This is a genomic window from Novosphingobium sp. 17-62-19 (assembly GCF_002256775.1).
Classification (GTDB): domain Bacteria; phylum Pseudomonadota; class Alphaproteobacteria; order Sphingomonadales; family Sphingomonadaceae; genus Novosphingobium.
Window position 1 is genome coordinate 1 of record NZ_NCII01000013.1, and the last position, 57,671, is coordinate 57,671.

The following is a 57,671-nucleotide window of genomic DNA, read 5'->3' on the forward strand; positions in this document are numbered from 1 at the left end:
CCCGCGAAACTGACCGGACACTACAGCGCTTTATCGATTAGCGCGTGTCCGGTCAGCTTCGCTACCGGCAGAACCTACACCACGTACCGGGACACGACCTGCAATTCCTGAGGCTCATGTACGTGCGAGTGCGCATGTTAGGCGCTATACCTTGACTTTTTCTCGCAACATGCCCGACGCTGCAGACATTGTTTTGAAATCTGCAATTACTGAAGTTGGGGTCAATAATATCACTCCTAGGCAGGTTGAAATAGTAAGTCTGCTTTTGCAGAATTCTCCAAAACCAGTTTCAGTTGAAAATCTTTGCTCGTGCTTTATTGGAAAAAGTGCTATTAATAGATCCACACTACGTGTCTTAATTTCCAATCTGAGATCAATTATTAGAAAAGATCTGGAGATAATTTACTGTTATCCATCTTCTTATGCTTTAAAAGGATTTGAATTCGAGGAATCAAAGTGTTATGTTTAATTCAAATGATATTTATTATATTCGTGATTTCGCAAATACATGCGAAGAAATTCAGGCATTTGAAGTGTCCGACGTTGCTCCAAAAATCATTGACGTACTTCCCTACGTTTTGGAATGCTCGTTTGGACTGAGTTGCAAATCTCAGAAAGATAAGGCCCTGAGCTTTCTGGATGATGGAGCCTTTGAGAGCGCCCTGATCGCGGTCATCCCACCAGGCATGATCGTTGCATCATCAATGGATTATCCTTGGACATTCACATTTTCCAATTTGGACCGGTTTCAATTTCAGCGAACCTATACGACGACCGCAAAAATATATTCTCTTGGAATGCTGTGCTCTTTTCTCCGATTTATCTGTGACAATAAAGAGAATTTGGCAGAGGCAAAAATTTCGAAACAAAAATCCCGTTTAATGAGAATCGTATCAAGTACGGCAGGGTTTCGGAATCGGGGAAAGTAGTGATGAGAAAGTCAGGTATGGTTGATTTTGCCGCAAAATTTTTTCCTAGATCAGTGTTCGTCAGGTTGCGTCGCAGATTTGCACTGTGCGAATACAATTATCATTCCGCAGTTAAGGTGCGATTAGGCAAGGTCGGGCGCGGAGGTGGTGAATTGCTGGCTACATGCAAGCATTGTGGTGCGCTGGTTGAAATGGACTACACGCGGCAATGGCGCAGCGTTCAGGTCGGACTTTTTGCTCAAACAGATTTAAGGCGATAGCGACGGGTTTGCCGGTTGCGAACATCCGAATGCTATTCCGCTGACTGCACACGAAACTGCTACACAGATTATCGATCATTCCAAATTTCGGCCCGAGGAGTTGCGGAGACAATTTGTTTGATCACTTTCCGACTGCCGTCATTCCCAGTGGAGACTATGCTGCCAATTTGGCAAATCTCCAAACTTGAAGGTCTTTTCAAGCGTTTGTTAACCGCTCACGATCATTGATCGTCCTGCCTTGCGTCCCACTCAGGTGTTCCCCATATCCCTCCTTGATGGGGGGCGCTGACACGATCATTTCCGGGACTGTTCCCGCAGGCGGACAGCGGCTTGATAAGGCTTTGGCCGATGTGAGCGGGCTTTCGCGTGAGCGGGTCAAGGCGCTGTTGGGTGAGGGGCGTATTGCCATCGGTGGCGTGCGGGCTGCCAATGCATCGGCCAAGCCGCCTGAAGGCACGCCGTTTACGATTTCCATTCCTGAAGCTGCGCCGTCCTATGCCGTGGCGCAGGATATTCCGCTGGTGGTCGTATATGAAGACGAGGCGCTGATCGTAGTGGACAAGCCTGCGGGGCTGGTCGTCCATCCGGCGGTAGGGAACGCCGACGGGACTTTGGTCAACGCGCTGCTGCATCATTGCAGGGGGCAGCTTTCGGGCATTGGTGGGGTGGCGCGGCCGGGGATCGTGCACCGGATCGACAAGGATACGTCGGGCCTGCTGGTTGTGGCCAAGACCGATGTGGCGCATGAAGGACTGGCCAAGCAGTTTGCGGATCACTCGATCATCCGTGCCTATAAATGCGTGACGGCCGGGTTGCCGGTGCCGGTTGCGGGCACGGTGCGCGGGGCGATTGGACGGTCCAGCCATGATCGCAAGAAGATGGCGCTGGTGGAGGACGGACGCGGGAAGCACGCCGTGACGCATTATCGCACGCTGGCTGCGCTGGAGGGTGCTGCCTTGGTGGAGTGTCGGCTGGAGACGGGGAGAACCCACCAGGTGCGCGTTCACCTTGCGTCAATTGGCCATCCGCTATTGGGTGATCCTGTTTATGGACGCACACCTTCAAGGCTTCGGTCGCTGCTCAGTCGGCTCGGATTTCAGCGGCAGGCGCTGCACGCGGCGGAACTGGGCTTCATCCATCCCGTCAGTGGCAAGGCGGTTCACTTCATCAGCACGACGCCCGTCGATATGCGGGAACTCATCGTCGAACTGTGCGCTGAGGGGCAGGATGCAAAAGTTATGGCGATGTTGTAGTAGCAGGCTTTGGAGTCGGGCCGGATATGCCGAAGCGACTCTGCACAGTGTGGTCCCGCCGCCGGTCGCCCATCAGGGGGCCGATCACAGGGAACCGACGCAAGGAAAGGAAGTGTTCAGGTGAGTGAGGGAAGCAAAAAGGTTAGCGTTCCTGCCCTTGGCGGTGAAGCCAGCCTCAACCGCTATCTATCGGAAATCCGCAAGTTCCCCGTGCTGACGGCTGAGCAGGAATACATGCTCGCCAAGCGTTTTCAGGAACATCAGGACCCCGAAGCCGCCGCACAACTGGTGACGAGCCATCTGCGACTCGTGGCGAAGATCGCCATGGGCTATCGCGGATATGGTCTTCCCGTTAGCGAACTTATCTCCGAAGGCAACATCGGCCTGATGCAGGGCGTGAAGAAATTCGAGCCGGATCGCGGTTTCCGTCTGGCCACGTACGCCATGTGGTGGATCAAGGCTTCGATGCAGGAATTCATCCTGCGCAGCTGGTCGCTTGTGAAAATGGGCACCACCGCAGCGCAGAAGAAGCTGTTCTTCAACTTGCGCCGGATGAAGAAGAACCTTGAAGCGTTCGAGGATTCGGACCTTCATCCCGATGACGTGAAGAAGATCGCGACTGATCTGGGCGTGCCAGAGCAGGAAGTGATCAACATGAACCGGCGCATGATGATGGGCGGCGATGCGTCGCTGAACGTCTCCATGCGCGAGGATGGTGAGGGTTCGTGGCAGGATTGGCTGACCGATGATCGCCCGTTGCAGGACGAGACCGTGGCCGATGCCGAGGAGGCGAGCTATCGCCACCAGTTGCTGGTCGAGGCGATGGACAGCCTGAACGAGCGTGAGCGCCATATCCTGACCGATCGCCGTCTGGTGGATGACCCCAAGACGCTGGAAGAGCTTTCGCAGGTTTACAGCGTCAGCCGCGAGCGCGTGCGCCAGATTGAGGTGCGTGCGTTTGAAAAGCTGCAAAAAGCGATTCAGCGCATCGCGGTGGAACGCAAGTTGCTGCCGGCCTGACGGGCTTTGCGCTAAATCCAAATTGGATCAGATTGCAGCGGTCGGGCGAAAGTCCGGCCGCTGTTGCGTTTACCCTGTTCGGCGCCATTAGTCGGCTGAAAATAGCGTGTGTTGTGTCACATTCTCGCACGTTTGCGGGTGCTAGATGTTTGGTCGATGAGATGCGGTAAAGCGCACTCTTAGTCTTGGTGCCAAAAAGGTTAACGCACGTTGACTCCATACCGGTGCTAAGGCAGGTAACGGGCAGAACAAAAAAGCAGTTTCGGGTCGCACAAGGAAGTTTCGAAGGCGGCATGAATGTGCCGTCGGGAAAGCGTATTCCAGGGGGCACGGAATTGAAGAAGCCTTTGTTCGCCACGATTGCTGGCGTCGCTGCCATCGGTATCTCTGCAACGGCTGCGCAAGCGCAGCAGGCTGTGCAGACCAGAGATCAGCTTGATCTGCCGGTCAGCAAGCCTGAGACGCCCGAGGCTACGGCGACGGTGCGATCCGAAGGCGTTGAGCCGGGGCCGTGCCCGCTTGCCACCAGCGACATCCGCACGACGATCACCAGCATCGAGATTGCCCGCTTGCCACCAGCGACATCCGCACGACGATCACCAGCATCGAGATCACCGCGCCGGGCGGCGTGGCGCTTCCGGGCGAGATCATGCAGCTTCTGGGCGGGATCACTCCTGCCGCAGGTGAACAGCCGATCCGTCAGGTATGTGATCTGCGCGATGAAGTGCAGGCCCGCCTGCGTGCGGCGCGGTATGTTGCCAGCGTTCAGGTGCCACAGCAGCGGATCGATTCGGGCGTGCTCAAGCTTGAAGTCGTGTCCGGGCGAATCGTTGAAATGCGCGTGCGCGGCGATGTGGGCCCGTATGAGGCACTGTTGCAGCGCCGTATCGAGCGGCTGAAGGAACTCGATCCGCTGAACGAAGCGGAAGCCGAGCGCATCCTGCTGCTGGCTAACGATATTCCAGGGCTGTCGGTTGAACTGGCGCTCAGCCCGGCGAGTGGCCGCCCCGGCGATCTGATCGGCGAATTGTCTGTCTCTTTCCGCTCGTTCTCGCTGCTTGCCAACCTGCAGAACTACAACGCTGATTTCCTCGGGCGTGAGACCGGACTGATCCATGCCGAGTTTTATGGCCTGACGGGGCAGGGTGACATTACGACCCTGACCGGGCAGAGCACGTTCGATTTCAAGGAGCAGCGCATTGCCGCGCTGCGCCATGCAATGATGCTGAACAGCGCCGGGACCACGATGGAACTGCGCGCAACCATCGCCGAGGCGCGCCCGGACCTGCTTTCGCTTGATCAGCGAACCGTTTCGATTGTCGGTGGGCTTGCTTTCTCGCATCCGCTGGTGCGCACGGTGACCGATCGGGTGAAACTGACGGGCGGGTTTGAATACTCGCAGCAGCGTTCACGCTTTTTCCAGCCAGGCCTGCCTTCCAGCCCGCTTTCGCGCGATCGTATTTCGACGCTTTATCTGCGTCTGGATGGTTCAAAGGCCAAATTGAGCGTGGTGGGCGAGCAGATTGCCGGCGTTTCCGGTTCGCTGGAACTGCGCCGGGGCATCGATGTGTTCGGCGCATCGCGCAACAACATTCCCGTCGGCGGCTTTGGGATTTCCCGCACCGATGGCAGTGCGCTGGCCACCGTGGTGCGCGGCAGTGTTGAAGGGTTCTACAAGGCCGGGCCGGTGTTCGAACTTTCGGGCAAGGTCAACGGCCAGTGGGCCAACCGCGCGTTGCTGAACTATGACACCTACGCCATCGGCAACTTCACCATTGGTCGCGGATATGATCCAGGTGCCAACACCGGTGACCGCGCAGTGGGCTTCGTTGTCGAACCACGTCTGAACTTCAGGCTGGACGAGAAGGTGAAGGGGCAACTCTACGGTTTCTACGAAGGTGTGAAGCTGTGGAACATTGGCCCCAACGCCTCCGAAAAGGAGCGCTACATCGCTTCGGTGGGCGGCGGCGCGCGCATGTCGGTGGCGCAGGCCATCCGTCTTGATGTGACTTATACCCACGCGCTGGACAAGCCGCTGTTGACCGGCGCCTTCGCAAGACGACCCGATGACCGGGTCCTTGTGTCGATGACCTTCCAGTTCGTTCCGTTCAACCTGTGATAGACCGGGGAGTTAAATCGATGAACAACGCCATCAACGGCAAGCGTCGTGCCCTCCGCCTCGGCACTGGCATCGCAACCTGCATTTCCTCAGTTTTCCTGGCGCATACGGCATTTGGGCAGGCACTGCCCGAACTGGCCAACGCTGGCGGGGCCAACATCAGCACTGTTGGAAACACGCTGACGGTTGACGCGCTGGCCAACAACCGGGTCATCAACTGGAACACTTTTTCGGTCGATGCCGGGAACACGGTGAACTTCGTATCGACGGCCGCATCAGTGACTGATTCTACACCGGTCACCGTGGTGAACCGTGTGATCGGCATGGATGTAATGGGAACGCAAACATTCTTCCCGTCGTATATCAACGGCTCGGTCAATGCCTCGAACGGCGGCAGCAACAACATTTCGGTGTGGCTTATCAACCCGTCGGGAATCACATTCGGGCCGACCGGGGCGTTCAGCGGTGGCAGTCTGGTTGTGTCCTCGCTTGACTTCATTGGCAGTGAGACAGGGGCCGATGCATTCAGCGGCACCTCGGTGCGTTTGCAGCGCAAGACTTTGGGTTTGGGACAGGCGCTTGGCATCAAGAATGATGTTGACGGCAACCCGCTGACGGCAATGGAAATCAAGCTCGTACCAGGCGCGGGCAAGATCGCTACCGAAGGTGCGCTGGTCCTGCTGGGTGAGCAAATCAACATCGGCAAGGATGTGGATGCCAACGGTGAAGTGCTGATCGTTGCAGCAAGCGATGTCAGCTTCACGCCAACCACGGGTAGCCCGATCAGCTTCAACATTTTGGCTGGCACCGAAATGGGCGGCGTCCAGGTGCTCGGCACTGGCAAGGTAAGTGGGCGCAACATCGTTGTGGCGGCTTCCAACGCTACCAATACCATCAGCACGTTGCTGCAAGTCGATACCGGCGGTCGGCTGATCGCATCGGCCGACAACGGTGGTGTAACGCTTACCACGTCATCCGACCCGATTGTCAGCGGTGACCCGGTTGCCGGTGCAAACATCGACAGCCAGGGCCTGCTTTCAACCACCGGCCTGAATGGCGACGTGACCGTCCGGTCGAATGCCAGCGCCACCGTGGCGCGCATCGCCGCGACGGGCGATGTGTTGGTGCAATCGGGTGCAGGCGCATCGGATTCCGTGGCAGTGGGCACAGTTCAAACCGACGGTGCCATTGATGTGACATCAAATGGCGACCTGACGCTGGGCATCGCCGGAACCGAGACGATTCTTGCAGGTGGCGCGATCGATCTGGAATCGACCGGCGGGGCGATCAATTCTACCGCAGCCGACCTTACGATCCGGTCAAACCGCACTGATGCGGGGACAGGTGCGTTGAAGATTGATGCTGTTGGCGCAATCGATCTTGGAAACGCGACCTTGGCCGGTGGCGCTGCTCGCACAGCTGCAGTCACGGTGCAGTCTGATACGGGTTCGGTTGAAATTGGCGGGGCCAACGCTTCTAAATTCACTGGCACGGCTGCAACGACGTTTGCGGCGAACGGCACGGTCAATGGTGGGAACAGCACGGCTGCGGCGGGTAGTGCTGTTTCGATCACGGCGGGGAGCGGCATCACGCTGACGACCGCGCGCGCGCTGGGCACTGATCAGGATTTGCGCCTTACCACTGGTGGCGCAGTGCTTGCCGATCTGCTTGCGGCAGAGCGGACCGTGGTGATTGGAAGCACCGGTGCGCCGGTTTCCAGTCTGACTGTGAATACCGCTCTGACCGCAGCGGCAGGCAATATCAATGCAGTTGCCGGTTCGATGTCGCTGGCGGCGGCAACTGCTGGCGGGAACGTCACGCTTCGTTCGGATGGCGCGATTGCAGTGGTCGGAAAGGTTGAGGCAGGCGACACGCTTCTCGCCAGGGGCATTACCACCGACTACGCAGCTTCGTTCACTGCGAGCACGGCGCGGGCCGGTACCGGATCTGTCACAGCCACCGCCGACGCTATTGATGTTGGTGCTTTGCGGGCGGGCACGACAGGTTCTCTTCAGGGCAAGACCAGCGTAGCTCTCGGTTCGGGCCTTTTGGGCGGCAATCTCACGGTCGAAACCGATCTGGACAACGCGGCGGGTGACATTGCGCTCGGCGCTGCGGGTGCGAGCAGTATTTTTTCCGACGGGCGTATCACCGTGAAATCGACCTTTGGTGCGGTCAATCGAAGCGCCGGATCAACGGCGTTGACGCTGCGCTCAAATGCCGACGATGTCGGGACAGATGCTCTTTCCATTAAGGCGAACAATGCGGTTGCGCTGGGCGATACTCGGCTTGATGGTGGCACGCTGCCATCGGCCGCGGTGACTGTGACGTCGACGGCCAGCGATGTCACGATGGGCACGGCAAAGGCGACCAAGCTTACAGGGACAGCGCTGGCTGGAACCTTTACGTCCACAGGCATGATCACCGCTGACAATTCATCCAGCGGTGCAGGCAATGCCATCCAGATTGATGCCGCCAATATTGCTTTGGCAATTGCACGGACTAACGGCGCCGATCAGGACATCCGTCTGACGACCGCAGGCACGGTTGATGCTGCGACGATCAATGCTTCGCGCAATATCGTGATTTCGAGCTTGGGCAGCCCCGCCAGCCGGATCGGATCGGCCACACTCAAGCCGATACTGACGGCGGGCACAGGCTTGATCACTGCTTTTGCAGGCTCGATGACACTGGATAATGCAACTGCCGCGTCATCAATCGCGTTGCGGTCTGATGGTGCAATTAGTGCCGATGGCAAGATACAGGCAGGCACCAATCTGGCCGTTTCGGGCATTCCCGGAACTCATGCCGCCGCCTTCACCGCAGGTGCTGCCGAAGCGATGGCGGGGGCGGTAAATGTCAATGCTACTGCCATTGACGTCGATACGGTCAATTCGGGCACGTTGACGCTGCTCGACGCTACAGTTGCGACTGGCACCATTAGGGTCGGCACGGTTGATGCTGGTACCAGCTATTCCGCGCTCGCCGATGGCAACATTACGCTCGGGACGGTTGCGGCAAACAGCCAGACAGCCCGCGGTGCCATAACGATTGATAGTGCCACAGGTTCGATCATTGAAGGGTCAAGCGGCGTTACGCTAATCTCCAACGATGACAACGTTGGTGGTGAACGGCTGACCTTGGATGCTGGCAATGCCATTTTACTTGGCGCTGCCAGATTGAATGGCGGGGCTATGCAATCGTCGGACATCTCGCTGATCTCGGTAAATGGCACGACGATCAACAAGGCGTTTGCGTCGAACTTCGATTCGAACACAGGGGGTGCATTCACGGCAGACCGAATTGACGCTGTTGGTGATATTGCTGTTACAAGCCCGGGCGCACTGGCGGCCAACACGTTGATCGCCAGTGGCAATGTTACCATCAAGGGCGTTGGAACTGGCGATGCTACCTCGTTGACCGCTATTGGCGGAACCAGTGGTTCGGTGATCTCTGCCGGTGGCGAAATCAGCGTGAAGGCTGGGGCAATCGATGTCGCTTCTGCCACGTCGGTTGCAGATACGTCATTGGAAGCCAATACTGGCCCTGGCACGATCAATATTGGCACGGTCGCTGCGGGTGCGGATTATGCGGTAGCCGGAACGGGCACCATCACACTGGGCCGCGTTGGCAACAAGACCCAGATGGCAGCAGGTACGGTAACTATCACCACCACCGGCGGCTCGATCAGTGAAGGAACGACAGGCCTTGTTCTGACATCGAATAGTACGGGCAGCGGCACGGCGGGGCTTGCGATTGATGCGACTGGTGCGATCAATCTTGGTAATGCGACACTGAACGGCGGATCGGACAAGCAGTCTGCGGTTACTACGACGTCAGATGCTGGGACGACGCTGGGTAAGGTCAACTCTGCAGCATTCTCAGGTGATGCCGGAACGAGTTTCACTGCAAATGGTGCGATTGTTGCTGTGGGCACGGCTTTGATCACCGCAGGCGGGGACGTCACGCTTGATACCGTTGCAGCGCAAGGGACAATGAGCGACATCCTGGTCACCACGCCAGGTGCGGTTGTGGCCAAAACGCTCATGGCCGCGCGCAATGTTACCGTGGGCGGGCCTGGTATGGGACATGCTGCTTCGGTTACTTTAACTGGACCAGGAAGCACTGGGCAGGTCACTTCCACTACCGGTGCAGTCAATATCAAGGCTGCGGCCATCGATCTGGACAATGTCAATTCGAACATGGGCGTCACGCTGGATGCGTCAGTCAGCGGGGGAACGATACGGACCGGTACCGTCACGGCGGTCACGGACTACATCGCAACGGCTGGCGGCGACATCATCCTTGGAAACGGTGGCGAAAGGATACAGTCCGCCGGTGGCAAGGTGGAGATAACGGCTGGCGGCACGATCTCGAACGGAACTTCGTCTTTTGAATTGACATCGAATGCCGACGACACGGGTTCAGAGACGCTTGTGCTCGACGCCGGTGGTGCCATTGATCTTAGCGACACGATCCTGCGCGGCGGCACAATGCAGACGTCGGACATCTCGCTGACTTCGGGCAACGGTACGACGATTGACGAGGCTTTCTCAGCCAACTTCTCTACCACGGCAGGCGGCGCGTTCACAGCGGACTTGGTGGATGCCGATGGCGATGCTTCGATCTCGGCAGGGACTGTTGCAGCCAAGGTGGTCGATGCAACTGGCCAGATCACGGTGACTAGTACCGGTGCGGTGAACGCAAACACGCTGATTGCAGGCGGCAATGTGACTGTCGGTGGCATGAGCAGTGGCCATGCGGCGTCGCTGGCATCGTTCAACGGCGCGACTGGCGCAGCGATTGCGGCTGGAAGTGCAATCAGTGTGAAGGCTGGCGCGATCAACGTGGGCTCGGCGGCATCGGGGGCAAGCACCACGCTTGATGCGGCGGTCGCGGGTGGCACGATTGCGGTCGGTTCGGTCGATGCGGGTACGAACTATGTGGCCAACGCCACAGGCGACATCATGCTGGGCCGCGCGGGCGATACGACGCAGACAGCAGGTGGGGCTATCACGATAGACAGCGCCACAGGTTCGATCAGTGAGGGCGTGGTCGGTGTCACATTGACATCGAACGATGACAATGCCGGTGGTGAAGCGCTTACGCTTGATGCAGGCAATGCCATTGCGCTTGGCAGGGCGACGTTGCGCGGCGGCATGGCGCAGTCATCCGACGTTTCGCTTGCTTCGGCCAATGGCATGACGATTGATACAGTCTTGGCTGCGAACGCTGGTGTGAATGCCGGCGGATTGTTCACTGCAAACCTCGTTGACGCAAACGGCAATGCCATGGTCACGGCAGGGTCGGTTGCGGCCAAGGTGGTTGATGCCACGGTCGATATAACAGTCACGAGCGCAGGGGCGGTTCAGGCGAACACGCTGATGGCGGGCGGCAATGTGGCCGTGCAGGGCACTGGCGCTGGCCATGCCGCATCGTTGGGAGCGATTGGCGGGACCACCGGTTCGACGATCACCGCCGGAAGCGCGATCAGCGTTAAAGCCGGCGCGGTCAATGTGGCCTCGGCCACATCAGGAGCAGGCACTACCCTTGACGCGGCGTTCGCCGGTGGCACGATTGCGGTCGGTTCGGTCGATGCGGGCACGGACTATGTGGCCAATGCAACTGGCGACATCACGCTGGGCCGTGCGGGCAACAAGACGCAGACGGCAACTGGTGCGGTTGCGATCACCAGCACGGGCGGCTCGATCAGCGAAGGCACAACCGGCCTTGTGCTGACGTCGAACGATGCGGGAGGTGGCACGTCCGCAATCACCCTCAGCGCAGGAAGCGCGATCGGGCTGGGCACTGCGACGCTCAATGGCGGGCCGGGCAAGCAGTCGGTCGTGTCGGTCACGTCAGGTGCGGGCACCACTCTGGGCACGATCAACTCGGCGGCGTTCACCGCCAATGCCGGAACGACCTTTACCGCAAACGATGCAATCACCGCAGCAGGTGCTGCGGCGATCACCGCTGGCGGCGCTGTCACGCTTGATACAGTAACCACGCAGGGTGCCGGCACCGACATCGTGGTCACATCGCCCGGTGCGGTTGCTGCGGGAACGCTGCTGGCAGCGCGCAATGTCACCGTGGGCGGACCGAGCGGAGGGAGCGCAGCGTCCTTCACCGGCAACAGCGTCACAGCCACGGCAGGCTCGATCTTGGTCAAGGCCGGGGCGACCGACGTCGGGGCGGCAACATCGGGTATCGACACCACTGTTTCGGGCACGACTGCTACACTCGGCACGGTCTCTGCCGGTGGGAACTATGCCGTTACCACGACCGGGGCGATCACCCTCGGCAAAGCGGGCGGCCAGACGCAGGCTGCAAAGGGCACTGTCACACTGACCAGCAGTGCAGGAACAATCCAGCAAGGCGCAAATGGCCTGACGCTTACATCAAACAGCGACGGTGCGGGCACCGAGGCGCTGACGCTGAATGCCAAGACCGACATCAACCTGCCCGGCGCAACACTCAAGGGCGGTTCGGCCAAGCAATCGGCTTTATCGCTGACCTCCGGTGGCAATACCGTCGTCGGGTCGGTGTTGGGTGCAACCCTCGCCGCAAATGCGGGCGGCGCGTTTGAAACGCATGGCAGCATTGATGCTGTGACCGATGTTGCAATCACCTCGGTTGGCGCCATCACGCTGAATGGACCGGTGACAGCGGGCAACGCGGTAAACCTCCAGGCGAGCAACGCCACGATCGGGGCCGATGTCACTGCAAAGACGATCAACGTGTTCAATTCGGGCGCGGCAAGCGGCAAGCTTGCTATCGGCGATGAGGTAACTACGGCGGCGGCTGACTTTGCACTTTCTGCCGCAGAGGTTTCGCGGCTCAAGGCAAGTGATACCCTGACACTTGGTTCCGATGCTGCGCACAATGTCGAGATCGGCCGCGTGCAATTCACGGTTCCCAAAACGGTGAACGTGCCGGCTTCGGCCAAGCGCATCGACGTCACCGGACGCATCACGTTCGATGCCGATACGACGCTGAAGCTTGGCAGCAGCGACACCACGATCATCCAGTTGTCGACGACCAAGGGAGGCTCGATCGCCAGCGATGGTGGTGTGCTTGAGCTTTCGGCGGCCAATATCGTATCGGGCGCAGATGATTTTGCGGCCGATCTCTCGGCTGTAAGTGGAAGTGCATCTGCAACAGGCTCGCGCGACGCAGCCTTTGCCATGAACCTCAATCCGGGCAGCAAGCTGTACAACCCAACGACGATCAACAACGACGTGATGGTTGATGTTGGGTCGATGAAGGTCAACTTCACCGGTTTCGCGCTGTTCCAGAACACCGGCAACAGTCTGGTGGGGGCTGGGGTGAAACTGGGCAACGGTAGTCCATCGTCGCTCGCGCTCGACATTGGTAGTGGTTCGACCCAACCGGTGTTTGCTGCTTTTGGTTCGATCAACGGCATCATCAACGCGGCCACTGCGCTGCTCGGCAATCCGCCGCTGGCGCACTATGACAATATCAGCGCGTCGCGTCTGAACGGGTGTGTGATCGGTGGCGGTAATTGCCAGTCGGTGCAGAACCTCACGCCTTCGCTGACCGCACTCGACAATATTCGGACTTCGATCTTTACCGTGAAGCCGGACTTCCAGGTGCCGTTCGATCCGCTGGTCGGTACCAACAATGACGCCCTGTTTGATGACGTCGGCTCGTTCGGCCTTGGCGAACTTCCGATGACTCCGATTGAATGCAGCGATCCGAATGGAACCTGCGATGCACAGAAGAAGGATGGCAATTGATGAAGCGCGCGTTCCTCGCCTCGCTCTCGATGGTGGCGCTTGCGGTTTCCGCAGCACCGGTTGCCGCAAAGCCCGCGGATTTGCCCGACCAGCTGGAGCTTGGCCGCACCAGCCCGGGTGATCCGTGCGTGGCCACGCCATTCTGGAAAGAAGATGCGTTCGGCGGCAGCTATACGTTCACCTGCCGCGGCGCGAGCGCCAACCGTTTCCTGGGCATCGTGCGGTCAGTGCGCGCTTCGGAAATCGCGCCGATTGACGGGCTGCTCGATTGTGGGCCGGGCATGGATGTGACTCTTCCGGGCATCGGCGCCGCTACGGCTCGGCGCTGCTTCGACAAACTGCTGGGGCAGGAAACGATCGAGACGCGTTTCTCGCGCGATGGCCGGATCTATACGTCGAGTGCGGTACCGCTCGCGCAGGGTCCTGCCGAAGAGGCGTTGCGCTTCATCTCTGGCGCTGCTGCTCCCAATCAGGATCGCACCCGCACGACCACAGCGGCTGTCGAAGTAGGCGTTCTCGCCCCGTCGCCTGCGGTGAAGAACACCTCTGCGGGCGCGGTTGCCAATGCAGAAGACGCACTGCAACAGGGGTTGCGCCTGGTGCGCCAGGGTCTGCACCTTGATGCCGCACGTATCGTCAGCGACGCGCTGGCGCGCCTGCCTGCGGACGCTGCACCAGCCACCCGGATCGATCTGCTGCTGCTGGCCGGTCTTGCCGACTCCAACTTGCGCTTCTTTGATTCGGCGGATGATTACTTTGGCCGGGCTAGCGGGTTGTTGGCACAGAATGCGGGCATCCCCGGCGCTGACGTGTTGCAGATGAAGAGCCGCAACTATGCAGCGCTGCATCTGATCAACAAGCGTGAGTTCACGGTTGCCGCATCCGCACTGGATATGGCGATGCTGGGCGAAGCGCCAGAAGGCCAGCCGTTGCTTGATACGCGCAAGGTTCAGGCCCTGAACGAAGCCCCGAATACCGGCGGCCCCGGTTCGGCGCTGGCTTCGGCCTGGGACAATCGCACGCGCACCCAGTTGGTGATCGATGCGCAGGCCGGATGGGCGCGCAGCGTGGCGCTGCTTGGCCAGAACCGGCCAGCAGAAGCGGCGACGGCACTTGGCATGGCGGATGCCAGCTTTGACGCGCTGCGGCGCCAGCCGATCCCGCAGCAGCAGCTTCTCTGGCTGGCCGCGCGGATCGAACGGCAGCGCGCGCGAATGCAGTTGCGCGGTGGTGACAGACCAGCAGCGCTGGGCTCGCTCGACAAGGCGATTGGCTACCTTCGGCTGGCTGAAGATGCGGGCGACAACGGTCCCGCGCTGGCGCAAGTTCAGCTTGAGCGTGCAGCCGTCCTGTCGGGCGGCGGCGCTTCGACCGAGGAAGTGCTGGCGCAGTTCGACGAGGCTGTGACCAGCCTGATTTCGGCCGATGCCGGCACCGGTGGCCTGCCAACCCAGACGCGCAGCTATCTGGATGCGCTGGTCAACGATGCGGCGCAACGCCCCGATGGCACCTCGCCCGAACGGTTCTTCCGCGCCATGCAGGCAGCGTCGACCCCGGCTATCGCGCGGCAATTTGTGCAGCTGCAGTCGCTGATCGCTTCTGATCCGGCGCTTGCCGCAAAAGTGCAGGATCGTCAGGAAGTTGAGCGCGAGATCAACAAGTTGCGCTTCGAGATCGCCGCTGGTGGCGATGCCGCCAAAATTCAGGCTCTCGAAGCACGGCGCACCGAACTGGAAAACCGGTCTTTCGCGTTGCAGAACGAACTCGCTTCCAACGGATCGTTCCGTCAGGTTGTCGATACACCGGCCTCGGTTGGCGAAATTCGCGCGGTGTTGAAGCCGGGCGAGGGCTATCTCAAGCTGAGCAAGGTTGGCGGTTACGTGTTCGGTGCGCTGATCGATGCAGAAGGCACGCGCATTTACCGCGTGGCGCGTCCCGCCGTGGAAATCGAGCCGCTGATCAAGTCTGTCCGTGAGACCATTACCGGCGGCGGAGACAAGGTTCCGATCTTCTCGGTGGCGGGCGCAAATGCGTTGTACAAGCTGCTGATCGGCCCGGCGGCAAGCCGCGTGGGGGCCTACTCTTCGCTCGTCATCGACGGGTCAGGCGTGCTCGATACCTTGCCGGTAGGCGTGCTTGTGGCTGATGATGCCTCAACAACCGCCTTTGCCAAATCGCGCCGCAAAGATCCCTACAACTATACCGGCGTCGGCTTCCTGGCGCGCAAGATGTCTTTGTCGACTGCGCTTTCGCCGCGTTCGCTGATTGTCTCGCGCAATCTGGCGCCGTCGCAGGCACCTTATCCATTCATCGGTTTTGCGCAGCATCAGCCGATGCCGCTGGAGGCTAACGTCGATGGTGTGATGGTCAGCATCGGCACCAACTGCGAAGTCGAACTGTCGCGGGTGGCTGAACTCAGCCGCATGGTGCAGCCGATTGATGCGATTGAACTGCGGCAGGCCAGCGCTGCGCTTGGCGTGCCAAACGCGCCCGAAGTGATCGGAGCCGAGTTTACCGATACCAACGTGCGCAGCCGCACCGACCTTGATCAGTTTCAGGTACTGCACTTTGCTACCCATGGGCTGACAGAAGGGCAGTGGGCCTGCTCCAAGGCTCCGCCTGCACTGGTGACCAGCGTGGGTGAAGCCAATTCGGATGGCATCCTGTCGTTCGAAGAAGTGGCGCAGTTGCGGCTTGATGCGAATCTTGTGGTGCTTTCAGCCTGCGATACATCAGCCGGCGTAACCAGTTCTGCATCGCGTGCGGCCGGGCAGGAACAAGTCGGCGCTTCGCTCGACGGGCTGGTTCGTGCCTTCCTTGCGGCACGCGCGCAGGCAGTGCTTTCCACCTATTGGCCGATTTCGGACGCGGGGGAGAGCGTTGAACTGATCACCGATTTCTATGCCAATGCCCGCGACAATACCATCGGTGGTGCTTTGCAGAAGGCGCAAGTTTCGTTGATGACCAACCGTGACAGCTCGCACCCGCTCTATTGGGGCGCATTCGTCCTGATCGGCGATGCGCAGAAGTCGCTGTTGAACGGCGCTGCGAAATTGGCGGTCGAACGGGGAGCAGCCCCGGCTGTGGCGTTGGTGGAAGGGGGCGTCGCCGGTTCGCGTTGACGCTGACGTGCAGGCGGGCTGGCCCTAAGGTGTGCTGAGGAGTAGGCTCAAGGCGTGCTCTGCAAAAATTGGCATTCATCTGTGATCTTGCGCACGGCAAGGGCCAAGGCGGCGGTCAAGGATAGGAACCATGGGTAAACCCGCTGCGCGTATCACCGACATGCACACTTGCCCGATGGTGACGGGCACGGTGCCGCACGTCGGCGGTCCAATCCTGCCACCTGCAGCGTTCAAGGTGCTCACCGGATGCCTTCCACAGGCCCGGATCGGGGACAAGGCCGTGTGCGTCGGCCCACCCGATGTCATCGTGCTCGGCTCGTTTACCGTGCTGGTGCAGGGAAGCCCGGCGGCGCGCATGGGTGACATGACCGCACATGGCGGCGTGATCGTGGTGGGGATGCCGACCGTCCTGATCGGTGATGCCGGTAGCGCCAGCCTTGGCGGGTTGGCGCAAGCATTGGTCAACCTGCCGATTGGCGTGGAAGGGCAGGGCACTGCCTTTGCGGATATGGCCAAAGTGATGATCGCCGCTGCCAAGGAAGGGCTGCCGTTCTGCGAACAATGCAGCAAGGCGCAAATCGGATAGGCATGGCGACATGAGCGCTGCCTGGTACGCCGTGATCGACTGCGCGCAGGACCCAAGGCTGGTCGATCTTGTCCGATCGTGCCGGGGTCACGTGTGCCTGTTCAAGGGGCGCGATCTGGACGCGCAACTGGTTGCAGCGTCGCCCTGGCTGGTGAAGATCGATTCCGGCGAACAACTGCTCGGCGTATGGCAACAGCATGGTCATGGGGCGAGCTGGGGCCTGATGTTGTTGACCGACATGCCAATCGACCGCCTGCAACGCCACTTGCGGCGTTTCCTTCAGGCCAAGTTGCCTGACGGTATGATTGTGCTTTTCCGCTTTTACGATCCACGCGTATTCAACACGTATATCCGCGCGGCGACGCCAGAGGAGCGTGCGCCGTGGTTCGAGGGCGTGCAGCAGTTCTCGGTCGAAAGCGCAGGTGGGACGGCGATGCATCACTACCGGCTGACCGAGGGAGGGTTGTTCGATGGCGCAAACCGGATCGGCTGAAGTGGGCGCACCGGCATGGCGGCAATGGCTGGCCATTGGCGCGGGGCTGCTCGTTTCCTGGAGCTGGGTGCTGACCGTTGTCTTCCTCGCGCCGGATATTCTGGGCGGGGAGACAACTCCGGGCATCTACGCTGCGTTCACTTTGACGCTCTATGTGCCATTGTTGCTGTTCGCTCTGCTGGCTGGCTGGCTGGGCGGCACAAAAGTGTTGCGACTGGGCAGGGCTCCGGTCGGCTGGACCACGGCTGGGCTGGCAGTCGGCGCGGGCGGGTTGAGCGGCGCGCTGGTGATGAGCTGGTTGAGCGGCACGGTTGTGGCGGGCAGCGGCGCGACGGGGCTGACCGCGCTGGTGCTGATGGGCCTTGGGCTGACCTTGGTGCAGTCTGCCATGGAAGAAGTGCTGTTCAGAGGGTGGTTGCTGCCCGTTTTGTCGCAACGGCTGGGACAGGTGGCTAGCGTTTGCGGCAGCGCCTTGCTGTTTGCCGGGTTCCACCTGATCGGTGGTGCGCGCCAGCCTTTGACGCTGGTGTTCATCACGCTGGCGGGGCTGCTGTTTGGCCTGCTGGCCCTGCGGAGTGGGGGAATTCTGGCTCCGATAGCAGCCCATGCGGCGTGGAATGGCAGCGAAGATGGGCTGTTCGGGCTGGTGCCCAATCCGGGCAACGAATTGCTGGGATCGATCATGGATTTCGATCTTGTCGGCAATCCGCTGTGGGGCGGCAATGAGGAAGGCCTGAATGCCAGCTTTGGTGCCGTAGTGGTCATGATCGCCGCGATCCTGCCTTTGCTGGTCGGTCGCCGCGCTGCACATCGTACCGCGCCATCTACGGCTCCGGCCTAAGACGTGCGCTGGCTGCGGGCCATGTCGATGCGGTCGCGCTCCTTCAGGAATGCTTGCAGTGCGGCACCGTCCATGCGTTTCCGGCTCGCTTCATCAGCCGGAATGCTGAGGGGATCGACGCGTTCCCCGTCGATGTGGACTTCGTAGTGCAAATGCGGACCGGTAGAGCGGCCAGTGGTGCCGATATCGCCAATGTGCTGGCCTTGCGTCACGCGCACACCTTGCGCGATGCCGGGGGAAAAGACGTTCTGGTGCAGATAGAGCGTGCGCCATCCGTTGTCGTGGCGCAGCACCGTAAGGTTGCCGTTCGCGCCCTTCATCGCGGCAAATTCAATCGTGCCATCGGCAGCGGCATAGATCGGCGTACCGATCGGGGCGGCAAAATCGGTGCCGCCGTGCAGCTTGTTGTAGTGCAGTACCGGGTGGAACCGCATTCCAAATTTCGAGGAAATGCGTGCACCATCCACCGGCGTGCGCATCAGGCCGCGCTTGGTGGTGGCGCCATTACCGTCGAACCAGCCCGCATCTTCGCCGGGCGCCTGAAAGCGGTAGAGCGCGAGACTTTTCTTCGGCGTAGTCAACTGGGCGTAAAGCAGCTTGGGCTGGCCGACCGGTTCGCCATTGGCGTTGACTTCCTGATCGTAGGCAACCTCGAACACGTCACCAGGGCTGACTTCGGACGCAAGGTTGAAGTCATAGGAAAAGGCGTTGATGAATTCAGGGATCAGCGTGTCGATCAGACCTGCCGAAACGGCCGAGGTGTAGAAGCTTTCACTGTCGATTTCGCCGCGCAAAACTTCGATCTTGCGGCTGACATCGGCGACGAGCGGCGTAATCGAGAAGGTGCCATCGGCCGCACGGGCGAGCATGACGCCGGAGCCGTCGATATGAACAGCGCGCAACTGTTGCAGCAGCGCGCCACCCTCGCGCGGTTCCAGCACGATGATCGCATGGATTTCGCTGCTGGTAAGGTGCGGCGCGGCGGCCGCGGCGGCCGCGGTGGCATCGTCGGCACGCACGCCGGCCTCGATCAGCGCACCGGCCAATTGGCCTGGTCCAGCCAGGTTGAGCGCGCGCTCCTGCATGGTGTTGCCGAGGGCACTGACAGCGGCAGGCACAGCCATGGGGGCCACCGCGGGATCGCTGCGGGTGAGCCATGCGCCAATCGCCCCCGCGCCAAGCACCGCGACCGATCCGGCGATGGCGAAGGTAAGGCGCAAATCTTTTGGTCGGCGCGACGAAGTCGGTTCATATTGCGCAACAGGGGGCGCAACATTGGTGGGGGATGGCGCAGAACCAATGGCTTCACGCCAGAAATTGCCAACGCCTTCACCAGAGTCCGTTTTGGGGCCGGATGGTGCAGATTGCGCTACGTTACCGGTGACCCATTGTTTTGGATCGAAAGAATCGTCGTCCATCGCAAATTGTGCCTTGAAGCGGGAACAGTTGCCGCGAAATATTCGCGCCAAGCTATAACCGTGCTTTTGCGAAGGGTGAAGCTGTGCTTAACAGTATCTTGCTGATTATCGGGGGAGCAGATGTCGTTCGGAAGTCGTGTCGCCTGGCGGTTTGACCGAGGTTGAAGTGGACGAGGATCTTGCCGCCATCGGCAAGTTCACGCTGGTGCGCGCCAAGGGGGTAATGCCCGATGGCACGCCGTTCTCAATCCCTGATGATATGGCGCCCCCGCCCCCGCTGGATGTGCCGCTTGATACACGCGATGCCGTGGTCTTCCTCACGCTGCCTGCCGCGCAGATCGGCGCGCAAGAGTTTGACGAAGTGGACAGTGCCGGGCCGGACATCCGCTTTCTGGTGGAAGAGAGCGAGATTGCCGATTGCTTCTCGCAGGACCGCAGTCAGGAGCCGATCGAAGTGGCGCGGCCCAACCTGCGGTTGGGCGTGACGCGCGACCAGACTTATGGCCGCATTCTGTGCGGGCTGGGTCAGATCCGCGAAATGCAGGGCAAGAAGGTCATGTTCGATGACCGCTATATCCCGCCGCTGCTCGATATTCGCGCATCGCGGCCGTTGCGGCACGGGTTGGTGGACATATTGGGGCGGTGCGAACAGCGCTCTGACGAGCTGGCTCTCCGCGCGGTTGAGGCAACCGATGGTGGCGCGGAAACCTTCGCCAGCTTCCTGCTGCTCCAAGCGCTGAACCGCTGGATTCCGGTGCTGCGCCATCTGGAATCACTGCCGATGGTGCATCCTGAGCGAATGTATCAGGAACTGGCCAGTCTGGCCGGAGAGATTGCGACGCTGGTCAAACCGGAACGCAAGGCTCCGCCACTGCCCGCCTACGATCACGAGAACTTGCGGGGCACGTTCGAGCCGCTGTTTGATCTGCTGCAATCGATGCTGTCGGCGGTGTTTGATCGGTCTGCCGTACAACTCTCGCTCGAACCGATGGGGCCAGGTGCGTGGACTTCCACCATTACCGACCGCAATCTGTACCAGCATGGCTATTTCTACCTTGCCGTGCGTGCGGCAGCATCGGCGGACGAAGTGCGGCAGATGTTCCCAGCCGTGGCCAAGATCGGCGCGGTCGAAAAGATGCGCCAGATCGTCGATTCCGCGCTACCGGGCGTACCGTTGCGGCACACGCCGACACCACCATCGCAGCTTCGCGTTCTGCCGGGCTTCGTCTATTTTGAGCTCGACCGGGGTGTGGGCGATTGGCGCGATTTTGCCACTGCCACCGCGCTCGGCCTGCACGTGGCGGGTGATTGGCCCCAGTTGCGGATGGAACTGTGGTGCGTGAAAAGGGCGGCGCGATGAGCGCGGCGCCGACTAGGTTGAAGGCTTGGCTGAGGGGACGTTCGGCATGAGCGGAGACGGTTCTTCCGACAACGGCAATCGCACGGTTTTCCGGCCATCCCCGCTGGCCGGGATGCGCGGAGGTGCGCCAGCGCAGCCTTCGCCGACCACGCAGCCTCCTTCGGGTGGTGGCGCATGGGGCGCTCCGCCGCCGATGGCGCAGCCGCCTATGCCGCCGCAAGCGCCACCGTCCGGCTTTGGCGCACCGCCCGCCGGGTTCGGTGAGCCACCGCCGTCGTTCGCTGCGCCGCAGCCGATGATGGGGGGCGGACGCCGCCTCAACGACGATGACATTCCCGTGCCCTCACGCCCACGGGATACGCGCAGCCCGCTGGTGATCGAGGCCGGCACAGTGCTGGCCTTGGCCGCATCTGTGCGATCAGGCCGTGCACGCATTTCGATGCCCGATTTCCATCGCGAGGCAATGGAAGCCGTTGCTGCATACGACCGGGCGATTGCGCCGCTATACCCCGAAGAAACGCGGATGCGGGCGCGCTATGGCATCTGCGCCACGATTGACGATATTGCCCAGAACCTTCCCGGTTCGGGAAATGATGGTGCTGAATGGGCGCGGCGCAGCCTTGTGGTCAGCTTTTTCCGCGAAAACATCGGCGGTGACCGGTTCTGGCAGTTGGTTGACGATATGCTCGCACGTCCTGGCCAGAACGCCGAGGTGATCGAGCTTTACGCCGATTGCCTTGCTGCGGGGTTCGAAGGCCGTTTCCGCGTGATGCCCGATGGCCGTGCGCGCTTGCAGCAGATCCTGACCAGCCTTTATGGCGCACTCGAACATCCGCGCTCGCTTTCGCAGGTCGAGGTTTCGCCGATGTGGCGCGGCGCAGATGCACCGCTGCGCAAGATCAGTCCGTGGAGCAAGATTGCGCTTGCCGCTGCTGCCGCGCTGGCGCTGCTGCTGGCGATCTACATTGTGTTGCGCTTGCTGTTGATGACGGCAGGTTCGGATTCGCTTCAAGGCACCAAGGCGCTGATGCCGCAGGAAAATCTTCGTCTTTCACGGGTTGGCGCTGCCCCGCCCCCTGCGGCGGAGAGCGACCAATTGGTGAGGATGCGCACATTCCTCGAACCCGAAGTGCGGCAGAACCTCGTCGTGGTGGAAGAAGACGGCAGCACCGTGCGTGTGCGCACAACCGTCGGCCAGTTGTTCCAGTCCGGTTCTGACCGGCTTGAGCCCGGCCGCGCCGATTTGTTCGAACGCATCGGTCGCGCGGTTGAGGCGGAGCCGGGGCAAGTTACGATCGAGGGGCACTCAGACTCCGACCAGATCAACAGTCTCGCTTTCCCCGATAATACTGCGCTTTCACAAGCGCGGGCACAGGCGGTGGCGGGGATACTCGGGTCGGTCCTGTCAAATCCGGGGCGCATATCGGTAGAGGGCTATGGTGACGGCCGCCCGATTGCCGACAATGGTTCCGCCGAAGGCAAGGCGCTCAACCGCCGTGTCGAAGTTATCATTCCGCGTCAGCGCTAAGCAAACGAGGCGAGACCCGTGAAGAAGTTTTTCGGCAACTGGTGGGTCCTGAGCGGCCTTGTCGTCCTGTTCCTCGTGTTGGTCCTGTGTGTCGGCCTGCCGATCTTCGTGCGCATGTTGTCGCCATGGTGGGTGCGATTGCTGCTGTTTGCGGTGATCGTGGTGCCTTGGGGCTTGCTGGGTTGGCTGCGCGTGCGCAAAGGCCAGAAGGCAGCCGCTGCGATTGCTGCGGAGCTGGCAGGGCCTGCTCCGGGCGATGCCGAAGGACAGGCCGTTTCGGCCCGCATGGCAGAGGCGCTGGCTTCGCTGAAGTCCGGTTCCGGCAAGCGCCGTGACTACCTGTACAACCGCCCGTGGTACGTGATCATCGGCCCGCCGGGCGCGGGCAAGACCACCGCGCTGCTCAACTCAGGGCTGCGCTTCCCACTGTCCGACCAGTCGTTCAAGGGTGTTGGCGGCACCCGCAACCTTGATTTCTGGTTCGCGGATGAAGCCGTGATGGTCGATACGGCGGGCCGCTATACCACGCAGGATTCCGATAGCACTGCCGATGCAAAAGGCTGGACAAGCTTTCTCGGCCTGATGAAGCGGCATCGCCCGCTGTCGCCGGTCAACGGCGTGATCGTGGCGATTGGCGTGGACGAACTGTTGCAGGCGGATCGCGCCGGGCTGGATCGCCACGCCGCGCTGGTGCGCCGCCGCTTGACCGAAGTGCGCGCCACGCTCGAAGTTTCGGTCCCGGTCTACCTGCTGCTGACCAAGGCTGATTTGATCGCGGGCTTCAGCGAATTCTACGACGATCTCGATGTAGAAGGTCGTCGCGCCGTGCTCGGCGCGACGCTGCCGGTCGAACTGAAAAAGCCGACCAGCGACGACGTGGTGGGCGCGTTCGATGCGGTGGTGGCGGCGCAGCAGGCACGGCAGGCCAAACGCTTGTATGAGGAAGTCGATCAGACCCGGCGTAGCCTGATCCTCGGTTTCCCTTCTCAATTGGGGGCGCTGCGCAATCGCATGGCGCGCTTTGTCGATGGCGCGTTCCTGTCGGGCGATCAGCCTTCGGGCACGCTGCGTGGGTTTTATTTCACCAGCGGTGTCCAGCAGGGCGCGCCGCTGGACCGCATTCTTGCGGGCGTGGCCGAAAGCTATCAGAGCGTCAGTTCATCCGCAGGCGGATCGGGGCGAACCTACTTCCTCAACCGCGTGTTGACCGAAGTTGTGTTTGGCGAGGCAGGGCTGGTCGAGGCCGATCCCGCTGCGCGCCGCCGCCAGCAAGCGCGCACGACGGCAGGCGTGATTGGCGTTGCGGCAGCAGCGGCGGTGGTCGTGGCACTGTGGGGCGTCAGTTTCTGGCAGAACCGGTCGTTCCAGTCGGCGCTGGGGCAGTCTTCTGCGCAGGCGGCTACGCTGGTGCAGCAGACCGGCGTTGATCTGGTGGAAGTGCGCGACACCGACCCTGATCTGGAGCAGGCGCTCAGCAGCCTGCGCGCATTGCGTATGCTGCCGCAGGGCTATGCCGAACAGGCAGCGGGCGAACCGGGTCTGTTCAAGCGCTTCGGTCTCTATCAGTCGAGCCATGCGGATGCGGCGGTTGAGTCGTACCGCTCGGGCCTTCGCCGTATCCTGCTGCCGCGCATTTTGCTGCGGATCGAACAGTACATGGCGGCAAATTCAGCCGATCCGATGGCGGTCTATCAGCCGCTCAAGGTCTATCTGATGTTGGGAGGGCAGGGTCCACTTGATCCCGGCACTATCAAATCGTGGGTCGAGGGTGACTGGCTGAACGAACAGTTCCCCGGTGCCGATCGCGCGCCGGTGCGCAAGGAACTGGGTGAGCATCTGGCTGCGCTGCTGGAAGATCAGGGAATGTCGTCCGAATGGGCCGGGCGCAAGGCCCCGCTCGACGGTACGGCCATTGCCTCGGCACGCGCCGCGTTGCAGACGTTGAGCCTTGCTGACCGGGCCTACGCAGTGCTGCGTCAAAAGGCGTTGGCAGGATCTGAGCAACCGTGGCGTGCCAGTGCGGCTATTTCGGCTGGTGATGCACAGGCCTTTGCCAATGGGGCAGAGGTCATGCTGCTCGAAGTGCCCTACTTCTACACGCGAGAGGGTTACGAGAAGTCCTATCTGCCAGGGCTGGTAACCGTGGCGGGCGATCTTCAGAAAGACCTGTGGGTTTTGGGCGAGGGTGCGGAAACCGCAGGCGTGCAGGCGCAGGTCGAACAGATCCGTCCCGGCGTTGCGGCGCTTTATGCGCGCGAATACATCGATTCGTGGGAGCGGGTGGCGACTTTGCCGACGCCGGGCAATTTGTTCGGTGATCCGGCAGCACTTGGTGCATTCGCCAAATCGCCTTCGCCGCTCAAGGTGCTGCTGATCGAACTGCGCAAGAATACGACCTTTGCCGGTGGTGCCAAGGCGCTGGGCGATATGGCCAAAGACAAAGTCCAATCGTCGCGCTTTGGCAGGCTGGCACAGGCAGCGGCTGGATCGGCAGGAGGGGCGCAAGTCGATGCGGCAACCGCGATCAGCTCTCACTTCCAGCCGGTTCACGACTATGTCGGCGATGGTAAAACACCCGCCCCGATTGATGATTTTGTCGCTGCGATCAAGAAAGCGGGCGAGGCGATCAATTCGGCAAAACTGGCAGGCGGCGGCATGGGGGCCGACGCGGTGCAAAGCCAGATGGCGATGGCGCTGGGCGCAGTGGCCACCAACGCTGGTGGCGCGCCGCCACAGTTGCAGAACTTCGTGGCCGCAGCCACCAGCGGCGGGTCTTCGGCCACCACGGCTGCTGCGCAAGGCGCGCTCAGCGATGCCTATGCGCAGTCAGTCCTGCCCGATTGCCAGTTAGCGACGCAGGACCGCTACCCTTTTGTCGGAACCGCCGTGGCCGACGCTTCGCTGGCTGATGTCCAGCGGATCTTTGGCCTCGGCGGTACGATGGACAGCTTCATTCAGGCCCGCGTGGTACCTCTGCTCGACATGAGCGGGCCTGTGTGGCGCTGGAATGCCCAGAATCCGCAAACCGCGACGCTGAACCCATCGACGCCTGAAGAGTTCGTCAAGGCGCGGCAATTGCGGGATATTCTGGCAGGCGGCCTGAACGTGAAGATTGAGGCCAAGGCCTTTGGCGCAGGCGTTGATGCGGTGGAACTGGTAGTTGGCAACACCCGCTACAACTTTGAGCGCGCTTCGCTGGGTGCGCAAAAGCCGTTGGCATGGTCGCCGCAAGGAAACCTGCCGATAGCGTCGGTCGCGATGATGTCGGCCGGAGCGAAGGTTGGCGGGGTTGAAACGGAGGGCCCGTGGGCGTTGTTTCGCCTGATGGATGTGGCGCGCAAGGAAAACGCCGGGCCGTTGGCGGTGCTGGCAACGTTTGGATCGGGCGCCCAAACCGCCGTTTTCAAGATCAGCCTGCCCAATGATCGCAATCCGTTCGGGCGTGGCGGGTTGTGGAGTTTTCGATGCCCGACGGTGCTTTAACCCACTGGCTTTTCGGGAAAATGCCCGCGCATGGCGATTTCGTCTCACGCGGGATCGATCCGGGCGTGCGGGACGAGCTTGATCGCTGGTTGACGGCTGAAATGGGGCGCGGGCAGGCCGTGTGGGGTGGAGAGTTTGATCAGCGATACGAAGCAGCGCCTGTCTGGCATTTCGTCGATAGACGTGGCGCGGACGAGTGGAGCGGCGGCATACTCTGCGCTTCGACTGACCGCGTCGGACGGCGGTTTCCGCTGATGTTTGCGTCTGCTGCCGCCGATTGTTCCGGGGCTGTTATGGCTTCTGCGGGCTGCCTCGACCTTGTCGGTCAGGCTTTTGCCGAAGGATGGGATGCGGACCGGTTGGCCGAAGCAGTGCTTGTGCCAGACAGTCTGCCGTGGCACCCCGAAGGGCCATCGTGGGCGCTGGTGGGCGAGGATGGGCCAGTGATTGAATATGCGGGTAGAACCCCGGCAGGAGTGATCGAGCGGATGTTGGAGATGGCCGCATGACCAGTACGTTCCGCATCGAAGACATTGCGCTCACGCATGTCGGGAATGTGCGCAAGCAGAATGAGGATGGCCATTTCGCCGATCTGGGCAATGGCGTGTGGATGGTGGCTGACGGTATGGGCGGCCACACCAACGGCAAGCTTGCGTCAGAGGCGCTTGTGGCCGCTGTAGGTGCAGTTCGGGTGCCCGAAACACTCGATGCTGCGTGCGATGTTGTGGCCAACGCGATCCATTCGGCAAACACCGCGATCTTTGGCCATGCGCAGGAGGCCGGGGTCCAGATGGGATCGACGGTGGTGGCACTGGTTTTGCGTGGCGAAGAATTTGCGGTGCTGTGGGCGGGAGACAGCCGCGCCTATTTGCTGCGCGAAGGCCAGTTGATCCAATTGACGCGGGATCACACGCAAGTGCAGGAAATGGTCGATCGCGGATTGCTTGATCAGGCCGATGTCGAAGATCACCCGATGAAGCATGTCCTGTCGCGCGCAGTGGGCGTGCAGGATGCGCTGGAGATCGATGCGATCCGTGACTATGCGCAGACGCGTGACCTGTTCCTGCTGTGCAGTGACGGCCTCTATGGGGTTGTGGAGGAAGCTGAGATCGCCAGAATGCTGGGCGAGCATGGCATTGCAGCGGGCGACGCACTGATCGCGGCGAGCCTTGCCGGAGGAGCGCCGGACAATGTCACCGTCGCGCTGGTCAGCGTGAACGAACCCACTCTGCTGGTAGTGAACGGAGCGTCATCGTGAGCGACAAGAACGGTCAAGGCAGCGACGACGAACCGCGCACCGTCTTCAACCCTCAGCCGATTGAGCCGAGTTCCCCTCCGGCCGCCGCCCCGGACGGAAGTGGTTGGGGTAGCCCACCACCGGAACCGGCGAACGTCGCGCCTCAACCGGTTGAGCCTGTTCCGCCAGTGCCAGAAAATGCACCGCCAGAACCCGTGACGCCGGAACCTGCTGCGCCGACGCCTGCGCCATTGGCTGAAACCGAGTTTCCGGGGATGACGTCTTTCCCTGCCGCAACGGCCGGGGAGCCGCGCGAGGTGCGCGAAGGGGACGTGCTGAACCACCTTTACCAGGTCCGCCGCTTCATTGCGCGTGGCGGCATGGGGCAAGTGTTCGAAGGCGTGAACATCAACAACGAGGACGAGCGTGTTGCGATCAAGGTGATCCTGCCGCATCTGGCTCGTGATCCCAACGTCTTGGCAATGTTCCGCAAGGAAGCACGCACACTGACTCGGCTTAGCCATTCTGCGCTGGTGCAATACCGCACACTGGCGATGGAGCCACAGCTTGGCGTGTTCTACATCGTCACCGAATATATCGACGGGCGCAATCTGTCGGACGTACTTTCGACGATTGAGGCAACCCCGGCGCAGTTGATCTCGCTGATCCGCACACTGGCCGAAGGTCTGGCGGTCGCGCATTCGCTGGGGGCAATCCACCGCGATATTTCGCCCGACAACATCATGCTGGAAAGCGGACGGCTGGACCGTGCCAAGGTAATCGACTTTGGAATTGCCAAGGATCTCGATGGAGGTAGCCAGACGATCGTCGGCGATGGCTTTGCCGGAAAGCTCAACTATGTCGCGCCAGAACAATTGGGCGATTTCGGGCGACAGGTGGGGTCGTGGACCGATGTCTACAGCCTTGGCCTGACCATCCTTGCACTGATCAACAAGCGTGACGTCAACATGGGCGGATCGCTGGTCGATGCAGTGGACAAGCGCCGTGCAGGCCCAGATCTATCGCCAGTCCCGGCAGAAGTGCGCCCTGTTCTGGAAGGTATGCTCAAGCCCAATCCGGCTGACCGCTTGCGCACGATGGAAGACGTGATCGCCGCATTGGGTGACCGGACCACGATCACAAGCGCACCTCCCGCCCCACCACCGAAGGCGGCGAAAGCACCCAAGGCTGCGCCTAAGCCAAAGTCACCCGTCGTTGCCGGAAGTGACGAGGACAAGCAGCGCAAGATGCTGATTGGCGCTGGCGTGGCCGCTGCGGTCGTGCTGCTGGGTGGCTTGGGCTATGCGTTGTCTTCGGGCGACGATACCGCGCCGGCAGACGCTGCAACATCAGCGGCCCCGGCGCTTCCTGCTGGCGATCCGCTGAAGACTGCGCAGGCCGTACTCAATGGCGGGCTGGCTTCGGTGTCTTGCTCATGGCTTGATGTCAGCGATCTGCAAGTTCAGGGAACTGATGTGGCTCTTGCGGTAAAGGGGGTGGCGGGGCGTCCGGTCGATGCGCAGAACGAGATTGGCAAACTGCTGTCAGCCAAAGGACTTCGCGCAGCTTCGATCGATTTCAGCGATGTTTCGCAAATCAGCCCTAACGATTGCGGCCCGATAGAGGCTTTCCGCCAGATCAGGGGCCAAGGGGCCTCGCATATCTCGGTTCCGCAGGTGAAATGGGAACTTGCCCCGCTTCCAGCGGATGATGCGGATGCTGGCAAGCTTGGCGCACCTGTCGTCCTGAATATCGACCTCAACGGCGTGGATGGCGATATTGCTGTCGTTGGCCTTGAAGACAGTGGCGAGATGACATTTGAGCCGCGCCTTGATCGCGCCACTATCGAGCCTGCGAAAGTTTCGCCCGGAGTGTACCGTCTTCCCGTTACTACGACGCATCCAGGTTGGACCGGTGTGTTCCTTCTCTATGGTAAAGGACCGTTTGATCAGAGCTTGCTCAACGGCTCGACAAGTACCCGTGGCGGCAACTGGGCACAACGCTTCCTTGCCGAAGCGCGGGCGAAGGGGTGGCAGGCCGATACGGTCTGGTACAAGACGGTCAACGAAAGGCCGGACTGACCTTGCTTCTGCCTTTGCTGGGCCTCAGCGCTTGCTGGCAATTTCTTCGTAGGCGCGGCGGAATTCCTTGGCGAACATTTCCATGAACGCCTCGTCCGAGCCTTGGGCCACGCCGCTGAATTCGCGTTCATAGGCCGCCCATAACGCTGCATCCTTTGCGCCGGGGAGGATGCGCGTGAGGAAGCCGCCCTGTTCAGCCCGCGCTCGGATCGAGCGCGGGCTGAACCGGTCCAGCGTGGCGCGTAGAGCGCCCTGCATCGCCTTCAATGTGGCCATCTGGTGCGCCTGAAGGTCCTTGAAAGCGTCTTCGACTGCCCGTTCGCTGTCCATGAAGCCGCGTTGGGGTGCGTTCAAAAGTTGTTCGAGGGCCTGTTCGGGCGTGCGGGCGAACTTGAGCGGGTTGTTGCCGTCGAACTCGAGGCTGGTGCCTTGCGCGCCCAACTGGCTTTTGGCCCGAGCGCGTGCCTCCAGCATGACGACCATGCCGGCCACAAGGCGCCGCAGCAGGTTGCCCGCCATGCCCAGCGTTTGCGCTTCACCAGCCAGCATCCGCTCAGGATTGACGCCTGTCGATTGGGCGAGCGTGGCAAGCCCTCCACTTTGCGCAGCGGCGACGGGGGCCGGGACGGGCGCAGGGGGTGGGGCCGCAACGGGTTGTTGAGGTGTTGGTGTGGTTGGCGCAGGCGGCGGCGTTGGTGTGAACGCCGGCGGCGGTGGCGGCGAGGCTCCGCCAAACCCTCCCCGTGCCCAATCAACCACGTTGGATTGCGCGAACTTGCCCCAGATGTCGTCAGCGGCAGGCGGGGGCGGCGGCGTGGCCGCGCTCGACCATTCCGATGCCGGTTTGAGCAGCGCAGGTGCGGGAACGCCCCAGCCCGGTGCCGGAGCTGCATCGGCAGGGGGCGTTGGGGCGCCCCAACCTGAAGCGGGGGGAGGCGCTGCGGGGGTAGCTGCCGCGCCCCACCCTGCGGATGGCGGTTCGGCTACCGGCGGCGGAGGCGCTCCCCAGCCGCCCGACGATGCGGTCTCTGCCGCCCCGGTTGCAGCCGTGGGGGGCGCTGCCCAGCTTTGCGACATCGGACCGGTGCCGGAAATCGCAGATCCTGCGGGGCGGGCGTCCCAGCTGGATTGCTGCGCTGCCGGTGCTGAGGCATCGCTGCTGCCAGTCCACCCTTTCCAGTTGGCCGGGGCGGGATTGCTGTTGCGTTCTGCCGCTTGCGCCGCTGCCGCATCATCAAGCGCGGCAACGACTTCGAATGGGCCGATACGGAAGACATCGCCCGGAGAAATAGGATGAGGCCCCGCCAGCCGCGCCTGCTGACCATCGACGAAGGTGCCGTTGGTGCTGTGATCGATCAGTTCATAGCCATCGCCGGAGAAGCGCACTTCGCAATGGCGCGACGAGATGTGCAAAGACGGATCAGGCAGGCACCAGTCCGAGGTTGCGGCGCGACCGATCAGAGCACCGCGACGGTCAAGCACCAGCGAAAGCGGTGAACCGTTCTCAAGCCGATCGGCGTTGCGGATGGATAGAGTTAAAGGCACGCGGCTGAATTAGCTTCTCGGTGTTGAAATGTCATCATGCACCGTACTGCCAAAGAATTGGTGATGAATTGCCAAGGGCGCGGCTTTTGCCCGCCATCGTCACGCGCCTGCCAGCACACTTTCCCCCAAATGCAGGCTGGTGGCAATCGCATCGGAAGGCGCTTTGCTGGTAAATGCAGCGGTCAGCACCGCCGCTGCGGCCAGCTTGGCGCATACATCGGGCGGGGGCTGAATTGCCGGCAAGTCCTCTTCGGAAATCGATCCGCCGGACAGGAAGATCGCCTTGCACAACAACGCTTGCGGGGTGTCGTCATCGAGCGTGTCGCCCAGTTCGGCGGCATCGCGGCGCAATCTGTCAGACGGATTGTCAATCCAGCGCAGAGCAGCAACTAGTGTAGGGTCGGTTCGGTCAGCGCCCAACTCGATCAGTGTCCGCGCGGCCCAGACTACGCATTCATAGCGGGGCATGGCATGGGCCAGAAAATTCACCGCGTAGGTCGACTTGCCTGCATTGCGCAAATGGATGAACCATTCGACAGGCGCCAAGCCCCGCGCTTCATCGGGGACTTCGCGCGGGTTCACGCTGGCAGCAAGTTGCGCTGCGTCGGTCCATGTCGATAGTTTCCAGTCGCTCATCATCCGCCTCAGTTGATCTTGACCAGGCCGCCTTGCGCGGTCAGCACAGCGGAGGCTTCGACATTGGTCATGGCTGAGGTGAGCTTGGCGGTTGCCATGCCTTCCATTTGCAACTTGGTCGTAGAAATCTTGATGGAGGTCGGGTCGAGGGTGATCGTGCTGCCACCGCAAGACAGCGTGATCTTGCTGTTGGCGGAAATCTCGATTGAATCGCCTGCGGAAATCTTGATCTTCTTGGTCACGTCCAGCGTATCGTTGGACTTGATCTCAACCTTGCGATCCTTGTGGACGGTAACCGTTTCGGTGCCCTTGACCTCTTCCTTGCGGTCACCCTCGATCAGGATTTCCTCGTTCTTGCCGACCCGCTCCTTGCGGTTCTTGCCGACACTGATTTCCACATCGCGGCCAACCTTGTGCGTTTCGTTGTGGCGCACACGTGAATTCATGTCGCGCTCTGCATGGAGGAAGACTTCTTCCTTCCCGGTTGCATCCTCAAACCGCAATTCGTTGGCGCCCGGCGCTCCGGTGTCCAGTCCCTCTGCTTCGGATAGCGAATCGCCGGTGGTGCGCTTGTAGGTTTTTGTGCGCCACAAGGCCTTGGTCTTGTGTTCCGGCAGCGCATAAACGGGCATGTGGCTGGCATTGAACACGCGGCCCACCACGATCGGGCGATCGGGATTGCCGTTGATGAAATCGACCAACACTTCGTGCCCGATGCGCGGAATGATGATGTTGCCAAGGCCGCCGGTTTGCGAAACGCGGATCCAGCAGCTTGACTTGTCATCCAGCTTGCCTTCGCGGTCCCAATGGAACTGGACCTTGATCCGGCCGAATTCGTCGACGTGGATTTCCTCACCCTTTGGCCCCGTGACCACTGCCGTTTCCGGCCCGCGTGCAGAGGGGCGCGGCGTGGTCATCGGCGCGCGGAAGTTCACATCGTGGGGTATCGTGGTGAATTCCACGAAGGTCTGACCCGAACTGCCGCCAGAACGGTATTGTTCGGTGGCCAAAGTGGTACGGCAGCGAACGATCAGGTATTTGCGGTTGAAGCGGTCAATCGTATGCCCCTTCAACTGCAGGTGATAGCCGGTCTCGATGCCGGCATACGTGCTTGTCCCTTCGTAGCGCAGGCGCTGGGCGCGGCGGCTTTCGAGCACGACGGTGCTGAGAGTTTGCCCGGCCGCCTCCTGATAATAACGGCCCGGCCAGTTGTAGACCTCGATCTCGTCAAGCGGATGCGCACCCTTGTCGGTCGCCTCGGCCGAGCGGGGGCGCGATGGCTCCTTGAAATCGTAGTCGCGCATGGTGACGCGGGCTTCGCCACCGGTTGATGCGCGTTCGTGCCATGTCTGGACGAAAAGGCCCGCAGAACCACCGCGACTCGTCGAATCGGCCATCGCGGCTGAATCCGACAGCGGATTGTATGTCATCGCACCTGTCGGCATGGGCACATGGCAGCCGGGCTTGTCGCAAATCACCATCGTGTGTGCCGAGGCGCTGTGCTGATAGTAGTAGTAGAGGCCCTCTTCTTCCATCAGCCGCGAGACGAAATCGAAGTCACTCTCGCCGTACTGAACGCAGTAGGCCAATTGCCGCGTCCCACTCGAAGCTTTGACCTCGAAAGCCAAGCCGCAATCGGTAAGAACCGACTTGATAATCTCGATGACCGGCTTGTTCTGAAAAATGCGGTAGTTACTACCCTGATCGTGCAACTGCGCCGCAGGCGCCAGAACAAGGCGATAAACGAACCCTGCACCGTTGATTTCTTCAACGTATTCAGCGTCCACCACGATGCCATGGAAGTGGCGAAGCAATTGTCCGTCAAGCTTGCTTTCGATCGCGGCAGGTTTGCCAAGATTGGGCAGCAGCTCGATCTCGTCCAGCGACAAGACCTCGAGCGTTATCGCAAAGTTCTGGCTCAGCGCCTCGAAAGCATCGAGTCGCACAAGCTTGAGTTGTTCGGCGCCGTTACCAAGCCGGAGGGCAAGGGCGGTCTGCCGCATCGGGCTGTCAGCCAAATCAGTTCCCCTTGCAGGAGGTCCCGGCAATCATGCCGAACCGATGCAACCCGTGTGCTTGTTGTTTGTCGTTTCGTCTGTGATTGCCGTCACCGCTACCAGAATGGCTTCTTGTTATGAAGCTCATATTCCGCACGATGCGGTAGTAACATTGCGCTTGTGGCTGAATGCAATCTTTGACCGGCCAATTGTCCCGAAGCGGCACTGATGGATCGGAATTGGATGACAAGCCTTGGCAGATGGCAGGAATCGTTTGCGACGCCAGTTGATGACCTGTAAGAATACTGGAAAATATTAACCACAGGCGTCGCGAAAACAATGCCCGGACAATTCCGGGGTGGGCATTTGGCTCGCAGGAAAGAGGTGCGCTATGGTATTCAAGATGATTGCTTCGGGAATCCTTATCACGATCCCGACTATCGCTACTGCCCAGGCAGGCCCTGTTGCGGTGAAGTCTGAACAGCAGATTGTTTGCGAATTGACCGGTGATTGCGAAGGAAACGCGCAAGAACTGGCAACGCGTGATCGTGGTCCTGATCGTGCGCTTCGCTTCGACATTCCGCAGGGCGCGAAGAAAAAGGCGGTTCCGCCGGCTCCGGGTTATTCCGCACCGAAGGCGCGTGTTGCCGCTGTTTCAGCGCCCAAGTCGCGAATCACCACTTCGTCAGTTCAGGCGCAGCCGGGCCGATCAACGTTGTCGATCAACTTTGCGTCGGGTTCCGCTGCGATTGCTCCAGCCAGCCGTGGACAAGCCCAGATTCTGGCGAATGCGCTGAAAGCACCTTCGGCAGCAGGCAAGCGCTTCGTTGTTGGTGGCCACACCGATTCGGTTGGCGGTCGTGAATACAACCTCGAACTGTCGAAGCGTCGTGCAGAGGCGCTGGTCCAGTTTCTGGTCGAAAGCGGCGTGGAACGCTCGCGTCTTCAGCCTGAAGGCTACGGTTTTGAAAAGCCCGTTCCAGGTCTCAGCGCCAAGGCTGCTGCAAACCGCCGAGTTGAGATCGTAAAGATCGACTGATTCCAGCGGATTGCCGGGGGGCGAGGCCGAATGACACTTGATATCGCGGCCCTGATCGCACCTCTATCGGATGAGGCGCCTTCAGGCCCGGACCTTTCGTACGACAGTCTCCGCATGGAGATAGAAGGTGCGTTCGAAAGGCCTGTTAGCGAAGATGGTGGCGAATCTGACGTCGATTGGCGTAAAGTCATTGATCAGATTATTTCGCAGGGTGCGCTAACCCGCGATATCTGGCTTCCGGTCTATCTCATGCGCGCCGCCACTTTTGCGCGCCGCTTCGATCTTCTGGTCGAAGCGGCGGAGTGGCTGGCAGCAATGCTGGAAGAGCGCTGGGTGGATTTGCATCCCCAGCTTGATGAATATGGCTTCATCGGCCGGAAAGCGCCTTGCGAGTCGCTGACACGGATCAGCGATTTTCTGGGGCCACTCGGACGAGTCCCGCTGATTGAACATGCGCGTTTCGGCCGGTTCTCGTGCGAGGACATCGAAAGATTTGCCGAGCAGGGCGCATCGGCCGAAGGCTACGGTCCTTTCCGCGCGACCATTGAGGCGACCGATCTGGATGGGATCACCGCCCTTGTCGGTCGGTTTGATGCCCTGCGCACAGCTGTTCGGCGCATCGATGGCGTTTTGACGATGAACGCCGAGGGCGACACGGCGACCAATTTTAAACCAACTTACGAAAAGCTCGATCAATATCGCAATGCCTTGTCGGCTGTTCTGCCCGGACAAGCGGAAGCAGCGGTTGAAAACGCAGGCGAAAATTCAGTGGAAGCTGGTGATCCCGGCGTGGGCACAGCGGCATTTGCATCCGTCCCTGCCGGAGCAGCCTTTTCGGGCAGCATCCGCAATCGCGATGACGTGCTGCGCGCGCTTGATGCCATTTGCGCCTACTTCAATGCGATGGAGCCGGGCAGTCCGGTACCATTGCTGTTAAAGCGGGCGCGCGAATGGACGGGCCTTGATTTCATGACAGTACTGGAGGACCTTGCGCCTGGTGGCGTTGAAGAGGCGGCGCGGGTTTTGCAGTCGCGGCGGACGGGGACTGCCTCGGTAGAAGTGTCGGCGGCACCGGAATCGTGGGGCGAATCGCAGGCTTCTTCGGAATGGTGATTTGTGGCACCGACCTGATGCCGCAAGAGGGTGCAGATATACGTTAGACAACGTGCCGGGGGGCAACCGTACCGGCGATGGAGGCTTACATGGCGAAGAGTGGTCAGCGTTTTATCAAGGAAAACAGGGCGCCTCGTGTTCACATCGAATATGAGGTCGAGACTTTCGGTTCGAAGCAGAAGGTCGAACTGCCTTTCGTCATGGGCGTAATGTCAGACCTTTCGGGCAAAAGCCTGGTCGAAAAGAAGTCGCTCAATGATCGCGACTTCCTTGAGTTCGACATGGATAACTTTGACCAGCGCATGGCGGCGATTGCGCCGCGTGCTGCTTTCAATGTCGACAATACGCTCACCGGCGAAGGTAAGCTTGGCGTCGACTTGACCTTCAAGACGATGGAAGATTTCACGCCCGGTGCGGTAGCAAAAGCGGTGCCAGCGCTCGCCCAACTGCTCGAAGCGCGCGAGCAGTTGAACGACCTGATGCTCTACATGGATGGCAAGGATGGCGCGCAGGATCTGCTCGACCAGTTGCTCAAGGATCCGACGTTGATGAAGGCGATGTCGGCTGCGGGCAAAGGTCCGGCGGACGAGAGCGAGGCCTGATCGCCGGGCCGCAAGCGGCAGCGATCGGTTGATGGATTTTCCGACCACGGCAATGCCGTGGCAGGCACACAGGATGGCTTGAGATGGCGACGGAACAAGTACAGGGCGGCGCAGCAGCAACGGAAACCGAGTTTGCTCCCGACGATTTTGCGGCACTGCTGCGCAAGGAATTCAAGCCGAGCGACGATGCGCGTGCGAACCGTATCGAGCAGGCAGTTTCCACTCTGGCGCAGCAGGCGCTGGCAGATACGGCCATCATCGGCGACGATGTATTCAGCACGATGGACGCCTTGCGCGCCGCACTTGATCGCAAGCTGACCGAACAGGTTAACCTGATCATCCATCATCCTGAATATCAGGCTCTCGAAAGCGCGTGGCGTGGCCTGAGCTATCAGGTGATGAACACATCGACCGGCAAGGATCTCAAGATCCGCGTGCTCAACGTCGGCAAGGATGAATGCCGCAAGATGTTCCGCCAGTATCGCGATGCTGCGTGGGATCAGAGCCCGCTGTTCAAGAAGGTGTACGAGGCCGAATTCGGCCAGCTGGGCGGTCAGCCCTATGGCGCCTTCGTTTGTGATTATGCGTTCGATCATTCAGGGCCTGACCTCGAAGTGATGAAGGGCCTCGCCAAGATTGGCGCAGCCGCGCACGCGCCGTTCATCGCCGGTGCTGCTCCCGGCCTCATGGGTATGCAAAGCTGGACTGAGCTGTCCAACCCGCGCGATCTTGCCAAGCAGTTTGAAGCGACCGACTACGCCGCTTGGCGCACCTTCCGCGATAGCCCGGACAGCCGCTACCTTTGCCTTGCCATGCCCCGTTTCCTTGGACGTCCAGTCTACGGCGCCAAGTCCGATCCGGTCGAAGAGTTCGCCTTCGAGGAGGACACTGGCGGCGATCACGACAAGTATTCGTGGGTCAACGCCGCTTACGCGATGGGCACACGCATCACCGAAGCGTTCAGCACATGGGGCTGGTGCAGCCGGATTCGCGGCGTTGAAAGCGGCGGGACGATCGAAGGTCTGCCAGTGGCAACTTTCCCGACCGACGATGGCGGTGTCGACATGACCTGCCCAACTGAGATCGCCATTTCTGACCGCCGCGAGGCTGAGCTTTCCAAGGCGGGTCTGATGGCACTGGTCCATCGCAAGGGCACCGATCAGGCGACCTTCATCGGCGCGCAGACGCTCAACAACCCGGCCGTCTATGATGACCCGGCAGCGACCGCCTCGGCCAATCTTTCTGCCCGCCTTCCATACATCTTCTCCAGCTGCCGTTTTGCGCACTATCTCAAGTGCATGGTGCGTGACTGGATCGGTGGCACGCGTACTGACCGCCAGATCGAGCAGGACCTGCAGCGCTGGATTTCGAACTACATTGATGGCCAGCCTGACAGTTCGACCGAAGAGACCAAGGCGCGTTTGCCGCTCAAGGACGCTCGCATCGAAGTCGTGCCTGACGAATCAAATCCAGGATATTACAAGGGGAAGTTCCTGTTCATTCCGCACTACCAGCTCGAAGGCATGGATGTGTCGCTGAGCATGGTGTCGAAACTTCCGAATTCGGGCGGTTAGTGCATTTGATCACATGACGGACTGAGCTTCAGGTATATCTGACAAGGGGCGACAAGAAGAACAACGCCCAACCCAAGGCGGGGCACTTGCCAACTGGCCGAGAATTGATCGGATCAACGGTGGTTCCGCCCGGAAGTTTTTGAGTGCCAATCAGTCTTCAGGGCTGAACGTCGTTCGGGATCGCAACCAGTTGATCGAGTTTATAGGAGACGGAACGTGGCAGCAGACATCTTTCTCAAGCTGACGAACATCAAGGGCGATGCAGAACGGTGGCGACTGGGCAACCGGCGGTGGCGGCGGTGCCGGCAAGGTATCGTTCAACGACATGTCCATCCAAAAGCGTTGTGACCTTTCCACGCCTTCACTGATGCAAGCCTGCGCCAAGGGCGAGCACATCGGTGATGGCGTGCTGACCGTGCGCAAGGCCGGTGGCAATCAGGAAGAGTTCTACAAGATCACCTTGAAGAACATTCTCGTGTCGAGCATCATGAACACCGGCGCAGATGGTGGCAATCCGATGGAATCGGTTTCGCTGAACTTTGCTGAAATCAAGTTCGACTACAAGGAACAGACCGAAAAGGGCGGCCTTGGTGGCGTGGCCAAGTTCGGCTGGGACCTCAAGAAGAACATCGCAGTCTGATGCGACACCCGGCCTTGCGCCGGGCGCACTTTATAAGGACTGGGGGCGGTCATCATGGAAAATCCGGACGCGTTGCTGCGTGACGGCGATTTGGACGGGGCGCGTGCTGCCCTTGTTGACATCGTCCGCACGCGACCGGGTGATGACAAGGCCCGCATGTTCCTTTTCCAGTTACTGTGCGTTACCGGCGAATGGGACAAGGCCCGCAAGCAATTGCAGGCACTTGCTCAAGTAGCCGATAACGCACAGATGCTGGCTGCGACGTACAATCAGGCCATTGATGCCGAATTGCTGCGCGCTGATGTCTTTGCGGGCAAGGCCGATATGCCGGTCCTTGTCGGCATGGGCGGCTGGGTTGAAGGCGTGGCGCAAGCGATCTCGCTCGGTGCAAAGGGGCAGCTTGCCGAAGCTGCGGGCTTGCGCGATGAAGCCTTTGAGCAGGCACCCGATACTCTTGGAACTCTGGAAACAGCTAGCGCGGAGGCCCAGTCGTTTGACTGGATCGCCGATGCCGACACGCGTTTTGGCCCGTCTTTCGAAGCCATCGTCGCGGGGCGCTATGGCCTCGTCCCGTTCGATGCAGTCGTGTCGATCAAGTCGGAGGGGCCACAGGATTTGCGCGATACGGTCTGGTATCCGGTGCAACTCGCGCTCAAATCCGGCCAGTCCATCGCGGCTTTTCTGCCTGCGCGCTATCCCGGTAGTGAAGCTGCCACTTCAGCCGCGATCCGGTTGGGCCGTCAGACCGAATGGGCCGAATTGGGCAACGGCGACGCTGCGCTCGAAGTAGGTCTTGGGCAGCGGCTATGGAGCCTGTCTGATGGGGAAGACACCGGATTGCTCGACCTGCGCAAGCTAACCTTCGATTGATGGCGCGCAGTCCTGCCCAGCCTACGCTCAATCCCACCCTTTTTGACAAGCTGGTGGCGGGCAATGACATCGGAGGGATGCGTGGCGAGGAAATAGAGCAGGCGGAAGAACGCCGGGAATCGCTGCGGTTCCTCTCGGTTCCTGCTATCGAACGCTTCAACGAATCCGCACTTCGGGCCACGGTCAGACGTGAACTTGCTTGGTTGCTCAATACAACCAACCTCGAATCGAGTGTGGACCTTGAGAACTACCCACAAGTGCGCACCAGCGTGCTTAACTACGGCGTGTCCGACCTTGCCGGAAAATCGCTGAGCAGCCGCGCTGTCTTGCGCCGGGCACGCGAAATTCGCGATGCGGTGCAGGCCTTTGAGCCTCGCATAGATCCAGCCTCGCTCAATGTCGAACTCTCCGGCAAGGTAGAGCGTGAGAATTCGCTGACTTTCCTGATAGAAGCGGACGTGCGTTCGGCCCTGCGCGCCATTCCGATAAAGCTGCGCACCGATGTGGAGGCCGATTCCTCTGCGGTAACGGTGCGGGAGTAGCGCGATGGATCCCCGCCTGCTCCGCTTTTACAACGAAGAATTGACCTATTTGCGCGAATCTGCGCGCGAATTCGGCGAAGAGCACGAAACTGTCGCCTCCCGTCTTGGTCTGAAGACGCCCAATGATCCTGATCCTTATGTCGAACGCCTGCTCGAAGGCGTCGCATATCTTTCGGCGCGGGTTCAGCTGAAGATTTCTGACCAGTATCCTGAATTTACGCAGCACCTTCTGGCCGCCGTGCAGCCGCACTACCTAGCGCCAGTGCCTTCAATCTGCATCGCCGGGTTCGAGCCGAAGGACGGTGATCCCTTGCTGGCCGAAGGGTACGCAGTGCCGCGCCAGACAGAACTTGTGGCGATGACGGATGAGCAGGGCGCAAGCCCTGTAACCTTCCGCACCGGTCACGAGGTTACGCTCTATCCCCTGCGTATCAGTGAAGTTGAATATCTCGGCTCGCGTACTGCGGTCGCCAGCTTCGCCGCCGGCGCCGGAACCCATGCCGAAGCAGGCTTGCGGCTGCGCTTTGAAGGTGTAGGTGCGATCCCGCTCGAAAAGCTGAGCATCACCGACCTGCCGATCTACCTTGATGGTTCGGAAACGATCCCTGGCGAACTCTACCGCCAGATCATTGGCGAAAGCGTGGCTGTGCTGGCCAAGCCCGCCAAGTCCGCTTCGGCCACACCGGTAAAGTTGCCGCTGCCCGAACAAGCGGGATTTGAAAAGGATCAGGCGCTGCTGCCCGCGGAAGAGCGGTCGTTTCGAGGCTATCGTCTGCTTACCGAATACTTCGCCTGCCCTGAGCGCTTTCTGTTTGCGAAGCTCAAAGGTCTCAACAAGGCCTTTGCTGCGGCAGACGGCGGTGCGGTCGATGTGGTGCTTTTGTTCAACCGCAATTCCCCGGCATTGGCGGGGGCACTTTCGCCATCGAACTTCCGTCTGTTTGCTACGCCCGCGATCAACCTGTTCGAAAAGCAGCTGGGTCGCGTGCAGGTTGATCCGGCGGGGCATGAATTTCTGCTCATGCCAGATCGTACGCGCCCGCTCGATTTCGAAGTCTGGCGCATTCTCGATATTGCAGCCCACATGCGCGAGGCGACCGAACCGCGCCCGGTCGCCCCGCTCTATGCGCTTGGTGCCTTGCTGTATGATTGGCGCGATGCGCTGTTCTTCGTCCCTCGGCTCAAGCTGCGCCGGCTTTCCACCCGCGAACAGCGCCGTTTGCGCCGTGATGACTATACCGGCACGGAAACGTGGATTTCGCTGACCTCGGCGGGCAATCCCGAACGTTTGGCGGACATCAAGGAACTGGCAGTCCGCGCGCTGGTGACCAATCGTGAACTGCCTGCAAAGTTGACCTTCCGGGGCAGCGAACACTTCGTCCCGCCTGGTGGTCCGGTGCGCGCGGTAAGCGTTTTGCGCAGCCCAAGCCGTCCGCGCCCGCCACTGGGGCTGGACGATGCCGCCTGGCGGATCATCGCACACCTTACGCCCAATTATGCTACGCTTGTGCCCGAAGACGGCAATGACCCTTCGATGCTGCGCGATCATCTCGCGCTCTATGGCCCGCGCGACAATGCAGCGCTCAGGCGGCAGATTGATGGGATTGCCTCGGTCAATTCACGCCCTGTGGTGCGTCGCGTGCCGGGGCGTGGGGCCATGGCGGTGGCGCGCGGCAGTCGCATCACGCTTACGCTCGATGATGCTTCTTTCGAGAATTCACGACTCTTCCTTTTCTCCGCCGTGGTGGAACGGTTCCTTGCCGATTTCACCTCCGTCAACAGCTTCACCGAAACAATCGTCCGCACCCCGGGCGAAGGAACGATAATGTCATGGCCGCCCCGGATCGGACGCAAACACACGATCTGATCGACTGGTCGGCGGAGATCGCCGAACTGAACCGCAGCGGGCTGTTTGCCGTGCTGCGTCGGGCCGAGGCACGGGCGGCTGACAAGCCGCGCATTGGTGCGGCGAGGCGGCCTGCACAATCGATCGTCGATCTCGCGCAGGAGCCGTCGCTGGGTTTTGCGCCGCGCACGCTCGCCCAGCTTGAATTTCGCCATGGACGCCCGCGCCTCTATGGCGAATGGTTGGGGCTGCTCGGGCCGATGGGGCCTATGCCGATCCACCTGACCGAATTTGCGGTCTATGAACGTCGCTACGCCAAGCAGCAGCCGTTCCTTGATTGGTTGAACACCATTTCCGGGCGGATGCTGCAACTGTTCTACCGTGCCTGGGCGGAATCGCAGCCCGCCGCGCAGGCAGACCGACCGGCAGATGATCGCTTCGCCGAATGGCTTGGCGCTCTGTCTGGCGCGTGCGAAGGAGCGGATGCTGAGCCGGGAAGGGGCAGCTCGTTTCACGCCCGCGCGCGCCTGCACTATGCCGCTGTCTTTGCAGGGCCGCGCAGCGCAGTGGCGATTGAGGATGCGCTTAGCCATCTGCTCCGCCAGCCTGCACAGGTCGTAGAATTTGTCCCGCGCTGGCGCGATCTTGAGCGTGAGGATTGCACCCGGCTTGGCCGTAGTTACGCCACACTTGGGCAGGACACGGTGCTGGGCGGGCGGATATACAGCGCATCTGACGCATTCCGCGTGGTCGTGCGCGCGCAGAACCACGCGGACTATCTGTCACTGATGCCCGGAGGTACACGTTTTGCGGTCGCGGCCGAGGCGATTGAGGCGTTCAAGCCGACGCATCTTGAATGGGACCTTTGCGTCGAATTGGCAGACGAACACGCGCCGCCTGCACGGCTTGATGGCAAGACGCGGCTCGGCTGGTCCGGCTGGGTGAAACCGCGTGGCTCGGCCATCGCCGCCATCGCGCGGCGCCGCCGCAAACTCGGATCGGCCACCGGTTCCGAAGCAGTGACCGCTCAAACGCATTCCACCGGCCCGATCCGGGCCGATGCACATCTTCGCAAGACAAGCTTGATGAAAAGGAAACCGTCGACATGACCGGGATTACCTACGAAGCCATGTTTGGGCGCCTGAATTCGACGGCGCGCAAGGCCATTGCGGAAACGGCCTTCGCCTTCTGCAAGATGCGCGGAAATCCGGAGGTGCAGCTGGTGCACTGGATGCACGTCCTGCTTCAGAATTCGCAGAATGACGTCGCAGCGATCCGTGCCGCCTTTGGCCTTTCGGAAGAAGCGTTGCAGCGCGACATGGTGACTCGACTGGATGCCTTACCGCGTGGGGCTAAATCGATCTCGGATATTTCGCTGCAAATCGGCGAAGCGATACGGGCAGGCTGGGTCTGCGCCTCGTTACAGTTCGGGGCAGGACGGGTGCGCACCGGGCACCTGCTGCTTGGAATGTTGGCAGACGATAAGTTGAAGAACGTGTTGTTCGCGATCAGTTCGGAATTCCGCAAGGTCCATGCTGAACGGCTTGCCGATCAGTTCGAGCAAATTTGCGCAGCCAGCAGCGAATCGACCCAAACGGAAGGTGCTGTGGCAGCAGGCGGCGCCAGCGGTGAGGCCGGTCCCGGCCCGGTCGCCGATGGTGAGGCGCTCACCAAATTCTCGGTCGACCTGACCCAACAGGCACGCGATGGCAAGATTGACCGCATCGTCGGGCGCGACAGCGAAATCCGCCAATGCGTCGACATCCTGCTGCGCCGCCGTCAAAACAACCCGATCCTCGTGGGCGAGGCGGGCGTGGGCAAGACCGCCGTCGTCGAAGGCTTTGCCAAGCGCATTGTCGATGGGGATGTGCCGCCCTCGCTGCAGGGCGTAACGCTGCGCAGCCTCGACATCGGCCTGATGCAGGCGGGTGCGAGCATGAAGGGCGAGTTTGAAAAGCGTCTGCGTCAGGTGATTGACGAGGTTGAGGCGAGCCCCACCCCGATTGTCCTGTTCATCGACGAGGCGCATACCCTGATCGGGGCGGGCGGTCAGGCTGGGACTGGCGATGCCGCCAATTTGCTCAAGCCTGCATTGGCGCGTGGAAACCTGCGGACCATCGCGGCGACGACTTATGCCGAGTACCGCCAGTACTTCGAGAAAGACCCGGCGCTGACCCGGCGGTTCCAGACCGTGGACGTGGCCGAGCCTGAGACGGACAAGGCCGTGGCAATGATCCGCTCGGTCGCGCCGATGATGGAAAAGCACCACAATGTCGTCGTGCTGGACGAGGCGGTGGAGGCGGCGGTCAAGCTGTCGCAGCGCTATGTCCCGGCGCGGCAATTGCCGGACAAGGCGGTGAGCCTGCTTGATACCGCGTGCGCGCGTGTAGCCGTGTCGCAGCATTCGACCCCGGCGCAGGTTGAAGATCGCAAGCGGCGGTTGGAACTGTTGGAAGTGGAGCGCGAAATTGCGCTGCGTGAAGCAGGCGGCCAGTACACCAGCGGCGAACGCCTGCCCAAGCTGGACGAAGCGATTGCCGAAGCCACGACCGCGCTGGAAGAGGTCAACGCCAAGTGGAAGCGTGAGAAGGAAGCGCTAATCGGTGTGGTGGCCGCGCGCGATGCGCTGACCGAAGCGCGCAAAGCCGCGGGCGATGAACCAGTCGAAGGTGAAGACGCGCTCAAGGAAGCACTGAAGGCTGCACTTGGCGTGATGGCCGAAGCGCACGGCGACAATCCGATGGTGTTCGGCGTGGTCGATCAGGACGCGATTGCGGCAGTTGTCGGAGACTGGACCGGCATCCCGATGGGCCGCATGGTCAAGAACGAGATCGAAAGCGTCCTGACAATTTCTGACCAGCTGAAAAAGCGGGTGATCGGGCAGGACCACGCGATGGATTCCATCGCCAAGCGTATCCAGACCAGCCGTGCAAAGCTCGACAATCCGAACAAGCCGGTGGGCGTGTTCATGCTCTGCGGCCCATCGGGTGTGGGCAAGACCGAGACGGCGATGGTGCTATCCGAACTGCTGTTCAGCGGCGATGACTCGCTGATTGTCATCAACATGAGCGAGTTTCAGGAAGCGCACACCGTTTCGACGCTCAAGGGCGCGCCTGCGGGCTATGTTGGTTACGGACAGGGCGGTGTTCTTACCGAAGCGGTTCGCCGTCGTCCCTATTCGGTGGTACTGCTCGATGAAGTGGAAAAAGCCCACCCCGACGTCCACGAGATGTTCTTCCAAGTCTTCGACAAGGGCTTCATGAACGACGCCGAAGGGCGCTACATCGACTTCAAGAACACACTGATCCTGCTCACCAGCAACGTCGGCACTGACCTCATCACCACGATGAGCGAGGACGAGGAAATGAAACCTGAACCGGAAGCGCTGGCCACCGCCCTCCGCCCCGAACTGCTGAAGGTTTTCCCGCCCGCACTGCTGGGCCGCCTGATCGTGCTGCCCTACTATCCCCTCAGCCCCACGATGTTGCAGGGCATCGTGCGCATCCAGTTGAATCGTATCGTCAAACGCATCGCCGACAGCCATGGCATCGCGTTCAACTACAGCCAGGAGGTGGTCGAAATGATCGTCTCACGCTGCAACGAAGTGGCCAGCGGCGGCCGCCTGATCGACGCGATCCTGACCAACACCATGCTGCCTGATCTTTCCATCGAGCTGCTGAACAAGCAGATGAACGGGGAAGAGGTGAAGGTGATTGATGTGACCGTAGAAGGAGAAGGGTTCGGATATCGGTTTGGGTGAAACGGGCCAACCCCTTAGGTGTCAAGGCAGGCGAGCTGCGTCGCCTGCCGCGGCCGTTCAGTCGTCAAGATAGTTAAATGAAAGATCGGCGGCTATTCTATCAATTTCGTCCAGTTGCGCAGCCATTTTGGGGTGCAAGTCGAGATTGATGCCAATAGCGTCGAGGTCTTTGCCGTCTGGCACTACATCCAAAAGCCGGGAGACGATTTCCAGCGGGTCACCAGCTTTCAACCGTGATTTTAGATCAGCTGCTCGTCGTTCGATTGCTTGCGCGGCATAAGTGCCGGCTGGTTCGCCCGCAGCTGCTAGTCGACGAAACTGAAGCGCCAAGTCTTCCATCGCGGCGAACAAATTTGGTATACTGTTTTCCGACATCAGTTACCCCATCCCGTAGAGATCGCATCGTTGACGCTGACCGCTGTGGCAGAGTTCTTGTCTTGCGCAATCCATAGCTGGTTACCCCCACCGGAAAGCACGTTTTTGCCATCTGATGACATCTGGGGAGCCGCTTCACCACTCCACACTTTCAGCCCGCCTTTGGGCACGGTATATTCGACATAAGCGCCATCACCGTTCCATTCGCCTCTCACAGCAGCGCCCGACCGCCATTGCGCTTCCGACATCTTGGCGGGGTTCTGCGTCGTCCAGAATGCACCATTAGGATTGCTTTCTGCGTCGATCACCCGGTAAATCTTGGTGCCTTCCGGTAGTGTCTTTGGTTCGGGATAGGATTTGAACGTTTTCACAGCCCAGCCCGGAGCATCAGGATAGCCGTTTTTGCTAAGTGTCTTGTTTTCGCGCAGTTTTGCTCTGCGTATTTCTCGAAGTACGCTTGCGGTTGGGCGTTCGGCACCTTTTTCGGTTTTGGTCGAGCGGGCACCAAAAGTTGCAACTGGCTTTTTTGATTTGGTCGCGCGTGACGTCCCGTCTGGTGGGCGTTTTGCTTTGCCAGTTGTCGTTCGGTCTGTCTTTGCCACGCTAACTTTGCCAGAACTCGCACCACCCTTCCTCGGCACAAATCGCCCGACGATAGCCATCAGCAAGTCCGGTCCCATCGCACCGAGCGCTTCGCCATAGGCCTTTGCGGCAACCTCCAGTTCGGCATCGGTCTTTGAATTTTGTGCCTGAATCGTGGCAAGCACGAATGCGCCAATACCCTGCACCGCTTTCAGCCCGCCATTGGCCCAGCCCAACAGGACCAGCGTGGTGTTGACCGCAGCGCCGGTAAGCGGATTGGTGTTGGCCAGCGCCACACCGGCGGCAATCGCGATCATGATCGCTATGCTTTCGGGTTGCAGAAACGCTTCGACAGCACCTTTGATGGCGGTGCCTCCTGCCTTGACCGCATAAGGTGTGCTGCGCTTCAGCGCCTCGCCGATCCGGTCGAGCGAACCCATCTTGCCCACAGGCGTTTCGGCATCGGGGCGTGACGCCACCCTTGCTGCGGCTGCCGCCTGCCCGATGACGGCTGCATCAAGCGTGCCCTGCGTGATCTGCTGCGCAAGGAACCGGCGCAAGTTTGCGCCCTGCAATTTGGCTTTGCCATCGGGATAGAGCCTGCCAGCCTGGCGGTCCAGTTGCCGCGCAGTTTCATCACTGTCGCGCAACTGGCCCAGCACGCCGACGGCCTCTGCCGGGCTGAAATAGGGCAGGACTTCTGGTGGCAGCCCGCCTTTGCGCGCAATCAGCAGGCGGCGCTGGTTTGTGCCGACGTTCACCGCGCCGGTTGTGATACTGGCCAGATCTGCCGGACTGAGGGGCATTTTTGGCGTCCGCAGCAGCACAGCTTCGATCGACTTTGCGCTGAGTTCGCGCTGCACCGAGCGGACAAGATCTATCGGCGTGAATGTTTCCGGCGGGCGGGCCGGGAACACGTTCTGCCATTGTGCGCGCAATTGCATGATCGCAGGCTTGTCTTGCGCCAATGTGCGGATGGTCGAATCACGGCGCTGATCGTCGCTCGCCTTGAGCATGACGGAGGGCAGCGTGCCTCTGCGCGCGATCAGCAGAATGCCGCTACTGCGTCTGATCTCGATCAGTTTCAACAGCTGCCCCATCCATCCGGCGAAAGGCCCGATCACCCAGAACCACTCTTGCCGCGCATTTGTTGGCGTTCATGTGCGCAAATTCACAGCTTTGGCATCAAGTTCGCACTTGAACACTCATCGGCGTACCGCGCAAGGTGGACGCAGCCCATTGGGAATCATTTCGTGCCAGAACAGGATGTGCGCTTGACCACCCCCTATGATCGCGTCGCTTATCCCACGACGATTTTTACGCAGACCAATCCAGAGCGTTTGGCGGTGCTGGCGCGGCTGGCCGGGCTTGATCCTGTGCCGCCAGAGCAATCGCGCATTCTTGAGATCGGCGGGGGCAATTGCGTCAATCTGATCGCAATGGCGGCCATGTGGCCGGGCTGCGATGCGCATGGCTTTGACTTGTCTGAAAACGCCATTGCGCGCGGGCAGGAGATAGCCGGTGCTGCGGGCCTCGCAAATGTCACGCTGGCGGTTGAGGACATCTGTGAAGCGCATCATCGCTATGCGGCAGGTTCTTTTGATTATGTGATCGCACATGGCGTCTATGCTTGGGTGCCCGACCACGTGCGCGAAGCGACGATGCGGCTTGCTGCCCACGTGCTGTCAGACCGGGGCGTGGCGTTTATCAGCTACAATGCCATGCCCGGCGGGCATGTGCGCATGATCATGCGCGAGATGTTGCTGGATGCCATTGGCGAGATCGATGAACCGGAACAGCGCATCGCCGCCGTGCGCGATTTCCTCGAGGACTATGCCCGCGCGCGTGACGATGACGAGCCGCTGGCCAAGACCTTGCGCCAACAGGCCGAGAACATGTTGTTGCGCCCCGATGCAGTGCTGTTCCACGATGAGCTTGGGCCGTGCTTCCATCCGCAGCGTCTGCTGGATGTTGCAGATGTGGCCCATGCGAACGGTCTGATCTTCCTGACCGATGCAGGGCGCAACCGCCAGCTTGATGGCTTTCTGCCCGAAGGTGGCGAAGTTCCAGAAGACGCCGAAGGTGCCGTCCTGCTTGCCGCATCACGCGATGACTATGCGTCGCTGCGCTATTTCCGGCAAAGCCTGTTTGTGAAGCAGGTGCCAGATCGCACGATTGACGCCACGCGGATTGCCGATGCGTGGATTTCCACGCGGGTCAGGCGGCAGGATGACGGCACGTTCAAGCATGGCGAGGATGTTATCGTCATTACAGACGATGCGCTGGCCGATGGTCTTGCGAAGGTTGCCGCCATCTATCCGCACCGCGTTCCGCTCAGCAGCCTGACGGAAGACCCAGCGTTGCTGCGGGTTATCCTGCAACTCTACACCGAATGGTACGTCAATCTCCATCCCGGCCCGGCAGTGTTCCCAGCCAAACCGGGAGATCGGCCTTGTTCGGGCGCACTGGTGCGCGGGATGTTGGCGCTGGGCGAGGCCACGCTATGCACGTTGGACCATGGGGTGCTGAAGGTTGAGCAGCCCGAACTGCGGGCATTGTTGATGGCAGCCGACGGAACTCGTACAGTCGAAGAGATTGCAGCGCTCGATACCGGCATTCCGCCTGAGGACACGCTGGCCGCGCTTACGGCAAGTTGTGCAAGGGCACTGATGCAGGCCTGATTTTCAGGACTTCGCAAGGCCCGGTCCGTCGGGAGTGTCCTCCAGTGCACTGCCGGCAAGGAACCACAGCGCATGGCGGCCCGGCATGAAGAAATACCCGCCGCCGCGCAGGGTTATATGGCTTTGCAGATTGGCCAGTTCCAGCGGCGCATTGCGACCGTGGATGGTGAAGCGCGCCTTGAGCGCGGCGGCCGTATCGCCACGGTGCATACCGAACGGGTCCGGCTCCTGCTCCAGCCCGTGGAAGGTGGGCGATGCGACCCAGGTCTGCTGAACAAATTCGAACTGCCGTTCCAGATCGGCGTTGAAGCACATGAACAGCGTGCCCTTTGCGGTCTGGCCATCATCGTCGAGATAGGGGCGTCCGCGCCGCAGCAGTCGGTGGCGGTTGGTGACTGACAGCTCTACCGGATCGGTTTGGGCCAAACTGTCACGCGGAAAGCTGCGCCGGATATGCGAGCCGAAGGGGCAACGCAGCCCTTGGGCGTCTGAGTCTTTGTAGAGGAACCCGTTGCGCCGCACCGCATCCGCGCCACTGCGGAACGATGGCGTGAAGGGGTGGTCGACCAAGGCTGAGCCATCGCGCCAACGGCCCAGCATCTTGGCGGCGATCCACTCGCTGGTGCGATGCGGATTGCCGTCATGCGGGTTGATCACGTCGTTCTGGCGGCAGACGTGCTGCGTGGCTTTGTCCAGTTGCTGGCGGAAGCCTTCGACGTCCTGCTCCAGCTGGCGGATCACCAGATAGCTGCCGTTGCGGCCGAAATCGCGGGCGGGCACATCGCCTTGTGAGAAGTCCGGGAATTCGAGCGGCTGGCCCTGCGGCGGGGCGGGCAGGAGGCGACGCTTCAGGCCGGGGGCAAGGCTCTTGCGCTCCACCAGCGGAGAAGGCGGGAAGTAGCCACGGTTATCGGTATAACCGAGGATGAACTCTCCCGGCTGAACACCGTGGACCGGATCGGGAGCGCCGTGCCGTCCTGGGAAACCGGCGACCAACGGTTGCGAAACGCCATCAACGAAACCGAATGGCTCGGCCGATAGCTCGTCGCTCGTATCGGCCCGCGCGTGCGTGAAGGCGCGCGTCGCTGCCGGGGCGGAGAGGCTGTTGTCGTCTGCGTCCCACGCCTCGCGGAACTTGGCGACATCGAACGAATTGATGCCGGTGCGGATCTGGGTTGTGACGGACAGGCCGTGGCTTTCGGCCTCGGCAATGATCTGTGCAAAGCCTGCCGCCACGCCCTCGTCGCGGGCATAGAGTAGCAGGGTGGCGTGGGTTTCGTCGTCGGCCCAGTCGAGCGCAGCGGGATCGGCCAGCGCGCGCTTGCGGCTCACATGCGTCATGCCAAGGGCAAAAGCGGCAGGGAAGCCTTGGTCGGTGCCATCGCCTTCCAACGCCAGTTCTTCGTCAAGGCCCAACAGGCGCAGGCCAGAGGCAGAGAAGGCGATGTTGCACACAAGGCTTTCGGGCGGCTTATCGCCAAAGGCCAAGCCATCGCGCGCGATCAGCCCGGCGAGCCACGTTTGAACGTGGGCGTGCGGATGGTTGCCCTCGCTGGGGCGCGGAGGTCCGAAATTCAGGCCGATCACCATGCTGTGCGGATGACGGCGCAATCCGCCAAACATCAGCGTCTGGATTTCCTCATATTGCAGGCCATAGGTCGGACGCGGGATGGATCCGAACAGGTCGAGCCACGCTTCGGCTTCCGAAGGGCAATTCTCCAACCGCTCACAATGGAGCAGGCCGCTGACGATCAGCGCGTGCTTGCGCATGGCCGTGGTCGAAAGATCGGGGTAGGCGGTGAACCAGAAGGGCGTGGGCTGCATCGATCCGCGTGCAAAGCGCTTCATCCGGTCGCCATCGGCGGCACCATCGAAGAACAGCAGGCGTGTTGATGGAAAGCCTTCGGAACTGCTCCATGCGGCGGTGACGCCTTCGGAGGCCTTGGTGATGAAGTCCTCAAGATAGCTTTCCCAACTGCCGTCGTAGTTGGAAAAGAACACCAGTTGCCGCGTACCGGGCAGCACTACCCAGCGCGCAGCATGGATCGTGCCGATAGTGGCAAGAAAGCCGCGCCGCATCACCCCGATCCGGGCCATCGTCGCCACGGCAATGAAGGCCAGCGGCAGCGACAGCTTGCGGATCAGCGCGGGGCGCAGCCGCGTGATGCTGACCATGTGGTTCTGCACGACGCCCGGCGCGTTCTCCTTGGCCATCATCGCGCCCAGCGCGGCGGCTGATGGGGTGCGATCAATCGGCGTATTGGCCTTCTCATCGCGACGGAGCAGCAGCGCAATCACCGCCAGAATCTTTGCTGCGAACAGCACCATCGGGACAATTGCCCCAATCAGTGCAGAGACGGCGCTTTCGCCGACCAGCATCAGGATGCAGACGGACACCACATAGGGTAGGACCAGCAGCGGCAGCCACAGCGCCTTGGCGCCCCACAGCGCGCGCCCGATCCAGCCCATCGTCCACCGCGTCCGCTGGAATTCAAGCCACGGCGCGTCGCTGGTATCGCAAAAGGCCAGCGCGGGCGGTTGCTTGTCGGGCAGGGCGGCCAGCTCGGTTTTCAGGCCCTCTGCTACCGCCTTCAGCAGCGTTTGTGGCCCTTGCATGGATGATCGTTCGCGCGCGTGGCCGATGATTTCACGCGCCCGTTCCACGATCTTGCGGTTCTGGTCTATCGCCGTGACGCCCAGTCCCGGTAGTCCGTTGAACGGCAGGCCCAACAACCGCCCTGGCCAGCGCAAGGGTGACTGGCTGATGGCATGGCTGTGCTTTTTCAACAGCGGCAGGACCGCCGTTTCCCTGTCGATCCCGCTGGTCAACCGCAGGACGGGCAGCAAGTGCTTGGCGGCGTGTTGCGCGATCAGTTCGATTGCGGTGTCGGTGCTGCCGTCGACGGTCGCTTCGATCACCAGATGCGCTGGCTTGCCCGGCGCTTCGGGGGCAACTGCATGGATGCTGGCGAAGTGAACCACACCGGTTGCCAGCAAAGCCTCGCGCATGGCCTTGCCCGCCGGATTGCCCAGTTCGGCGACTTCGCGCGCTACATCTCCGGTATCACACCATTCGGACTTGTCGCCGAAGGGGATGGCGATGGTGATGAAATCCTGCGAAAGGCTCACGCTTAGGGTCCTTGGGCTGTATCGACGTGCCGCTACCGGCGGCAGGCAACAAACGGCAAATCGTCGGGAAGTCCGGCAAAAATGGCGATTTTCGTATTCGGGGCAGGCGCAATCCGCCCCTGTGTGGCGGCAATCGCCTCACGCATGATTGTCCAGGCAATGCCCCGGCCATAGCAGACGTGCGGCCCTTGCAGCGGACCTGAGGTGATGTACGGGCGCGCCGGATCGGGATTGAACTGCCCCGGCTGCGCAAAGGCTGCCGGATCGCGTGAAGCCGGGTCCATCAGCACGACCACGCGGTCCCCTGCCTTCAGGTCAACCCCGCGCCACTGGCAATCGGTCCGTACGGTGCGGGTCAGACGGCTGCTGACCGCCAGGCGCAGCATTTCGTTCACGGTCGCATCGTGGTCTTTCAGGCTGATGTTACGGTCGGCCAGACGGGCGACCAGATTGTCCCATGTGATCCCTGCTGCGGCTCCTACGGGCGAGGCGGCGAACGCGGCGATTTCAGAAAGCGATTTGCCAACGATCAGCACCAGCGCGCCGATCAGTTCGAACAGTACGCTGCGCGCCTGAAGATTATAGTCGGCAACGTCTGAGAATTGCGGTTTGACGGCCACCAGTGCGCTCAACAGGCTGTCTTCGGGCGCGGATTCTGGCGCGGCCAGTGCCTTTTCAATCGCTGCCAGTGCAGGCGCTGCGGTGTGCCGGGTCAGCCCTTGCAGCGCCGACGGGCTGTTCACCACGGTTCCAAACACGTGGCCAAACAATGGCTGCAACATGACCAGCATGGAAACGGAATCGCCCAGTTCGTCCTTGAAGCGCAGCCATGGGCCGGGGCGCATAACATTGCGCCATATCACGATCATTTTGACAAGCCCCGGCACCTTTTCCGGGGCTGGCACCCCGATAATCCGCCGCGCCATGCGATATGCGATCAGGAAAGCATATTCGCGCGCGAAGTTCACAGCCTCGCCGGTGCTCGCCCGGCGCTGCAACACATCAAGTATCGCGTCTGCTTCCTCGCGCGCTATCGCGCCGATCCAGTCGCGAAAGCCGGGGGCCATGTTGGGGGGCTCACCCGATGCGGGCGCATTTCGCCGCGCATCCAGCCAAGCTTGCGCAGCGTGGAGTTGGCGCAGCCGCACGCGCCGTGCCGCATCGTCCTCCCCCACCAGATAGCGCGTTCCGGGCAGGACCTGCTCCAGCAGCTCATCATAATGCCGCAGCGAGAACACAGGTTCCTCGCTCAGCACCCCGGACACCACATCGTGGCGCGCAGCCACGAAGACGCGGACGTCGGAGGCATCATCTTCCAGTGCCGCAAAACGCTCAAGCGGTGGCGCAGCGGGATCGAGCAGGCGCTGACCAAGGGCTGCCAGATCCGCCTCTGCGCTCATTGCCAAAGAGTCTCCATCCGACGTTGCAGTACGACAAGGCCCAGTTCGGTCACGCGCGAATACAGCGCTTCATCCACATCCCCAGCGACTCCAACCCGCACGCTCACCTCAGCGCACAAAACGCGCGCGTGCAACTCATGCACCACGTCTTCGCAATCGCGCGCATGGCCCAGCGCCAATGCGGCAAGCTTCGTCGCTTCCACAGCCTCGCCCTTTGCCAGCGAAAGCCGCGCCCGCGCCTCGTGCAGGTAGTATGTCGCCGACGTGCGGACCTTGCGGAAATTGCCTCGTTCGACTGACTGCGAAAGAATGCTTGCGGCCTCATCCAGCAGGCCAAGTTCGATCAGGCACAAGGCCAGCCAACTGGCGCAGGCCGGTTCAAAGCCAACGAAATTGTGGTGCAGGCAATCGGCATAGGCACGCCGCAGTATAGGCAGTGCCCTGTCACAATTGCCGCCACGATAGTGCAGGTAGCCTTGCGCCAGTTGTGCCAACATGCGCGAATAGGCATGGCCATACCGGCGCGAGAGGTTGAGCGCTTCTGCGACCCAGACACGCGCTTTGGCAGTCTGGCCAAGATCGACCAGATACCAAGCGCCGAACGCGCGCGCCAGCACGTGCGGGATGACGACCACGGCACCGAACGTTTCGCCGCGCAGCCCATCGGCCAGACGATTGCCAAGCCGTTCAATCCGCGTAACTGCCTCTGTCGGATCGCCCATCGAAAAGGCAAGGTAGGCCGCCACAAGATCCGCATAAGTGCGACGCGGCAGGCTGTCGTGCGCGTCCAGATCGGTTTCAGCCTGCGTCAGCCAGGCACGCCCACGCACTGGCGCACCGTCGATCCAGTCGAGCAGGGCCATGTTGATCCGTGCCACAGTGCGCAAGCTTGACCCCAGATCGACACGCCCTTCGGCCACAGCCTGAATATCATCGCGCAACACCTGTTCGAGCGAAAGCTGTTGCAGGGTATCGGCGGCCAGCAAGGCAAATCGGGCGCGTTCGAACGCTGCCTGCGTGGCAGGCAGGTATGCGGCCACGGCGCAGGCGCGTTCGTGCAACTGGCGCACGGAATCGATTGCCGCCAGCGAAAGCGCTTCGACACAGGCCTCCCACAGATGCCCCATGGCTTCGGTGTAGAGGCCCGCCTTTTCGGCATGGTTGGCAAGCTCGGCGTGGCTGGCCATTTCATCGCCCGCAGTGCCGCGCGCGGCTGCTTCAGCCTTGGCTTGCTTGAGCATGTCCAGCGCGCTTGCGTGCATGGCGGTGCGCCTCCGCCGTGCCATGGCGCGGTAGGCTGCTTCCTGCACCAATTGGTGGGTAAAGCGCGCCTGGCCGGTCCCGGAAAACTCGATCACCCGTGCGTCGATCAATCGTGAGACTGCTGCTGACGGGTTGCGGCACACCAGCGCGGCCCCCCGTTGCAAGCGGTTCATCGGAAAGGCAGGGCCAAGCGCCGCGCAGAACTGGCAAAGCTTGCCTGCGTCTGCATCCAGTGTCGCCAGACGGGCCGCCAGCAAGGAATCAAGCCGTGCCGGAAGCGGTGCGGCACTCATCGGGTCGGTGTTGTCAGCAGCAACAGCCGCTGCACCAGATTCGCTGTGCAGTATCACCGCGAATTCTTGCAACGCCAGCGGAAGGCCTGCTGCCCGTTCGATCACATGGTCGATCACGCTATCATCAATCGGGGCAAGGCGATGTATAAGGGAGACCAGCGTGCGCGCAGCGCTCTGTGAAAGCGAATCCAGTCGCAACAGCGTGGTGCACATGCCTTCGATGCGTGGTGCAGCTTCCGGGCGGCCTGCCACAATCATGGCGATCCGCCCGCCTCTGGCAATGGTGGCAAGCACGGTCAACGTCTCGCTATCGAGATAGTGCGCGTCGTCCACCAGCAGTACCAGCCGCATATGCGCGGCGGCCAGTTCCACGATGCGCACCATTGTGCCTGCCGCAATGCGGCTGCGGTCGCCCGGAGGAAGATGCGCCAGCCACCCCGGTTCGTTTGACGTAAGCCCTTCAAGGCACGCCGTTTCATTGGCTGAAAGCTGGGCAGCCGCAGCCGCAGCCGGATCGGGCGTGAAGGGGTGCAAAAGATCGATCAAATGGCGCAGCGTTCCGCCAAGGCATCCGAACGGCACCGCTGCCAGCAGGGCATTGCCGCGCACTGCCGCAAAGGTGGTGCCAAAGCCTGCCGCAAGGCGCGATGCTTCAAGCAGCAGGCGGCTCTTGCCCATGCCTGCCTCGCCGATGATGGCCAGTGATCCATGCTGCCCGCTGGCAAGCCCGCCCACCAACTGGCGCACCTGTTCCAGTTCGGCATCGCGGCCGATCACCGGGTATGTGGCATTACCTTTCACCGTCACCCGGTCACTGCCGAGGAAATCGACCGACAGCAGCTCGAACACCGCCTCGCCACGCCCTTCCGGGCTCTCGCTGCCACCGCTTTCCACACTTCCGGCGGGGCGCAATTCGCAGGGTTCCGCGATCAGCGAAGCGACGGTGGCGGAAATGGCGACACTACCGGGCGGTGCCATTTTCTCGATCTGCCCGGCCACGTGGGCAGAATGGCCAACCACGTCGAGGATCGATCCGAAATCATTGTCCTGCCGCCGCAGCAGGATCGGCCCCGCGTGCAGTCCCACGCGCACTTGCGGTGCCGGCAGAAAACCAAGCGCCCCGCTCTTCATCTTTTCACCGATGCGCAGCGCTGCCAGCGCGCCCCGCAGTGCGTGGTCCTCGGCTGCGGGCTGGACGCCGAACACCGCCATCACCCCGTCACCCTGAATGCGCACCACCAGCCCGCCAAATTCATGGATAGCCTGCTGGATAAGCGCGAGCGAACTGTCGAGCAGATCGCGCCCATCTTCTGGATCAAGCGCCCGGAGCAGGCGCGTGGAACCGACAATATCTGCAAACAGGATCGTGACGAAGCGGATCGAATCGACATCGCCCGACAAGCTTTCAGGAAGCGCAACCGGTCCGCCCGTGCCTTTCGCTGCGTTCCCCGCGATTTCAGCCCCTGCAACACGCACGATTTGCTTTTGCGCCCCCATACCGGGTGCGGCGAATCCTGCGGCGTGCCCCCCGGCATTTCCACGTATTCAGGTTGCAGCCATATTCGCAATGAAAATTCGTGACACATTGGGCCACCAACCAGTCTGTGACGAAGGGACTGGCCGTCAAGCATCGTCAAATCAGGCCGATGATGTCATGCCCGTGGGCCATTCCTGTCCTTTCGGACATGTTTTGCAACCGTGCACGGGTAAAGCCATCGCGGCTCAGTGTCAGCGGCCTGCCATCCAGATGAAAGCCCTGCAAAGGCAGCCCATCGCGCGATACGCGGATCGACCATCCCCAGCGGCGGCGGCGCGATGCCATGGCCATGAAGGCGTCGCACTGCACCATGATGCACGGCGCGCGCAATTCATCACGCGGCGAAAGCAGGCGCTGGACATCGGCATGGTCAATGCTGAAGCGGGCAACATCGCACGCATCCTCACGCGGGACGGACGTGGCCCCTACCGGCGTTACGATCGATACAGACGGACGCAGGACAGCTTCGCCCAAGCGCTTGAATTCTATGTCGATCGGACCGGGGCCGGCTTTCCAGATCAGGTAACGGTGCATGGCCTCGGCGGTCAGAGGCGCGAAGTTTGGCTACGCGCGGTATTTCAGGGCCTTGCACAATACCGCCCACGGCTCTGTGCCGACGTTGCCCAGCGCACCACCCACTTGTGATTCTCGGCACATTCGATAAGTCCCTACGAGGAAATGACACGGAAACGGACCTGAACTGTGCCAATATCGTATCTGACAGTTCCGGGTGATGTGCGCGAAGTACTTGCGCGCAATG

Annotated in this window: 35 protein-coding genes and 2 pseudogenes (1 of these 37 running past the window's edge); 27 read left to right on the plus strand and 10 right to left on the minus strand. The window is 61.1% G+C overall.

From position 1 onward, the window contains the following. The first annotated feature begins 169 nt into the window (after window positions 1-169). The 9 genes from B7X90_RS18340 (at window position 170) to B7X90_RS03525 (ending at window position 18,380) form a co-directional block, all read left to right on the plus strand. Window positions 170-469: a helix-turn-helix domain-containing protein gene (locus B7X90_RS18340; RefSeq protein ID WP_366409661.1), complete on the plus strand. Its 300-nt coding sequence runs from the start codon at window positions 170-172 to the stop codon at window positions 467-469. Window positions 470-1,464: 995 nt separating this feature from the next. Next, on the plus strand, window positions 1,465-2,442 hold the full coding sequence (locus B7X90_RS03490; RefSeq protein WP_292621707.1) for an RluA family pseudouridine synthase: 978 nt from the start codon (window positions 1,465-1,467) through the stop codon (window positions 2,440-2,442). Window positions 2,443-2,562: 120 nt separating this feature from the next. Then, window positions 2,563-3,462, plus strand: a complete 900-nt coding sequence (gene rpoH, locus B7X90_RS03495; protein ID WP_292621709.1) for an RNA polymerase sigma factor RpoH — start codon at window positions 2,563-2,565, stop codon at window positions 3,460-3,462. Window positions 3,463-3,973: 511 nt separating this feature from the next. After that, window positions 3,974-5,581, plus strand: a complete 1,608-nt coding sequence (locus B7X90_RS03500; protein ID WP_292621711.1) for a ShlB/FhaC/HecB family hemolysin secretion/activation protein — start codon at window positions 3,974-3,976, stop codon at window positions 5,579-5,581. Between the two features lie 20 nt (window positions 5,582-5,601). Next, entirely contained in the window at window positions 5,602-13,338 is a 7,737-nt protein-coding gene (locus tag B7X90_RS03505; RefSeq protein ID WP_292621713.1) for a filamentous hemagglutinin N-terminal domain-containing protein, read from the plus strand. Beyond that, window positions 13,338-16,460 (plus strand): CHAT domain-containing protein, encoded by a 3,123-nt coding sequence (locus tag B7X90_RS03510; protein ID WP_292621715.1) that lies wholly within the window; start codon window positions 13,338-13,340, stop codon window positions 16,458-16,460. The genes B7X90_RS03505 and B7X90_RS03510 overlap by 1 nt, the downstream gene beginning before the upstream one ends. Window positions 16,461-16,590: 130 nt before the next feature. Continuing rightward, entirely contained in the window at window positions 16,591-17,046 is a 456-nt protein-coding gene (locus tag B7X90_RS03515) for a PAAR domain-containing protein (protein ID WP_292621716.1), read from the plus strand. Window positions 17,047-17,056: 10 nt separating this feature from the next. After that, the gene (locus B7X90_RS03520; protein ID WP_292621718.1) at window positions 17,057-17,539 is read left to right on the plus strand and encodes a DUF4123 domain-containing protein; all 483 of its coding nucleotides are present in this window, start codon (window positions 17,057-17,059) and stop codon (window positions 17,537-17,539) included. Continuing rightward, complete coding sequence (locus B7X90_RS03525; RefSeq protein WP_292621720.1) at window positions 17,517-18,380, plus strand: type II CAAX endopeptidase family protein; 864 nt, start codon at window positions 17,517-17,519, stop codon at window positions 18,378-18,380. Before B7X90_RS03520 ends, B7X90_RS03525 begins: the two co-directional genes overlap by 23 nt. On the opposite strand, the gene B7X90_RS03530 is transcribed toward B7X90_RS03525, so the two are convergent. Further along, complete coding sequence (locus B7X90_RS03530) at window positions 18,377-19,798, minus strand: M23 family metallopeptidase (protein ID WP_292621723.1); 1,422 nt, start codon at window positions 19,796-19,798, stop codon at window positions 18,377-18,379. The two genes, B7X90_RS03525 and B7X90_RS03530, sit on opposite strands and share 4 nt — an antisense overlap. Before the next feature lie 106 nt (window positions 19,799-19,904). Between B7X90_RS03530 and tssK the strand changes: the two are divergent. From tssK to B7X90_RS03560, 6 genes and pseudogenes are all read left to right on the plus strand, one after another. Next, window positions 19,905-21,158, plus strand: a pseudogene (gene tssK, locus B7X90_RS03535) (type VI secretion system baseplate subunit TssK); the annotation flags it as partial. A gap of 46 nt (window positions 21,159-21,204) precedes the next feature. After that, on the plus strand, window positions 21,205-22,686 hold the full coding sequence (gene icmH, locus B7X90_RS03540; protein WP_292621724.1) for a type IVB secretion system protein IcmH/DotU: 1,482 nt from the start codon (window positions 21,205-21,207) through the stop codon (window positions 22,684-22,686). An 18-nt stretch (window positions 22,687-22,704) separates the two neighbouring features. After that, the gene (gene tssM, locus B7X90_RS03545) at window positions 22,705-26,169 is read left to right on the plus strand and encodes a type VI secretion system membrane subunit TssM (RefSeq protein WP_292621725.1); all 3,465 of its coding nucleotides are present in this window, start codon (window positions 22,705-22,707) and stop codon (window positions 26,167-26,169) included. Next, window positions 26,151-26,678, plus strand: coding sequence for a type VI secretion system-associated protein TagF (gene tagF, locus B7X90_RS03550; protein WP_292621726.1), 528 nt, complete (start codon window positions 26,151-26,153; stop codon window positions 26,676-26,678). The genes tssM and tagF overlap by 19 nt, the downstream gene beginning before the upstream one ends. Window positions 26,679-26,716: 38 nt before the next feature. Beyond that, window positions 26,717-27,427: pseudogene (locus tag B7X90_RS03555) on the plus strand (protein phosphatase 2C domain-containing protein); the annotation flags it as partial. Further along, window positions 27,424-29,487, plus strand: a complete 2,064-nt coding sequence (locus tag B7X90_RS03560; protein WP_292621730.1) for a serine/threonine-protein kinase — start codon at window positions 27,424-27,426, stop codon at window positions 29,485-29,487. The pseudogene B7X90_RS03555 and the gene B7X90_RS03560, both read left to right, overlap by 4 nt. Before the next feature lie 24 nt (window positions 29,488-29,511). On the opposite strand, the gene tagH is transcribed toward B7X90_RS03560, so the two are convergent. The 3 genes from tagH to tssI all read right to left on the minus strand — a co-directional run bounded on the left by tagH (window position 29,512) and on the right by tssI (window position 33,686). Continuing rightward, window positions 29,512-31,032, minus strand: a complete 1,521-nt coding sequence (gene tagH / locus B7X90_RS03565) for a type VI secretion system-associated FHA domain protein TagH (protein ID WP_292621731.1) — start codon at window positions 31,030-31,032, stop codon at window positions 29,512-29,514. Window positions 31,033-31,131: 99 nt separating this feature from the next. Next, the gene (locus B7X90_RS03570; RefSeq protein WP_292621733.1) at window positions 31,132-31,668 is read right to left on the minus strand and encodes a hypothetical protein; all 537 of its coding nucleotides are present in this window, start codon (window positions 31,666-31,668) and stop codon (window positions 31,132-31,134) included. Between the two features lie 8 nt (window positions 31,669-31,676). Further along, window positions 31,677-33,686, minus strand: a complete 2,010-nt coding sequence (tssI, locus tag B7X90_RS03575) for a type VI secretion system tip protein TssI/VgrG (RefSeq protein ID WP_292621734.1) — start codon at window positions 33,684-33,686, stop codon at window positions 31,677-31,679. Between the two features lie 370 nt (window positions 33,687-34,056). On the opposite strand from tssI, the gene B7X90_RS03580 reads away from it, so the two are divergent. The 10 genes from B7X90_RS03580 to tssH all read left to right on the plus strand — a co-directional run bounded on the left by B7X90_RS03580 (window position 34,057) and on the right by tssH (window position 45,651). Continuing rightward, window positions 34,057-34,704: an OmpA family protein gene (locus B7X90_RS03580; RefSeq protein ID WP_292621735.1), complete on the plus strand. Its 648-nt coding sequence runs from the start codon at window positions 34,057-34,059 to the stop codon at window positions 34,702-34,704. Window positions 34,705-34,734: 30 nt separating this feature from the next. Then, complete coding sequence (locus tag B7X90_RS03585) at window positions 34,735-35,817, plus strand: type VI secretion system ImpA family N-terminal domain-containing protein (RefSeq protein WP_292621737.1); 1,083 nt, start codon at window positions 34,735-34,737, stop codon at window positions 35,815-35,817. 89 nt (window positions 35,818-35,906) lie between these two features. Beyond that, entirely contained in the window at window positions 35,907-36,419 is a 513-nt protein-coding gene (gene tssB, locus B7X90_RS03590) for a type VI secretion system contractile sheath small subunit (RefSeq protein WP_292621739.1), read from the plus strand. Window positions 36,420-36,502: 83 nt separating this feature from the next. Next, the gene (gene tssC / locus B7X90_RS03595) at window positions 36,503-37,993 is read left to right on the plus strand and encodes a type VI secretion system contractile sheath large subunit (RefSeq protein WP_292621740.1); all 1,491 of its coding nucleotides are present in this window, start codon (window positions 36,503-36,505) and stop codon (window positions 37,991-37,993) included. A gap of 259 nt (window positions 37,994-38,252) precedes the next feature. Continuing rightward, complete coding sequence (locus B7X90_RS03600; RefSeq protein WP_292621742.1) at window positions 38,253-38,633, plus strand: type VI secretion system tube protein Hcp; 381 nt, start codon at window positions 38,253-38,255, stop codon at window positions 38,631-38,633. 54 nt (window positions 38,634-38,687) lie between these two features. Further along, complete coding sequence (locus B7X90_RS03605) at window positions 38,688-39,503, plus strand: type VI secretion system accessory protein TagJ (protein WP_292621743.1); 816 nt, start codon at window positions 38,688-38,690, stop codon at window positions 39,501-39,503. Beyond that, window positions 39,503-40,045: a type VI secretion system baseplate subunit TssE gene (gene tssE / locus B7X90_RS03610; RefSeq protein WP_292621745.1), complete on the plus strand. Its 543-nt coding sequence runs from the start codon at window positions 39,503-39,505 to the stop codon at window positions 40,043-40,045. Before B7X90_RS03605 ends, tssE begins: the two co-directional genes overlap by 1 nt. A 4-nt stretch (window positions 40,046-40,049) precedes the next feature. Then, entirely contained in the window at window positions 40,050-41,912 is a 1,863-nt protein-coding gene (gene tssF / locus B7X90_RS03615) for a type VI secretion system baseplate subunit TssF (RefSeq protein ID WP_292621746.1), read from the plus strand. After that, on the plus strand, window positions 41,876-43,000 hold the full coding sequence (gene tssG / locus B7X90_RS03620) for a type VI secretion system baseplate subunit TssG (RefSeq protein ID WP_292621747.1): 1,125 nt from the start codon (window positions 41,876-41,878) through the stop codon (window positions 42,998-43,000). The genes tssF and tssG overlap by 37 nt, the downstream gene beginning before the upstream one ends. Next, window positions 42,997-45,651, plus strand: a complete 2,655-nt coding sequence (gene tssH / locus B7X90_RS03625; protein ID WP_292621749.1) for a type VI secretion system ATPase TssH — start codon at window positions 42,997-42,999, stop codon at window positions 45,649-45,651. The genes tssG and tssH overlap by 4 nt, the downstream gene beginning before the upstream one ends. A 57-nt stretch (window positions 45,652-45,708) precedes the next feature. Here tssH and B7X90_RS03630 read toward each other — a convergent pair whose 3' ends face one another. Further along, window positions 45,709-46,026: a hypothetical protein gene (locus tag B7X90_RS03630; protein WP_292621750.1), complete on the minus strand. Its 318-nt coding sequence runs from the start codon at window positions 46,024-46,026 to the stop codon at window positions 45,709-45,711. Next, the gene (locus B7X90_RS03635; protein ID WP_292621751.1) at window positions 46,026-47,732 is read right to left on the minus strand and encodes a hypothetical protein; all 1,707 of its coding nucleotides are present in this window, start codon (window positions 47,730-47,732) and stop codon (window positions 46,026-46,028) included. Before B7X90_RS03635 ends, B7X90_RS03630 begins: the two co-directional genes overlap by 1 nt. A gap of 129 nt (window positions 47,733-47,861) precedes the next feature. Between B7X90_RS03635 and B7X90_RS03640 the strand changes: the two genes are divergently transcribed. After that, entirely contained in the window at window positions 47,862-49,289 is a 1,428-nt protein-coding gene (locus B7X90_RS03640; protein WP_292621752.1) for a class I SAM-dependent methyltransferase, read from the plus strand. Window positions 49,290-49,292: 3 nt separating this feature from the next. On the opposite strand, the gene B7X90_RS03645 is transcribed toward B7X90_RS03640, so the two are convergent. From B7X90_RS03645 to B7X90_RS03660, 4 genes are all read right to left on the minus strand, one after another. Continuing rightward, entirely contained in the window at window positions 49,293-52,418 is a 3,126-nt protein-coding gene (locus B7X90_RS03645) for a Dyp-type peroxidase (protein ID WP_292621754.1), read from the minus strand. A gap of 32 nt (window positions 52,419-52,450) precedes the next feature. Next, window positions 52,451-53,818 carry a cytochrome P450 gene (locus B7X90_RS03650; protein ID WP_292621755.1) on the minus strand — a complete coding sequence of 456 codons (1,368 nt, stop codon included), beginning with the start codon at window positions 53,816-53,818 and terminating at the stop codon, window positions 52,451-52,453. Further along, window positions 53,815-56,850, minus strand: coding sequence for an adenylate/guanylate cyclase domain-containing protein (locus B7X90_RS03655; protein WP_292621756.1), 3,036 nt, complete (start codon window positions 56,848-56,850; stop codon window positions 53,815-53,817). The genes B7X90_RS03650 and B7X90_RS03655 overlap by 4 nt, the downstream gene beginning before the upstream one ends. A 157-nt stretch (window positions 56,851-57,007) precedes the next feature. Further along, window positions 57,008-57,445, minus strand: a complete 438-nt coding sequence (locus B7X90_RS03660; RefSeq protein WP_292621758.1) for a hypothetical protein — start codon at window positions 57,443-57,445, stop codon at window positions 57,008-57,010. Between the two features lie 168 nt (window positions 57,446-57,613). On the opposite strand from B7X90_RS03660, the gene B7X90_RS03665 reads away from it, so the two are divergent. Beyond that, on the plus strand, window positions 57,614-57,671 hold the beginning of the coding sequence (locus tag B7X90_RS03665) for a Crp/Fnr family transcriptional regulator (protein ID WP_292621760.1). It continues 611 nt past the right edge of the window; the window shows 58 of its 669 coding nt (coding positions 1-58); it begins with the start codon at window positions 57,614-57,616; the stop codon falls past the right edge of the window.

Coding starts and splice junctions, on each gene's coding strand:
- B7X90_RS18340 (WP_366409661.1), top strand. CDS start 170: ATGCCCGACGCTGCAGACATTGTTTTGAAATCTGCAATTACTGAAGTT.
- B7X90_RS03490 (WP_292621707.1), top strand. CDS start 1,465: ATGGGGGGCGCTGACACGATCATTTCCGGGACTGTTCCCGCAGGCGGA.
- B7X90_RS03505 (WP_292621713.1), top strand. CDS start 5,602: ATGAACAACGCCATCAACGGCAAGCGTCGTGCCCTCCGCCTCGGCACT.
- B7X90_RS03510 (WP_292621715.1), top strand. CDS start 13,338: ATGAAGCGCGCGTTCCTCGCCTCGCTCTCGATGGTGGCGCTTGCGGTT.
- B7X90_RS03515 (WP_292621716.1), top strand. CDS start 16,591: ATGGGTAAACCCGCTGCGCGTATCACCGACATGCACACTTGCCCGATG.
- B7X90_RS03520 (WP_292621718.1), top strand. CDS start 17,057: ATGAGCGCTGCCTGGTACGCCGTGATCGACTGCGCGCAGGACCCAAGG.
- B7X90_RS03525 (WP_292621720.1), top strand. CDS start 17,517: ATGGCGCAAACCGGATCGGCTGAAGTGGGCGCACCGGCATGGCGGCAA.
- B7X90_RS03530 (WP_292621723.1), bottom strand. CDS start 19,798: ATGGACGACGATTCTTTCGATCCAAAACAATGGGTCACCGGTAACGTA.
- icmH (WP_292621724.1), top strand. CDS start 21,205: ATGAGCGGAGACGGTTCTTCCGACAACGGCAATCGCACGGTTTTCCGG.
- tagF (WP_292621726.1), top strand. CDS start 26,151: ATGCCCGACGGTGCTTTAACCCACTGGCTTTTCGGGAAAATGCCCGCG.
- B7X90_RS03570 (WP_292621733.1), bottom strand. CDS start 31,668: ATGAGCGACTGGAAACTATCGACATGGACCGACGCAGCGCAACTTGCT.
- B7X90_RS03580 (WP_292621735.1), top strand. CDS start 34,057: ATGGTATTCAAGATGATTGCTTCGGGAATCCTTATCACGATCCCGACT.
- B7X90_RS03585 (WP_292621737.1), top strand. CDS start 34,735: ATGACACTTGATATCGCGGCCCTGATCGCACCTCTATCGGATGAGGCG.
- tssB (WP_292621739.1), top strand. CDS start 35,907: ATGGCGAAGAGTGGTCAGCGTTTTATCAAGGAAAACAGGGCGCCTCGT.
- tssC (WP_292621740.1), top strand. CDS start 36,503: ATGGCGACGGAACAAGTACAGGGCGGCGCAGCAGCAACGGAAACCGAG.
- B7X90_RS03600 (WP_292621742.1), top strand. CDS start 38,253: ATGCAGAACGGTGGCGACTGGGCAACCGGCGGTGGCGGCGGTGCCGGC.
- B7X90_RS03605 (WP_292621743.1), top strand. CDS start 38,688: ATGGAAAATCCGGACGCGTTGCTGCGTGACGGCGATTTGGACGGGGCG.
- tssE (WP_292621745.1), top strand. CDS start 39,503: ATGGCGCGCAGTCCTGCCCAGCCTACGCTCAATCCCACCCTTTTTGAC.
- tssF (WP_292621746.1), top strand. CDS start 40,050: ATGGATCCCCGCCTGCTCCGCTTTTACAACGAAGAATTGACCTATTTG.
- tssG (WP_292621747.1), top strand. CDS start 41,876: ATGGCCGCCCCGGATCGGACGCAAACACACGATCTGATCGACTGGTCG.
- tssH (WP_292621749.1), top strand. CDS start 42,997: ATGACCGGGATTACCTACGAAGCCATGTTTGGGCGCCTGAATTCGACG.
- B7X90_RS03630 (WP_292621750.1), bottom strand. CDS start 46,026: ATGTCGGAAAACAGTATACCAAATTTGTTCGCCGCGATGGAAGACTTG.
- B7X90_RS03650 (WP_292621755.1), bottom strand. CDS start 53,818: ATGAGCGCAGAGGCGGATCTGGCAGCCCTTGGTCAGCGCCTGCTCGAT.
- B7X90_RS03660 (WP_292621758.1), bottom strand. CDS start 57,445: ATGCACCGTTACCTGATCTGGAAAGCCGGCCCCGGTCCGATCGACATA.